Raw genomic sequence first — 56,574 nt, forward strand, 5'->3', positions numbered from 1 at the left:
GGGGCTCCGAACGCCTCGTTAGCCGCTCTGCCGGCGAGCAGGATCTGGACGCGGTCCTCGATCTGGCGGCGATCCGGCGTCGGCGCGATCACGATGTCGGTCCAGCCGCCGGCGTCGCCGGCGGAGCGGATCGTTACGGTCTCGACCTGGAATCCGAGCCTGTACGCGATCACCGCATGGCCGGCCTCGTGGATTGCCACATGGAGCCGTTCCCTCGGCGGTCGCGGATCCGCCGGCATGATCACCGCTCGCAGATCGGCCTCGGTCAGCAAGCCGTTGCGGCTGCGCGCAATCCTGCGGGCTTCCCGCAAGATCCCGGTGACGTCGGCGCCCGTACGACCTGGCATCAGCTTCGCCAGCGCGGTCAGGTCCGCGCCCGGAAGGTCCGATCCCAGATGGGTGCGCAGGATCCCGGCCAGCCCCGCCGCATCGGGCGGGTCGATCCGGAACTGCCGATCGAAACGGCCGGGCCTGAGCAGGGCGCGATCGATATGCTCGGCGTGGTTGGTGGCCGCCAGCAGGATGACGCCACGGCGGTCGGTGCGGCAGGCGTCGATATGGAGGAGCAGGCCGGTGATCACGCTGGTCCACCAATCCCGGTTGCGCGAATCCAGGGTGGCGCGATCAGGCAATGCATCGAGCTCGTCGAGAAACAGGATGCTCGGTGCGCTCGCCCGGGCGCGGCCGAACACGTCCGACACCTGCTGGAGAACATCGCCGAGATGGCCGCTGTTCTTCTGGAACCACCCGCTCACGCTGGTCTGGACCAGTGGCAGGCGAGCCGACTTCGCAAGCGACCTCGCGAGCGTGGTCTTGCCCGTCCCGGGCGGGCCGTGGAACAGGGCGGACTCGAGCTCGCCGGCGGACAGCGTCCCCGCCCGAACGGCCTCGATATCGGCGAGCGTCGCCAGGCACCAGTCACGAGCCGCGCCATAGCCGGCGAGATCCGCGAGCAGCGGCGTCCGGTCGTCGCTCGTCGTCACGCTGCGCGCGGCGCTCGCAGTCCTGAGCCGCGCCACACACGCCTGCGGTGTCGCCGACGGCCGCAACGCCGCGCCGAGGTCCATGAGGTCGAGGCCGGCAATATCGGTCGCAGACAACTTGGGCGCCGAGCGACCGGTATGGCGCCTGATCGCCCGGCGCATCAACTCCGGCGTGGGAGCCGGCACCGCCAGCACCAGATCGGCGGCGCAACGCAGCAGCGCGGGAAGCTGGCCGTCGGGGTCGGAGGCGATGCCGCAGACCGTCTTACCCTCGTCGAGAGCATCGACGATCAGCGCTTCGGTCGTGCGCCAGTCGCGCTTGTTCGCCTTCCCGTCGATGATCAGGATCCCATTGTCGTTCTCGTGGACGAAGGCGTGGATGGGGTCGATCCAGCTATCGGTCGGAACCCGGACGATGACTGCCATGGTCGCGCCTCTCGGCAGCGTCCTAAGGTCCCGGCGCTTGTCGATCGCCTGCCACGACAGCTCGACGATAAGACCGACCGGCGACAAGGCAGGGCGAGCCTCGTGCTCCTCATCGGCATTAGCCGACGGTTCGAAGTTCAGGAGAAATTCGTCGCCGCTCTTGTCGTCGGAGAGATCGCTTTCGCTCATGACAGCGCCTCCATCAGAGCCTGAACCGAGGCACGTCGGATTTCGGTCCGCGACGGGCCACGCCACGAGCGCGCCAAAGGATCGACGTTCTCGCCGAGATAGCGCCTGCGATCGAGCGTGAAGGCGAGAACTGTCCGGGCCGCGGCCGATCCGGCTAGCGCATGGAACAGCACCATGCTCATGACCAGATCGTGCCGGGTAGTGTCGAGCACATCGATACCGGACATCCGCAGCGCCAGGGCGACGGACGCAGCGGCGTCGCCGGCGAGCGCGGCATCCCAGTGCTCGACACGCAGCGGCCGGACCCTGCCGAGCAGCTCCTTCAGCTCAGCCTGCTCGGGGAAGCCGAACGCATGCGCGGGCAAGCTGCGCCAGAGCTGCCAGATGGGGACATGACCGATGCCGGCATCGCTGCCTGCCTCGTCGGAAACGACGGGCGGGCGAGGCATCTGCCGGCGCGGGAAGTTGAGAACGGGTACGGCCATCGGACATAGCTCCGCCGATCCGCCGGAGGACGCTCCGGCGGGATACGGCTTTGGTGGTGGGAACGGATGCAGCAGCCGGATTGGTCGGTGCAGCGGGAAGCCGGTGGGGCGGCGAAGCGCCTAGTGCAGCTCTGCCCCGAGGGGCTGATCGTCGTTGCGGAGCACACCGAGCGGCAGATCGACATCCTGCCGCTCACGCACGCGGTCGAGGAACCGCGGCAGCCGCTGGAGCATGCCGGCCCGCATGGCGCGGGCCGCAGCATCGGTCGTGGCGACGACCGGCACGCCGAAGAGCTGATCGAGCCCCTCGCGCGTCACGGTGAGGTCCGGCCGGAAGCCCGACCTCCCGTAGTAGTCGACGATCCAGCTCTCGCAGCGCCGCACGGGAATGCCCAGGGTCTTCAGGAACGCCTTGAGCTGCAGCCTACCGCAGAGCAGGTCCCGTTCCGTGGTGCGCCGCTTGCGGACCTCGGTCTCGCCGCCGCCCCTCTTGACCTCCACCAGCCTCGCGATCCGCTCCCGCCGGTCGACCACGATCATGTCGAAATGGGCGATCCTGGTCGCGGCGCCGTCGGCCGGCAGGGTGATGCGGCGCAGCTCGCCGCCGTCATTGGCCTGGACCAGCGTCTCGGCGGAGACGGTGATCGGCATGCGCACCTGGGGCATCACCGTCATGTGACTGTGGCGACGCAACGCCATGCAGATGCCGGCTTCCAAAATGGCCCCGTCCCGCTTGACCAGTGAGGACAGGAAGGAGCTGAGCCTGCTCAGGTCGTCTCCCATGAGGGGATCAACCGCGAAGGTGCACCCCGCCGCGCCGGCGACGGTCGTATCGATGCGCGCCTTCAGCTCGGCGGGCAAAACCCCGCGCCGGACGATATTCTCGGTGGAGAGCTGTGCGGTGGTGGTGACAGCGAGGTTGGTTTCGGCCTTGGCCATGACATATGCTCCGGTCCGTGGACGGCGTGTCCACGAGGATCAATGTGGCACTATAGATGCCATATGTCATCAAAGATGCCATTTTATGATTAACGGTCCGCAACTCCGCTCTGCCCGTGCCTGGCTTAATCTATCTCAGGACCAGGTTGCGGAGATCACAGGAGTAGCAAAACGCACTATCGCGCGGATCGAAGCTGAAGCGACTGTTCCACATGAGCGCACGCTCCGAGACATTCAGGCCGCGCTCGAAGCGCTTGGCGTGGAATTCATCGTCGAGGGCGGCGTGGGGACTGGAATTAGGATTGTGAAAAATCCGGATCGCTAAAAACTGCGCGTAGGAATTCTTAGCGCGGCTTCGATCATCCCTCCGAGAGCAGGCCACTTCCTTTGGGCAACGGGTCAATTTGGCCCACAGCCGACCTCGGGAATGTCTGCTTCAGGGCAGCCTCCTGAAGCTAGCAGCCCAAAACCGAGGAGGCGCTTGGGGGACGCTCACCACGCCCTCTTTGAGGCAACCCTATTGACAGTGCTAAATGCCTTGAAGTCATTATAACAATCCGTCAGATGCGGGCTCGGTAGAAACGGCCTCTCGCAACTCCCATTCCCCCCGGATCCACATAGAGTACAGCTCGAACGGCGCATCCGGGCTTTGCTCCGGATCAACGTAGACCGCAGTTTCAATATACGGAATTCCGACCTTGAGGCGCGTCCCCGGGACGTCGCCGAACAGGTGGTCATAACATGCCAACAGGACCGCAATCGAAAGTAGCTTGGACGATAGCGGTGACACAAAGGCCTTGCAGCCACCGAGCTCGCTGAGCGCACGGCGATAACGGTCCATTGCTTCGAAAACCTGCTTGTAAGCCTCAAAGGGATTGTACTCGCAAGCGAGCAAAATATTGCGAGGTTCGACCTGGAACGTATCGAAAAGAATCTCTCGATGCTTATAGATGATTTCGTCGCCGCGCCTGGTTTCTCGGGACGGGAATGGCACGACTGGGCATATTTCATCTGGCGTTAGTCGCTGATGGATCCTGTCCAGCCGGTCGATCTGATTTTCCCCGAGAACGGGAAACCAGACATGGGGCAAGTCCCGACTGGTTTGGGCCGTCAGTTCGCCTGAAAAGCCTCGGACGAATGAAACCTGGTCCCTTAGCGACCCTTGCCCTGCAGTCAGATCGGCAGAGACACTCTCCGCGGTCGTCACATGCAGATTAACGCATATCGCCGACTTCTGAGCGTGCTCGTCCAGATTCCTGAGCAAAACGGCGACGCTGGTCATCGCGACCATTCGCGGCATCGCGCTGATGTCGACGATGACATCAGTGAACTCGGCCGGATCTCCGGCCTGTCGCAGGGCGTCGTAGGTATTCTTCGAAGCCACGGGCTCCGTGGACGGCCCGCCAATATCGATATCGACCTCTTTTATTCGTGCCGCGCCAAACAGGCCCTGCAGGCCCGAAACATTCTGCTCCGTACGGCCGCGGCGTAGCGAGCTTTCGTCCTGGCCGTTGTGAAATGCGAGAAGCCAGACACTGACATCGGCACCCAGAGCGTGAAGACGGCGAGCCGTCTCCAGCGCGCGGACATCGAAGCCCCTTCCCAGAACGAGGAGAAGACGGCGCTCGCTACCCTTGAGTTGCCTGCCCCAGAATGCATCGAATTCGCTGGCGACCGTCAGCGAGTACGGGTCCCACCGCATGACGGCATCGCTCTCAGACAAAGGTCGGATCCTTTCCGTCAGGACCATGCTGCTGCCAGGCAATGAGGTCCTTCAGTTTCTTTTCGCGCCAGCCGCCATAGCCAAGAGGAAGTCCAAAATGGACGCAGAGGAGTCGGTTCAAATAAAACACGACAAAATTTTTGCCTTTGTTCCGATAATCGAGCCTGGGAACCAAGAGATTGTGCGCTACCAGTGAAGTGAGGACGTCCCGAAGGCCGAGAAGATGTCGAATTTTGTCGTCGGGTGAGTCGATCAGCGTTTCCCTGTCCGCCATCGAAATGGCGATCCCGGTCACACCCGGCGGATAGGGAGCGCTCGCGCGGAACGTCTGGCGCTGACAAAAGACCCCAATGCCCTCAAGGAGTTTCCTTGCTTCGCGGCCGCGTGGCAGTCGCCGTGTCAGCCCGTCCCAGCGGCTTGCCGCAACAGCGCGGACGATGCTGTCCTGTCGCTCCGCGGAAAGAGGCACAGGGATGTCGCGCGGGTACTGGATTTTGGCCGAGATCTCCTCAAATAGCTCTCCGACCACCTCGAGGTATTGATCCACGTTGTAGGACGATGCGCCTCCCAGCGACTCTCGCCCAAAATAGATCGGTGCTTGAACCTCGGATCGGACAAAATGCTCGGCAGCCCGAACAAGGCCGCTGCTATGACGCTTTTCGAATTCATCGTTGGAGAGCGCGAGGAAGTCGAATGCGTGCTGATCGTTTTTCCGATCACGCTCGATAAGGATTTCAGTTGCCCGCCAGTTGATGGCTCGGACAACGGCATTGCCTGGCGCGCTCCTAGCTCGCGCGATCCAGTCGTCATAGCGAAGGCTGCTACCGATCCCGGTTCGGATCCTGCTCTCGATGGCAGCGCACGCTTCGTCGAAGAGCGGCCCCCATTTGACGAGGTCATCTCCTTCGCCGATCAGCGCGAAGAGGTCACGATCACCGAAATTGTCTGCTTTGGCGGCACGCAACTTTGCAATCGATTCGACGAATCTCTCGAAGGTGCTTGCCTTCTTGTCGCTCCAACGCCTTTCGAGTTGGATTATGCCGTCGTAATCGCGGTTCTCCAGCGCACCCTGGGACAGCAGATCCTTGTGCGTCAAAGCCTCCAGGCGCTCGGCGACCCAAACGCCACATTGCTCCCGAGCTCCTGCCACAAAGTCGATGAGGGATCTGCGCTGCGTCGCCGAGAGGGTTTGAACCTCATCGAGAAGCAAGGCACGTTTGACGATGACCTCACCTTCAGGGGTACTGATGTGCGCATGGGCAAACCATTTGAGGCCATCAAGCCGGGCATGGCCGCCCTGGATTGGTTCGGGATCGCCGAGCGCGTCCATGCGCCCATAAAAGTCCGTCTCGATCTGCGAAGCCCAAGCGAAGAGTTCCTTTCCGGTCGCATTCGCAGGGATGGTACTGTCGGATTCCGGCTCCCATTCGACCCGGATCTTGTCCAGGTCCCGCGGAAACGGGCGGTCCACGCGCTCCAGAACGGCCCGCAGAGTGGCGATGACAATCCGCGAATTGACCAACTCGCGAAATAGCGAATTGCCCCGGTCGAATTGCGCCAGCTCCCTGTATTCGCTGGTGAACTCCACCATTGTCCCGAGCAGTTCCGGTCCGTTCGGTCCAATCGCGCCGACTTCGCGCAAAGCCTCCTGAGTCGCTTTGACGTTGGCGTTGCCGCTGGCGAGGTTGTCCGCCAGGCGAAGGGGGCGAGGCGTCAAAAGGCGCAAGAACGTCGTTTTGCCACCGCCCGGGGCGCTCCGCAGAAAGACCAAGCTTCCCCACGGATCTTCCATGCTCTGCATGAGATCAAGGGCTCCGGCGCCGAAGAGACGCACGAACTCGTCGTCGCTGATGGCGCGTTGCGATGCCCTAATGCGGAATGGGTTCCTCACAGTTGCTGCAGCTTTCGATGGCGACTGACCCGTGGGAAGAGTCCGCGCACCCGGTGCACGTCTTCCGCCCAAAGAATGTATACCGAGTTGTTCGGGGTATTGTGCGCCAGGACGACCGGAAGGCGGCCGTTTGCGTAGCCATATCTCTTGCTTGTCTTGCCGACCTCACCGTGCTTGTCATCGGCGCTAACGTCGAAGTATTGGTCGTCGTTCATTAGCGCAAAAAATGCAGCATCTGTCTCTTCGTCGAGCGGAACGCGCGGGCCAAGTTCGCAAACCACGTAAAATTCGACTGTCCCTTTACTAAATGGCAGATCTTTTAGCTTCCCTTTGATATGATTTATCGCCTGAGAGCTCGCTATGTAGGCGATGATAATGACTTTAGCGTTTGAAGATACGCATTCGCCAACGCCCGTCCCATTCTCCAAATGCTCAATGATTGTCGGGATCTTGCCACGCCACTTGCCCGCTTTTTCATCATAGCGGATGGCGCTCGTGCCGCTGGCGGTGAAATCATCCAGCAGGACGACATTCTCAAATCGCGCGACCTCTCCCTCTGGAGGAGCGCCCAAAATTTCACTCAAATCCTCCTCTAGCTTCTTCAGCAGGTCAGCGGTTTTGACGCCCGAGACGTCGTAAGCGTGGAATACTTGCTCATTGGAGATCTCGGGGTTCGCTCGCCGAAACCAATCTGTGCGAGCTCCGTCGCTCATCCCCAGGAATAGCGTCCGCCGGCGGAGCGCTTGGTATGCCGTCGTGGCCACCGCAGCCTTGACCCTGACATGCGGGAGACCGCTCTGCTCGCAGGCGGCCGCAATCAATTTCGGCCGGACAATTGTGGGAAACGTTAGTTCGACAAGGTGGTTGATTTCGCTGGCCGTAAAGAAGATCAGCCTGCCACAGACAAAATCGTAGGCGACGCGGCGTTCAACACCGGGCCGAAACTGAGCCAACCAAAGCGCAAGGCTCTCGATGAAGCGGCGCCCAGGAGAGAACTGCTGATACTCGTCATACTTGTAGCTCGCGAAGATCTCCAGCCTTGCGCGTTCGCGGGCCTTATCAGCGTCCGACCAATCCATGATCTTGGCCAGAAGGGTCTCGGCCAACTCCTTCTTCAACAGCGCCCTCCATCGGTTCGAGCCGCTGTCGCAGAATCGGCCAATTCAACCTGCGGTATGAATGCATAGCGATCGATAGAATGCACTCTCCTTCGGTCATAGTACCTTGGACGCATTAATCAGTTCAGGAAGCTCGCCGGCCCACTTCGGCCACCGCATCGATAACGCGAGCCAGGCGGTCTGCACCCTGAGGAGTTTGGTCCCATGCCCGCCGCACAGACGCTTCTAGCCGAGCCCAAGCAGCATCAACGATCGCCTGCTCGGACGGGCGATCGTCCAAGTCGCACTGGTGTGGGTCAACACCTAATGCCATGCAAATTAGCATGACATTGCCACTGAGCGTCTTGAATTGACCATCCAGAATGCGCGAGGTTTGGCCTTGGTCGACTCTCGCCATCCTCGCTAGCTCGCTAATCAAAAGCGAGCGCTTTGCCTGCGCTATTCGCATGCGCTGGCTCAATTTCTCCCTTTCTCTGCGATTCGGTTTCATGCTAGCAACATGCTTGTTAAATGCAAATTTGCAAGGAGGCGATTCGTGGTCGCAGACGAGATCCGTTTCTACCGCGCGAGTGAGAAGCCTTACGGCGCCTTCAGCAATCTCTTTCGTCGAACGATCAAATTCGAGGGAGAGACGTTTGCGACGAGCGAACATGCGTATCAGGCAGGCAAGGCCCGCAAGCCCGAGGTTAAGAACTGGGTGCTCTCCGCGCCATCGCCCGCGCTGGTCGCTATGGCGGCTCACGGTCTCTACTACTGGGACATTGTTCCCGGTTGGTCGCGAGTGAAGTTTGACCGTATGCGCGGCGTGCTAGAGGCGAAGTTCACCCAGCATCAGGATCTGAGGGAACTGCTGCTTGCAACGGGCGAGGCTAGGCTCGTCGAAAGCACCACCGTCGACAACGAAGTCAATCGACTTTGGGGCGAGGTCAACGGCGTGGGGCGCAACATGCTGGGCGAATTGCTGATGGAGCTGCGCGCCAAGCTGCGCAAGGATGGTCACGACGTTAGTTCGCGGGCTGCGTAGCACTCGCGTCGCCCGTAAGTATCGACCGCACATGTGCGGTGCCCCTCTCGCGGAAGAGTCCACGTGCTCCGACATGCGCACAGTTTGCTGCAGCGAGTCGCTGACCAGCTTTGATGCCGGCAAGAACGGTGCGGACGTCGAGGGAGGCCGGACCGTCGGTGCCTGACTGAAGGACCGTATCGATCAATCCCAAGGTCACCATATCGCCCGCACCACAGGTATCGACAACGACGTCAGCTGCTGCCGCAGCGCAGTTGTAAGTCTTTCCGCGATGATGCAACTCCAACCCAATACTGCCGTTGGTCACGATGCTGAACCCATCGGGTCGGAGTTGGGCCGCCGTTATTGGCGCAAGGCGGTCTGCCGAGAATTTGAAGATGTGAGCGGCCGCGAGTGCGCGAGCGAACAAGTCCGGATCGCCCACTCTCGACGGCTCAAAATGGATAATTGCACCGCCTGCAGCCGCAGCCTCCATGGCGTCGCAGATCGTCTCGGAGAGGCGGTCCGCGTAGAAAATCCGGCAATTTGCCAGGACTGGCCTGGCAGGCTCCAGCTCGGACGGCGTGATTGACTGAAATCGGCCGAATTTTTCAGCCGAATCCGGGCAAGAAAACAAGAACTGGTGAGTTCGGGAGGATGGATCCAGAAGCTCGACGATGACCGGCGACAGAACGTCCTGACTCCTCGACACCCACCGCATATCCGCACCTGCGCAGCGCAAGTCGCGTTCCAGCTTGCCACCAACGAGGTCGCTTCCAAGCCGCAGCAGAGGTGCAACGGGGCGCCCAAGCATGGCAAGCGAGATTAGGACATTGCCGCAGGAGCCGCCAAGCTCCTCAAAGGCCATACGGGACGAACCAATGTGAATGCGATCGAGAGCGACGAGGCCGGTGCCCACCACCTGCTTCTGGTCGAACCCAGAATTTTGACGCTCTTCGCTCATCCGTGGCTCGCCGCAAGCTTATCGAAGTCCATTCGACCACGGCCGTTCTCGATGCACAACGCACGAAGAATGCGTAGCAGCGCAGCGGGCCCCGAGGACGCCCGGCCGAAAAGCGACCAAGAACCTTGGACATCGCCGCAGACCCCATCAACGCTAATGCTCGGGCGGTTTGCGAGCAGTTCCACATCATTGCCGCCTGGCTCGCCGCTGTCTCCGATGGAAAGCACTTGGAGCCCGTCGGACATGGTGCGTCGGATCTCCTGCAGCACGGCGGTCTTGCTCGTTCCATGAGGAAGAAGGTCGAAGCTGTGATGAGAGGTCAGAACGCGGATCTTCCCATTCGCTATATCGGGGCACATGGCCAATTCATGCTTGAAGCGATGGAGCTCCACGACGTCATGATGCTTCACGCTGATCTGGACATTTCCGCGCTTGAGCAGGCATTTCGGCTTCAGCAGTGCTCTGCATTCAATCCAGTCCGCAACCCGGGCCAGTGAGGAGTCGGCGAACGGCGGATCGTCATCAATATCGACATCGAGTGATCTGATATGGCCGCCGTTGTAATAGCCCATCGTGATCGAAGAATGCAGCCGGACCGGCAGTGATTGGCGCAGGGCATCCCCGGCTGACCCACCACGACCGGTTGCAAATGCGATCGCGATCCCCCCGTCTGCGAGCCGGATGAGTTCGTCGACCAAGCTGGACGCTGGGAGCTCCAGTCTCGTCTCCGTTGCCACCACAGTGCCATCGTAATCGAGCACGATCCCGCCTAAACGCGCCTTCTCGAGATCGGCGAGCCGGTCAGCGCAGATAGCATCGGGAGGACAGGGGAGGCACGATTGATCGTCATGACGCCTTATCGCCTCCAGCTTGTGCTGGACGGCCGGGCTTAGTCGACCGACGACATCGGCAAGGCCGCGATCGCCGTAGATCGCCTCTGCGAAATCGCCTCGGCCTGGCTTGGCCGGGTCTATCTCGGTTGCCACCCCCAGAAAATGGACAACGATCAGCCCCTCTATGACCGACAACGCGGTCCGAAATCGGCCGGCATAGCCAAGGTCCAGTTCCGAGATGCGGATGGTGCTCGGAAGCGCTCTCTTAATGTTCTCCCAGAGATCGCGGGTTAAGGCCGTGGTCACTGCTAGCACGAACATCGAGTGCGGATGTCGGGCCGCCCAAACGTGCCGACCATGCGCGAAATTCCGAAAATCAGCGACCTGGACTGGAGCAATCCCAGTCTCCCAGAGCGACGTCTCGATGAGCCTCGCAAAGGTTCGGCATTGCGGGTCGCAGAGTAAGCAGAGCGTATCGCCCTGGCGGAACGAAGGCACAGTCGAACGCAAGTCAGCAACAGCGCGCCCCACCGACTCGGCGAGACTGTGTGCCGAACGAGATCCTTCAGAAGGATTTGCAACGAGGTCGCTGGCCGCGAGAACGCAGGCGACCATTCCGACCAGCGAGTGAGTTGCCAGGAAGCCATCTTTTCGTTCGGCTACCGGAACGACGATCAACTCCGCCCGACTATTGTTGGCGGCAGCGACAGCGGTTGAGCCCCATTCATTGACCGTGACCAGCCGCACATTGGCGGCGTCGGAAGCGACGGCAGCCTTAAGAGCCCCCTCGACGTCTGGATTATCCGCGCCTGCGCTAAAAAGCCAAATGCTGAACCCGTTGCAGCTTTCAGGTGCGAGCACAAACTCCAAAGGGGTCTGCACCAGCGTCAGACCAAGGCCGAGGGACGACCGGCACGACGCAAAATATTCGGCCATGATTGCAGAGCCGCCCGAACCAATGGCGATCGCAGGGCGACCAGCCCCTTCACGAAGGGCCGCCGCCACAGCCTCGATGGGACCGTCCGCAACCAAGCGAACGGTGTCAGCCAAGGTTGCCAACTTTTCGGCGAAAATTGTCATCCATTTCCTCCTAGCAGGAAAGCGCCATGGATTGACCTCCCAGGGGCATCAAATTCATATCCGTCGACAATGTTGCTAAATGTTCTCTATATGTTCTTATACAGATCGTTGATGCAATTGGAATGGCGAGGCAGGCGGCCGCAGATCTACGAGACAAAAAAGCGAGCCTAGCTCGTTCGCTGACAATCTCGCTTGCGTCTCGTGTTGTGCCTGAGCGTGACGCTCGACGTCCGCTTCCGGGCGAGGAGCCAATGTCCGCAACTGTGAAGGGTCTCAGACGCGGGCCCTTGCGCAGCGTTGATGGCGTGGCTCCTGGGCCCGCGTCTGAGAGCCTCCAGGGGAAGAACCCGCGGCCCGGGGCCTTGCGTTATGGGGATTTCGCCGCGCGGCGTGGTCCACGGGATCGTGCGAGGCGTGGATCGGGGGCGCTATGGTCCGCCCGGGATGCCCGGCAACCTGCGGTTTGCTGCGCATGGAATGGATTCGGGCCCGTCGCAATCTCCATTTCCGCCACCGGGCCGAACAGGATCGCCCGCTCTCTGGCCGAGACCGGCAGTGCTTTCTCAGGGTGTCGCCGCATCGCCATCGTCATGATGTGTCGATCCTGACGGCGACGATGGTGCGTGGCGCCGCGCCCGGCGCGAAGCGCTCGACGATGATCATGCGGCCACCGCAGCATGGGCATGGTGGACGATGGTCATCCCGCGGCTCGTCTGTCCCGGAACGACCGTCTGCGTCTTGTTCTTGGGGCGCTGCCGCCGGTGTCGTCGCCGCGATGATCTGCCTGATACGGGCGATGATGCCCGCACGCCGGCTGGAGGCGAGCAGGCCATAGTGGCGGATGCGGTGGAATCCGTCGGGCAGGACGTGGAGCAGGAAGCGGCGGATGAACGCGTAGGCCGTCAGTGTCATGGTCTTGCGCCAGGTTTTGCCGACCGAGCGGGCGCGATAGTCCTTCCAGTGGAAGGTGACCCCGCGCTGATCCATGGCGACGAGGCGGCTGTTGGCGATGGCGACGCGATGGGTGTAGCGGGCGAGATAGGCCAGCACGGCGTCGGGTCCACCGAAGGGCCGCTTGGCGTAGACGACCCAGTCGACGCGCCGTAGCGGCACCAGCATGGCGGCGAAGGCATCGGCCTCAGTCAGATGGCCGAGCTCGCCATGGAAGGCGAGCTGCCCTGCCACGTGCAGGGCCGTGAGCCCTGCGAGGAAGAGTCTGCGGAACAGCCGCGAGAGCACGCGTATGGGCAGGAAGAAGCCGGGCCGGCAGGCGATCCAGTGAGCGCCGTCCGGCGAGAGTCCACCGCCGGGCGCGATGACGTGGAGATGGGGATGATGGGTCATCGCCGATCCCCATGTGTGCAGCACGCTGGTGAAGCCGATGCGGGCGCCGAGATGCCGGGTATCGCTCGCGATGGTGGCGAGCGTCTCGGCCGCGGCCCTGAACAGCAGGCCGTAGACCTCGGCCTTGTTCTGGAAGGCGATCGCTGCGATGGGCGCCGGCAGGGTGAAGACGAGATGGTAGTAAGGCACGGGCAGGAGATCGGCCTGGCGATCCGCGAGCCAGTCCTTCGCCGCTGCACCCTGGCAGCGCGGGCAGTGCCGGTTGCGGCAGGAGTTATAGGCGATCGTCGCGTGATCGCAGTCGCCGCAGGCCATGACATGGCCGCCGAGCGCAGCCGTGCGGCAGGCCCGGATCGCTCCCATCACCTTGAGCTGGCCGCGGCTGAGCCGATGACGCGCGAGATAGGTCTCGCCGTGCCGGTTCAGGATATCCGCGACCTCCAGCGAAGGCCGCGCCATGATCGGCGCGGGACCGTTATGGCGGTGGCGGTGGCGCCAGCAGCGCGAGCGGGCTCGTCACCTCGCGCAGGGTCTTGAGCGCGACGCGGGTGTAGACGGCGGTGGTGTCGAGCTTCCTGTGCCCGAGCAGAACCTGGATCACCCGGATATCGGTCTTCCGCTCCAGCAGATGGGTGGCGAAGCTGTGCCGCAGCGTGTGCATCGACACCCGCTTGTCGAGCTTCGCCGCGACGGCTGCGGCATGGCAGGCCCGGTTGAGCTGGCGCGTCGTGATCGGCTGGCCCGGCTGCTGGCCGGGGAAGAGCCAGCCGCGCGGCCGCTTCACCCGCCACCATTGCCGCAGGAGGTCGAGCAGGTCGGGCGCGAGCATGACATAGCGGTCCTTGCGGCCCTTGCCCTGCTCGACCCGGATCAGCATGCGGGCGCTGTCGATGTCGGCGACCTTGAGGTTGGCGATCTCCGAGACCCGCAAGCCGCAGCCATAGGCGATGCTGAGCGCCGCGCGGTCCTTCAGGCTACGCGCATGGGCCAGCAGCAGCGCGACCTCTTCGGTGCTCAGCACGACCGGCAGCCGCTCCGGCGTCGGGATCCGCGCCATGCGGTCACCGAATCCGGTCCGGCCCAACGTGACATGGAAGAAGAACCGCAGGGCCGTGCAGGCCTGGTTCATCCGGGAGTAGCTCGCGCCGAGCGAGGCCAGGTGAAGCTAGTAGCGCCGCAGATCCTCGGGCTCGGCTCGATCCGGCGGCAGTCCGAGGAAGGCGGTGAACTCACGCACCTGCCGGACATAGTCGCGCTGCGTGTGCTCGCCAAACCGGCGGATGGTCATGTCCTCGATCATCCGCTGGCGCAGCGGAGTGACGGTGACGGGATCGGTCATGGAGGCCTCCGAGGATCAGGGGAAACGACCCCGAAATCCTCGGATGCAGCGCCTCACATGGCGAAATCTCAGCGATGACCGCGCCGCAGCGCCCTCCCGCGAGAGCGGGTTAGTCCATTGGCGCTTCTGGCGGGTCTCGTGATCTGAGTTACTCAAATCTCAGCAAATGGCCCTTGGACCACCAAGCGCGGATCGGCCTTAAGGTCGATGATATGCGTCCGCCGCGATGATCGGGCGCTCTGCCCGCATGCCCCACTGCCAAAATGCCAAAATGCCGCGGCTCTCCGGCATCGACCGTCAGCGGGGCGCAACAGACCTGCGCGCGTCGAGCATCGCGTGCATCTTCCTACGACTTTCGGCGACTTTCGGCCGGATGCGCGCGACCTCGACCGGGTCTGCCTTCGGAATGGGATAGCCGCGGCCGCCCTTGCCGGAGGCATTGCCATAATGCCGGCTGGCGGTGTCGTCGGCAGCGTGGCCCATGAGCGCCGCGACGATCGCTGCACCGAGGTCGCGCTCGTCCCGCGTTCTGGCATTGCCAATATAGTGGCGCTTCAGGCGCGCCGATACGGCATGCCTGACCGAGTATGGCGTGGGGCGCCGCTTGCGCCGCGGAAACAAACGTTTGGCGATGACGCGCATGCGCTCCTCGATCCGAGTGAGCAGCGTCTCATAGGCTTCCAGCGTCATCCGATTGACCCGCTCGGCCCACGCAACCAGATGTTCGAGACTGACGGGATCGATCGCTTCAAAGATTATGGTCCGGGTCTCGCCATGCGCCCGCTCATTGCTGTTTTTCCCGTTGGGGACGATCATGATCAGCGTATCGCCCGAGATAGTGATCCTAGTCCCGTGCCACTCGATCGGACGTAGTCCCGGCAGGATGTTTGCATTCATAGAGGCCACGAGATCATCGGCGTATTGCGATCGGGACAGTGGCGCGGCGGCGATGATACGGTCGAAATCCAGGTCGCTGATCGCCTTGGCCTTGCTCGCCGAGGTGCGCAGCGGCATGGCGGCCTTCGGTTTCCTGACTTTCGGCGCAGCCGGGTCTTTCTGCCGGGAGCTATCCAGGAGACTCAGTGCTTCGGCCACCTCAGCGCGCAGATGAGGATTCTGCTGGGCAAGCCGAGCAAGCCCGAACTCCAACGCAGCTCTGTATTGTCTGATCGAGTTGGGGCGCAAATCTCGCGACCAGACGAGAAATCGGCGCACGAGATCGACGACGCCGATCGAACGCGAGAGCTCCTCCGCAGCCCGCCGCCAGAGTTGCCCAAACCGCTGCATGTAACGCTTTTCGGTCTTGGCAGTCCGCGTAGGCCCAGGCATCCGCATATCGAATACTCCTGTTACTCCGGAGGTAACGGTAGGCCGATCAGCCACGCTGAGCCGTGCCCAGGAGCGACCGGTCGACAACGTAGTCACCCGGCCTGCGCCCACGGGCGCCCGGCTGCCGATCGGCGCGCACGAGTGTTCCATCGGCTTCGAGTTCTCTGATCGCTTCCTGTAGCAGGCGGGCATCCCCGAACCGGCCGGCGTGTTCCCGCCGCAGATCGCGTAGGCGGAAGGCGTCGAGCTCGTTGCTGACGAGGTGATCAACGAGCGCCTGGCTCATGCGCTCCCGCCGGCCCTGACCGACATGGCCAGCGACCGTCATCATCGCCGGTGCGAAAACCCGATCGATCAGGGCGATCGCGACCCCGATCCGGGAAGCCGAGATGCCATCGGGCAATTCGCCTGAACTGCGGGCCGCCAGCATGGCCTCGAGCACGAGCGCAAGCCGCCCGGCATGGCCGGGGGCTTTCTCAAACCAACTGCGCACCAGCCCGCCGTGCCGGTTGGCTTCACCATGCCAGCGCTGCATCGCCTGCTGGAGGAGCTGGATGCCATCCGCACTCACCGGTATGGCGGTCATAGAGTTGACGCGCCCCATTTCGCGCAGACGGGCCATCATGTCCAGCATCCCGTCGAGCGCGAGCTGCGACATGGCGATCCGGGGCGGTAGCGCCTCCCCGACCCAGACCCAGAGGAAGCGGCCGGCGAGACCATCGTCCTCGCCGCCGAGAAAGGCACCGACACGGTCGGGCTGCGTCGCCGACAGCACGCTGATCGCGAACACCCCGAGCTGCCGGCTCTCACGGCTGATCCGCCCGACCCGCAGCGATCCGGCGCTCGTCGCCTGCAGCATCAGCGCTCGCGTGGACCGGCCGCGCGCCAACATCGCGCTCGCCTCATCCGAGAGCGCCAGAATTCCACGCGGCGAGCCCGCTGCCCGCTCCGTCATCTCCTCGATGCTGGAGTCCTCGACGACGATCCCGGGACGGATCGGCACCACGACGGCATCCGGCCTGCGTGCCGGCGGCGCCGGATCGTCGAGGTGATCGCGGATGGCCTTGCGGCGCTCGGCGTCGTGCACTGCCCATTCGAGCTCGAGCTGTCGCCGCTCGCGCGCCGCGATCTCGTGGCGGAGGCGCCATTCCTCCTGCTCGGCGGCGGCGACCGCCCCGAGCAGACTTTTGGGTAGAGCGACCATGGCGCTCTTCCGCGATCCCGGTGGGGCGACGATCATCCCCCACAGGATCGGAGGCTCGTGCCAGACCGCGCCGATCCGCACCTGAACCTGAGAGCCCAACGCGGTCGAGGCACTGACCAAGAGGCTGAGCAACGGCATCGTCGGAGCGACATTGTAGCCCTCGGCCAACATCGTGATCTCGGCCGCCAGGGCAGAATCGTCGAGCTGTGCGGGATCGAAGCTGCCGGAATCAAAATCAGCACCATGCCGCACCTGGGTCTCGATCTGCTGCGGCACCGCAGCAGGCACGATCGGCCGACGGATCGGAACCGGCGGCCTCATCGGCGCGGCGATGCCGGCAGATGCGTCGGGCACATTCACGCTGGGGCCGTCCTTGACCTCGTCAGCCATGCTCAACGCCTTTTCTCAAGATAATGCAGGATCGCGGGCGGGATCTCGTCGCCGTCCCGCAGCGCACTGGCGCCAGCAAGACGCAGCCAGTGGGTCAGCGTCCGCGCCCAGCGCCGGCGCCCCGTATCGATGGCAGCCACATGCTCCGTGCGTAAGAACTCGCCATCGACGAAGCCGACCAGCACCGGAAGATGCTCGTCCTCGCCGATGATCTGCGCGAAATCGGTCAGCTCTGGCGCATCGGCCAGGTCGACCTCGCTAGGTTGCCAGCCACGACGGATCCGCCTCAGATCGTCGCGCAGCGAGCGGATGTATTCCCAGGGGATGTCGCTGTCATCAGGCAGCTGCCCCCGCTCGGGGAATTCGCTGTCGGAGATGAGGACGGCGATGCCGTTCGTCATCAGGCCGGTGTCGGCGGTGTCGGGGCGGCCAGCCCGATAGGCCGCCTTCCAGTCGTTCAGGTCAGCTTCACTCATAACGATACTCCTTACAAAACCGGAAAAATTATTGAGCTAGATTCGCTTTTTTGCAAGAGTCCGCCAACGGACGCTTTCCGTGCGCTCCTATGTCGTTAACCTCGGAGAGCCCGATTTGTTTTTTTTCTTTTTCCCGCTACCCGACCCCGAGCCGACGCAGCGCTTTCGCAACGCCATCGGCGCAGCACGGGACGTCATGCCCGACGTCTCGATCGCGACGCTGACGACGTTTCTGGATGTCGCGCTTCACAGCGCGGACGAGCCGCCAGCCAAAGCGCTAGCCGAGCGGTCGGGGATTCCGTACGATCGTATGATGCGGCATATCAGCGTGCTCGCCGAAGGAACGCGGCGCGTTCCCGGCCATGAACTTCTCGTCAAGGCGTACGATAAAAAGCTGCGCCGCCATAGGATCAAGGTGACGCCCAAAGGCCTTGAGCTCCTCGCACAAATCAATGCGCAGATCGAAAACACGGCGAGCCAGGCAACTGCACTCGCTGCTGCGGGAGATATGGCCTGACGTTCCCTCGGCTTTTTTAAAGCTCGAAACCTGTTGTAGCCCCCAAAAGCCCGGACAAGTCTCACGGTACTGCATGAGCCGCGATGAACTCGCGGGGTGAACGATATCCGAGCGCCCGATGGGGGTGAAGCTCGTTGTAGTGGTCGAACCATTCCGGCAGGGCGAGCATGACGGTTCTGGCATCGGGGACGGGGTTCACCGAGACGTAGTCGCGCTTGAAGGTACGCACGAAGGCTTCGGCCATGCCGTTGCTCTGCGGGCTCTGGATCGGGGTGGTGAGCGGCTCCAGGCCGATCTCGCGGGCAAAGCGGCGGGTCGGTCCCGCGATGAAGCAGGAGCCGTTATCGGTCAGCCATTCGATGGTCTGCGGCAGGCGGTTGACCCTGCCGAAGCGGTGCTCGACGACAGCGACCATCAGGTCGCAGACATCGTCCCCCTTTATGCCTTCGGTGGTGGCGACATGGCCCATGGCTTCCCGGTCGCAGCAATCGAGCGCGAAGGCGACGCGGACTTTCTCGCCGTTGTCGCAGCCGATCTCAAAGCCATCGGAGCACCAGCGCAGGTTGGACTGATCGACGCTGATGCGGCCGTCGTGACGGCGCTCGACCCCGCCAGCATGACGGTCGAGCAGAAGGCCATGAACCTTCATCACACGATAGACCCGTTTGCGATTGGCGGGCGAACGGCCCTCGGCCAGGGCCTTGCGGCGCAACCGGGCCCAGATGCGAGCATAGCCGTAGGTCGGCATGTCGTCGATGACCGCCTCGATCTCGGCGAGCAGCGCCACTTCCGGCAGGGGCGGACGGCCTCTGCGCTGTGGCGAGCGCCCGGCCGTCCGCTGCGCCACCCGCACGGCGAGATGCGAACGGGCCACGCCCAGCGTGGCGGCGACGGCGCTCATGGCAAAGTGCCCTTGGGCAGCGACAGTGACCGCAAGCTCCGTTTTTTTATATCCTCCGCCACGGTGAGGGCGGATTCAACCGGTCGTCGCAACACCCAGAGATTGGAGGTTGTGACGATGGCTGGTCGACGAGCTTCGGAACGATGCACACGGGGGAAGTTGCGTTCGCCAGGACGACCACCTGCCTGGCAGCGTGAGCATTATTGCCGTTTCTGGCAGGCTATCGCGCGCGGACGTACGAGCGAGCAGGCGGCCGTCGACGCCGGCATTTCGACGCCGCTGGGGCCGCGCTGGTTTCGGAGTTCGGGAGGGATGCCGCCAACCCACTTTGCGCCTTCGGCGCCTGTGCCCACCGGAAGATATTTGTCCTTCGGTGAGCGCGAGGAGATCGCGATCGAGCTTGTCAAGGGCACGGCGATCCGTGCGATTGCACGGAAGCTTGCGCGCTCGCCTAGCACGATCTCACGCGAAGTGCGCCGCAACGCCGCCACGCACGGTGGCAACCTCGACTATCGCGCCATCGCGGCGCAATGGCATGCCGACCGCGCGGCGCGACGACCTCGCCCGGGCAAGCTGGCGAGCAACCCCGCTCTACGCGCCTATGTCGAGCAGCGTCTCTCCGGTCAGGTCACGAGCGTCGATGGCGCCGGCTTCGCGGGTCCCAAGGTGATATGGAAGAAGCGTCGTGCCGTGCTTCGGCAGAGCCGGCGCTGGTCAACCGCGTGGAGCCCCGAGCAGATCGCCCATCGACTTCGGATCGATTACCCGGAGGATTCCACCATGCGCATCAGTCACGAGGCGATCTACCAGTCCTTGTACATTCAAGGTCGCGGGGCGTTGCGCCGAGAGCTGACGGCTTGCTTACGCTCAGGCCGAGCTTTGCGGGTTCCGCGTGAGCGGACCCGCGGCCGTGGAAAGTCCTTCGTGGGCGATGCCGTCATGATCAGCGAACGGCCGCCAGAGGTCGAAGACCGGGCGATCCCGGGACACTGGGAAGGTGATCTCATCCTGGGCCTGCACAGCTCGGCGATCGGCACTCTCGTCGAACGCAGCTCGCGCTTCACGATGTTGCTGCACCTGCCGCGCCAAGAGGGGTATCAGCGTGGACAGGGGGTCAAAAACGGCCCGCCACGTGCGGGCCACGGTGCTGAAGCCGTTCGCACGGCCATTGTCCAATCCATGAGCGAACTACCCAAGACGCTTCGTCAATCGCTCACCTGGGACCAGGGAGCCGAGATGGCTCAGCACGCTCGGCTCCGCATCGAGAGTGGGTTGGAAATCTACTTTTGCGATCCGCAAAGCCCGTGGCAGCGCGGCTCGAACGAAAACACCAACGGCCTCCTGCGCCAGTACTTCCCGAAAGGGACCGATCTCAGCTTGCACTCAACCGGCGAGCTGGCCGCCGTCGCGCACGCGATGAACACCCGGCCACGCAGAACGCACGGATGGAAAACACCGATCGAGGTGCTCGATCAGTTCCTCGCTCAGCAGTATGATGATCGTGTTGCGACGACCGGTTGAATCCGCCCAATATACCTCGCTGGCTTTCGGCAGTCGCTGCAAGGACGCCCGCGTCAGGCCCTCAACCGGCTCCGTTGGCGACGCCTACGACAATGCCATGTGCGAGAGCTTCTTCGCGACGCTGGAATGTGAGTTGCTCGACCGGAACCGCTTCCGCTCGCACAGCGAGGCACGGATGGCCGTCTTCAGCTTCATCGAAGGCTTCTACAACCCGTCACGCCGCCATTCGGCGCTGGGATACCTCTCACCCATCGAATACGAAAGGAAACATCTTGAGCTGAAATGAGCCGCCCAAGCCGTGAACAGTCCACGGAAGCGGGGCAACTCCAGCAGGCATGAGCCACCGCCTTCCGCTTCGCATCGGGCGTTCTCGTTCTCGAGGGGCGGACCAAGCTCGAAGCGAGCTCTGACCGAAGTCCTCGACGGAGGATTCCTGACGACAGGATTATCGCATGGCCCATGTCGAGCCGATCCATGTTCGGATCTGGCCGCTGGGATCGAACGAAGAGCAAACCAAAATAGCTCGGCCCTGCCGTAACCGTTGCATGAGATACGACGAACTATCGATCCTTGATGTCAAGCTGGGCATCCACCCTTGGTATAGCCAAGGAAACCTCACCTTCGGAGAAATTACATGTCGTTGAAGCTCGCTTCTGTTCCTCGCCTCTTCGGTCTAGCCATGCTTACTGCAGCCGTTTCTGCGGCCGCGGTAATGGTCGACGTCAGTGTGGCGCAGGCTTACGACATCACATCGCGGGCTCCGATCAATGTCACTTCGGCATGAGTCGCGCTACAGAGCCATGATCCGGTGGCTTATCAAACCGTCGGGAAGCCAATTCTGGGTTTTGACCGGTTCTCAGCAGAATACGAGGGGGCCATCTATCGATTTTCGTCGGAGGCAAATCTGAAGCTCTTCAAAGCCATGCCGTCGAAGTATGCGCCAGTTCACGGTGGCTTTTGCCTGCAGGGCGCGGCAGGTGGGAGGAAGCTCGATGGTGACCCGAGCATCTTTCAGGTTGTAGACGGCAGGCTTGCCCTGTTCTCGTACAAGGCGGCCCTCGATAGCTATTTGAAGGACCCTGCAAGGAACTCGCAAAAGGCCAGCGACAACTGGGCGAAGATACACGACAAGACGCCCCGCGAGCTCTTCGGCTTTTGATCGCGCTGTCGTCTGGGTCCGCTTGGCGGACCCAGACGACACGCCGGCCTGGCTGGCAATCGCCTTCGACCATACATTTTTGGGAGAATTCCGTCGCGATAATAAATTGATAGCTTCGCGGAAGCCGAACCCGAGCGGATCCGCTGTGGTCGATGGCATATCCTCCAGTCCGCAGGACGGCGGCGGCGGGTTACGGTGTCGGCGTTCGTGGCTGCGTCCGCGCGTCGGCACACGGCGGACTGCGAGGCGGCCAGCGTCTTTTCGACAGTGACGCGCTGAAGCTCGCGCCATCGTCGTCATGCGATGACCTTGGAGCAATCCCACGGTCCTTCGAGGTACGACGCTGTCCAGGCTCTTATCGTGCTGTCTTGACGCGGGCCGATGCCCCCGCCCGCCTGCGCGAGCGCCGACCTACCGTTGGGCATCACGACTGTGTTGCGGCGAGCTTGTCCCTGGTCTTCGTCGCAAAGTCATCGGCGTCGTGGCGCTCGTGAAGCTGCTCGGATGGATCCCCGACAACGCGATTGACCATGCGTCCGCGTTTCACGGCCGGCCTGGCGAATAGCTGCTCGGCCCATCGCCTGACGTTCGTGTACTCGTGCACGGCGAGGAACTCGGCCGCACCGTACTGCCAGCCCTTCACCAGTCCGCCATACCAGGGCCAGATCGCCATGTCGGCGATGGTGTATTCGGAGCCCGCGACAAACTCGCTGCCGGCGAGCCTCCTGTCCAGCACGTCGAGCTGGCGCTTGACCTCCATCGCATAGCGGTTGATCGGGTATTCGAGCTTTGCTGGCGCATAAGCATAGAAGTGGCCGAAACCACCGCCCAGGAATGGAGCCGATCCCATCTGCCAAAACAGCCAGGACAATGTCTCGGCCCGCGCCGGCTGTTCCCGCGGCAGAAAGGCGCCGAACTTCTCGGCGAGATGTACCAAGATGGCACCCGATTCGAATATCCGGATCGGTGTAGAACCGCTGCGATCCAGCAATGCCGGGATCTTCGAGTTCGGATTGATCTCGACGAAGCCGGTGCCGAACTGATCGCCATTGTTGATCCGAATCAGCCAAGCGTCGTATTCGGCGCCCTCGTATCCGGCTGCCAGCAGTTCCTCGAGCATCACCGTGACTTTGATACCATTGGGCGTCCCGAGCGAGTAGAGCTGCAGGGGATGCCTGCCCACGGGCAGATCCTTGTCATGGGTTGGGCCGGCGATCGGACGGTTGATGTTGGCGAAAGTTCCGCCGCTCTCCTTGTCCCAGGACCAGACTTTCGGCGGCAGGTAATCGGTCTTTTCTGTCATGCTCATGGCCTCCAGCTCCGGCTTCACGCCACTGACGGGTAGTTCGACGGAAACAAGGCGCGCTTCGTCTCCTCGTCGTTGGTCTTCTTGAAGTCGTAATCCTTGCCGACTGCACGGGCGGCCGCGACGGCGGGCCGGGCGTCGACGGTCTCGAACAGCCGCTTGAGATGTGGAAATGGGGCGAGTGGATCTTCCGCGCCCTTGCGAACGCGCGAGGCGCGATCGAGCCACCCCCAGACCGACATGTCGGCGATCGTATAAGTCTCTCCGACGATGTGGCTGCGTCCCGCGAGATGGTCGTTCAGCACTTGGTAATGGCGCTCCGCCTCGCGGCGGTAGCGATTCACCGCATAGTCGAGCCCTTCGGGCGCCGCGAATTGGAAGTGGACCGCCTGCCCGGAAAACGGGCCGAGGCCGGACGCGATGAACAGCAGCCAGGAGAGCAGTTCCGCCCTCTCCTCCGGCGCTCCGAGGAATTTCCCAGTTTTCTCAGCAAGATAAAGCAGGATTGCCGTGGAATCGAAGACTCGCACTTCCTTGCCGCCTGGTCCCTGCGTGTCGACGATGGCCGGCACCTTGCCGTTTGGGTTGATAGCTCGGAAGGCGGCCGCGTGCTGTTCGCCCTTGCTCGTATCGACGGGAATCGTTTCGTAAGGCAGTTCGGCTTCTTCTAGGAAGAGCGCTACCTTCGCTGGATTGGGCGTAGGATGGAAATAAAAGCGGATCATGGCACCTCTCTCCCTTCATGCGTCGATTCGAGCGGTTTCTGCGGACGGGCTACAAGCAGAACACCGCCGACGATGATCGCGGTCGCGGCAAGTTCCGCCAACGAGGGCTGCTCGCCAAGGATAGGGACTCCGAGGAGCGAGGCGACCGCAGGCAAGAGCGCTATGATCGCGGTGGCGGCGGCGGGCCCGAGCATCGCGACAGAGCTATTGAAAGTGAAGATCGCGACGCCACTCATCAGCACGCCTTGGTAGACGGCTTGCAGCGCCAACTCGCTGATGGCCGCCTGTTCGAGACGGCCAAGCCCTGCAAGCCAATACACCGGCAGGAACAACACCGCGGACCAGAAGCAGATCAGCGCCGCCGCTTCGATCGGGGTCAACCCGCTTCGGCCGAACAGAAGCGTATAAGTGGCCCACATCGCCGCCGCGACCACGAGGGCGGCGACGCCTGCCACGCTCGGCAAGCCGGCCGTCGCCGCGCCCGCAAGCATGAGTACGGACAATCCGGCCAGGATGGCTGCATATCCACTGCAGCGACGCCAGCCTTGCACCTCGCCGAGGAATATCCAGGCAAAGTCTCCGGCGAACAGCGGCATCAGCGCCGGTGTGATCGCTCCAGCCAGCGCAGCGGATGTGAGACTGAGACCGAACGCGACAAGCAGCACGAACGGCAATCCCCAGAGAATGGCGAACACGAACCCCGTGCCCCAAACGGCTGGCGACAGTCTGGCTCGGCTGCGAACCAGGATCGGAGCAAGCAGCAAAGCACCGATCCCGAAGCGCAGCGCCGCGACGTCCCAGATGCGGAGTTCCCGCGTCATGCCGAAACGTGTGACCACGAACCAGCCGGACAGGATCAGGACGGCGAGCGCCGCCCAGGCGATGCCGGTGACACGGCGCCACCTGCCGGGCGGCAACATCGATCTCCTCGGCGCCGTCGAAATCACCGCGATCCCATCGTGAATCTAGAGCTGAGCGGCCCGCAGGCCCTCGAGGACAGCCTCGGGCTCGGGACGCGCCCTATGGTCGATATCGAGCGATGCAAACGCGACCCGGCCGTCCCGGACGACGACGAAGGTTGCCAGAACTGGAAGTTCCCAACTGTCGTCGCCGTTGATCGCCGGCAAGGCCTTGTTGCTCGCGCGCATCGCGTCGCGCAGTTCTGCTGGCAACGTGAAGACCAGACCGTAGCGACGTGCGACCTCGTTGCCGACATCGCTGAGCACGTCGAAGGTCAACGAATTCTTCTCCGCGGTGCTGAGCGAGCCATCCGGCAGTTGCGGGGAAACGGCGACCAGCCTGCCCCCGAGTGCGGTGATCTGGGGAAGGATCGCCTGGTAGGCGCGCAACTGGATGTTGCAGTAGGGACACCAGCCGCCACGATAGAAAGTCAGTACGACCGAGCCCTGGCGCAGGATATCGTCGAGCATGAGCCGGCGACCGTCGATTCCGGGAAGATCGAAACCCGGAGCCTTGTGACCGACGCCGACCGCCCTTTCCGAGACGAAGGAAGCGCGGATTTCGTCGAGCTTCGCTTCATACACTGCGGCCCGATCCGCCGGCGTGTTCCGCGCGAAATCCGCCCTGACCGCCGCCAGTTGCTCCTCCAGCTTCATGATCCCAAACCTTTCCCGCGAGCCACCGGCCCGTCATCCTGTCTCGCGTTTTAGTTCGACTGTTCTAAAATGCAAAACACGAGGGTGTGAGAGGCGGGGCCGATCTTGCGGGCGCCGGTTGGTGGCTTGGAACAAACGCATCCTTCAATCGCTCGCCTCGGGGGGCGCTCGGAACGGAGAAAAACGTTGGAACGCGACGATGTCTGGCAAGCCGCCCGACGCCGTCCAGTCGATCGCTCCGGCATCCCAAATCCCGCCCTGGGGAGCAGGCCTGCTGGCGGCAAGCGTGCCGTGAGCATAGTGGCGGGCCATTGGTAACGAGACGGCCGGCCGATCCCGCATCCTGATGTCTGTCAGACGGCGAGTGACGATGCCGGAGGGTTCGGATGGATCGCAAGGGACCTGCGATCAGAATGTAACCGATCAGCGGAGGCGCGCGAAATATCTCAAGAGAAGGCGCCATGCAATTCGTGACTGCAAGCGCCGTTGCTTGGGAGGGTAAGCGTGAGACTAGATAAACAAGTGCTGGCGAACGAAGTGGTAGTGGCGCCCGACAACGAGAAGCCGATCCATCTCCTGCATGGCTCAGGCCTGCACCACATCAACGTGCGAGCGTTCGACCTGGACGAGACCATCTCGTTCTACGAGCAGGCCTTCGGCTTTCGCCTTCTCTTCCGCTGGGACGGCGTCGATGGGATGCGTGGACAGCAGGTCTTCTTCCGCAACCCGTTGCAGGGCGCCCAGCTCGACATCGGCGACGGGCAGATCCTCGAGCTGATCCCGGCGCCGAAGAAGGCCGTCCGCCCGAGCGAACTCGCGTCCAGCTTCAACCATATCGGTCTACGCGTCTCAAACCTCGATGAGACCTATGCGCGGGCGCTTGCCAACGGCGCCAAGCCTTACCCGATCCGCGATGGGGCGGGCGGGGTCTGGGACGGGCCAGCGACGATCAAGCTCAAGGCGAGCCCCCCCTTCCAACGGTCCTTCGTGGTCCGCGCGGCGCATGTGATGGGGCCTAATGGGGAAGTTATCGAGCTCTTCGAGTCGTGACATCGATCTCGCGCGACCAGCCCAGGCCAGCGATCCGACTGAAAAGACGGAATTGCTGCCGTCTTAGGCCGTCATTGATCTGATTCCCTGCCGGCCGGCTCCCCTTTGGTGGAGTGGACTAGGCGATTGGCGGGAACCAACCGGTTGAAACGCGAGCGGCCGCTTCTGCGCCGGCGATTGGGTGGGCCGTGGGGTCGAGGCCGGACGGTTAGTCGGCGAAAGCGGATCATCCAGAGAGGCAGAAATGATCACTACGAAAATCTTTGACGCGCAATGTCACGCGATGCAGACGATTTCCGGTCCCTTGCTTGAGCTCGCCAGCCAAGCCGGCGGCGCGGACTTCGCGGTTATTCGCAGCATTGCCCCGCCGGGCATCGTCGTTCCGCTGCACAGCCACGCCGAGCGTGAGACGATGGTGATCATAGATGGGATGTTCAGCGCCTGGCTGGACGGTGCCTGGGCGGACTATGGGCCTGGCGAGATCATCGACGTCCCGCCGAACGTGCCGCACGCACTGCGCAACAACGCCGAGGAGGAAGTGGCGCTGGTCCTTGTCTCGACCCGGCGCATGGCGCAATTCTTCACAGAGGTCAGCGTGCCACCCGCGGACGCCGCGATGACTCCGGCGCGCCTCGCCCACTTCAGCGATGTCGTCGCCGCCTACGGCTTCTAGAACGCCGGCCCGGAGGAGCAGGCCGCCATAGGCATCGAGCTGCCGGGACGATCGAGTGAGGGAAGCGGCGATCCGACAACAAGCAACGCAAGGATCTAGGCATGCACCATATACCTCTAAAGCATTTTCGAGCGAAGTGATTATCTGTTATTGTAAAGAAAACGCGACAAGACAAAGAGATATAGCAATTCCGGGGAGCCTGATTTCGCCGTAATTGCTCTAAGCGTCAAATGCCGCGCGTGCGATTACGGTCACGCCCCTCTTTGCCGCTTGGTCAGGATTCGCGAAACACAGCTCTCCTCGATGCAACGATGCGCGACAATTCATCGGCGGTCGGGAAAGACGGTGTCGTTCCGGGTCGAGAGACGGAAAGCGACGCCGCCGCCAAGGCAACCTTGAGCGCCTCCCGGATGCCGAGCCCCAATGCGAGTCCACCCGCCAGGGTGCCGACGGTGACGTCACCCGCGCCGGCGGTATCGACAACGTCAGTGCCCTGAATCGGCAGGCGCTCGGAATGTGCGGCATTGGCGAGTATGGCATCATCGCCTCCGCGCGTGACGATCACGGTGCGTGCGCCGAAGTCGACAAGGCGGCGAGCGGCGCCGTCGTCCGCCAGGCCGGTCAGGCTTTCGGCCTCGCCCGCATTCGCGACGACGATGTCGGCTTCCGCCACGGCGTGACGTTGATCCCATGCGAGTGGAGCGGTGTTGAGCATGGTGGTGGCGCCTGTCGCGCGCGCTGCTCGAAGTGCTGCCAGGGTCGCCGCTTCGCCGAGATTACCCTGCACGACAAGAATGTCGCCGGGCTTCAGACGGGAAGCCGCGTCGGCGGCTGTCTCGGGGGCAAGCCATCGGGCGCAGGCTGCGGTACTGACAATCGCGTTCTCGCCGTCTCCTGCGATCGTGATCATGGATGTATCGGTCTGGTGAGGAGAGGCCAGCCAAGCCGTTTCCAGCGCTTCGGTCCTCACGCCGTCCCGGAGGTAACGACCATCGGCATCGTCCCCGATCGGCGCGACGAGGACGGTCGGAACGCCGACGCGTGACGCCGCGACGGCCTGGTTGAGGCCTTTGCCTCCGGCGCAGCGCAGAACCGCGTCGGCAAGCATGGTCTCGCCCGGCATTGGCAAATGGCGGACCGAAAGGACGATGTCGACGGTCGCGTTGCCGATTACAAGGACGCGCTTCATGCCCGCGCCTGGCGCACCACGTCCATGAAATGCGCGATGCGTGCGGGATCGACCTCGTTCCACCAGCCGCCATCGTGCTTGAGCGAACTCGCGACGATGACCGCATCGGCGAAGTCGAAGATCGACGCCACATTCTCCGCGGTGACGCCACTGCCGACCAGGACCGGCAGCTTCGTCGCGTTCTGGACCGTCTCGAGCTGGTCGAGCCTGGCGCTGTCGCCGGTGCGCTGACCCGTGACGATCACCGCGTCGGCGTCGAAGAATTCGCTGTCGCGCGTCAGCTCGGTCAGCGTCCGATCGGCTGTGATGGCGTGCGCGCCGTGCTTCACATGCACGTCCGAGAAGATCGCGATATCCTTTGCCCGCAACCAGGCGCGATAGCGGCTTGCCTGTCCCGCCTTGCCTTCCATGAAGCCCTCGTTGGCGACATAGGCATTGGCCCACTGGTTGACGCGGACGAAAGCGGCTCCGGCTGCCTTGGCAACGGCAAGCGCCTGGACCGCGCCATTGGCAAGCACGTTGATGCCGATCGGAAGCTTGCTCGCCTCCGCGACACGGTGGCTCATCACCGCCATCGCCGAGGCCGTCTCGGGACCAAGTTCATCGGGTTTGGCGAAAGGGATATCGCCATGGTTCTCGACGATCAGCCCATCGACGCCGCCGTCGCGATAGCGTCGGGCCTCCGCCTCGGCATAGGCGTAGATGCGATCCATCGGATCGCCTTCATAGTGTGGCGAACCGGGCAGCGGCAGCGAATGGATCACACCGATAACGGCCTTCGTCCGCCCGAACAGGCTCCTGACGACATTGCCTTTGCTGCGGTAGATCGACTGCGACACGGTGCTTACTCCGTCTGGGCGCTGATGACATTGCGATACTCGACGCCTTCGAAGCGGCTCATCAGCTCCGCGACGGACGGGCGGACCACCTGGGCGCCGACCTGTGTGATCGCGAGGCTTCCGGCCATACAGGCGAGGCTCGCCGCCTCGCGTGCCGGCCGTCCGTTCAGCCAGGCTGCGAGAAACGTCCCGACGAAGGCATCGCCCGCACCCGTCGTATCGACGACCGGGACCATCGGCGCAGGCACGCGTTCGATCAGCCCTTCGCGCGTCAGCACCGCCGCCCCTTCCGCCCCGAGTGTCACCGCGATGACCTCCGGCCAGACCCCACTGCCCCTGCCGAGCTTCGCGAGATGGCGCAACCCTTCTGTCGGGTCCGTCGGGCAGCCGGGGATCATCGCCAGCGATTCGCGGTGCAGCACGACGATGTCGAAGCCGGCAAAGACCTGTGCCGCATTTTCGGCCAGCCAGTTCGGTGGAAGGCCCGTCGCCTGCATGCTGGTGCAGAACCCCTTGGCGCGCGCTATCGGCAGGAGCCCGATCTGGCGCGGCACCTGATACCCCTCGAAATGCAGGCACCAGCGCAGGCCGGCAGAGTCGGTGGTCTCGATAAAGTCCCGGACATCGACAGCCGCGAGGCTCGACGGCTCGTTGATGATGGTGCGTCTGCCATCGGCCTCGACCATCACGATCGCGCGGCTGAGCCGTCCGCTGCGCCGCTCGCGCGGCATGATCAGATCGACGCGCCGGGCTGCGAGTTCTGCCGCCGCCCAGTCGCTCTCCTGATCGACCCCGATCACGGTAATGAGCGAGGCGGCCACCGGCAGCGGCGCTCCAAGCCCCGCACCGACGGCGGCGACATTGGCGGCCGGCCCACCTATCGACTTGACGATCTCCCGCGACAGCAGGCGCTCGTCCCGCTCGGGCAGCCGGTCCAGACGGGCGAAATAATCGACGCTGACATAACCGATCGTCGTCAGCCTCGGCACGCTCGCGTCGAGCTTCGGCTCGGCCATGCGCTTGCGTGCGGTCAAGGCCCGGCCCGATTCCGCCGGCCGGAAGGCGAGGTCGGTGATCGCCTGCTCGACCCGGCGGCGAGTTTCCGGGGCAACCGGGATGCGCCCATTTATGACGTTGGAGACGGTGCCCTTCGAAACGCCCGCAGCTTGCGCGACATCGTCGATCGTCGCGTTTCGGGGCGCCGTTCCGGGGGCATTGGCAGTCACAGGAAATGGCTCCGTTCACCCACGGACACAGTGCCTTCAACGCTGCGGACAGTGAAGAGCCTGGCCGGGCCGAGCATTGACAGATGCGTCATGACTAAGGGATAACACCTGAATTGAACCGGTTCAAGGTCTTGATTTACGCCATGTTGGTTATATCGACGCGCCTCCTGAGCTTGATGCCAGTCCTGTTCGGGACGTCGCTCGTCTCCTTCCTCCTGATCCGGCTCGTGCCGGGCGACCCGGCGCTCGCCTTGCTCGGACTGGAGGCCGACGAGGCGGCGATCACGGCGTTCAGAGAAAAACTCTCGCTCGACCAACCGCTGGCGGCCCAGTATTTCACCTGGCTCGGCAACGTGCTATCCGGCGATTTCGGACGCTCGATCCAGGGAGGGCGCGAAGTCTTCCCGCTGCTGATCGGCGCGCTCGGACCGACGGCGCTTCTCTCCGTCGCCGCCCTCGTGATCTCCCTGGCGATCGCCGTACCGGCGGGGATCGTCGCCGCGACCCGGCGCAATAGCGCCGCCGACTATTCCGCGTCCTTCCTGGCATTGTGTGGTCTTTCAATGCCGAGCTTCTGGCTCGGCATTCTGCTGATCCTCGCCTTCTCGATCTGGTTTCCGGTCTTTCCCTCATCCGGCTATGTCTCGCCGTTGACCTCGCCTTCCGAGTTCCTGCGCCATCTCGTCTTGCCTGCGCTGACGCTGGGCGCCGCGCTCGCCGCCGCGACCATGCGCATGACCCGTGCGACGATGCTGGAGGTTCTACGCAGCGACTACGTCCGCACCGCCAGGGCCAAGGGCCTGGCCGGGCGCATGGTCGTCATGCGCCATGCCCTGCCCAATGCGCAGATTCCGATCATCACCTTGATCGGCATCCAGATCGGGCAACTGCTCGGCGGCGTTGTCATCACCGAGACCGTGTTCTCCTGGCCCGGCATCGGCAAGATCGCGGTCGATGCCATATTCGCTCGCGACTACCCGGTCGTGCAAGGTGCGGTCCTACTGACAGCCACTCTGTTCGTGCTGATCAATTTCATCACCGACCTGATCTATACGCTGGTCGACCCACGCGTGAGGGTGAGTTGAGCGAGATCCCGATTCCCGTGCCGACGCCGAGGCTGGGCGCCATGCTGACGAAGCTCGCCGCCGACCGGCGCTCGGCCACAGGTCTCCTGTTCGTCGGGCTCGCCGTACTGATGGCTCTCGCCGCGCCGCTCATCGCGACGCATGATCCCAACCGTCCCGATTTCGTCGCGACGCTCGCCGCGCCGTCGCTCGACCATGTCTTCGGTACCGATGATCTCGGCCGCGACACCTTCTCGCGTGTCGTCTACGGTGCCCAGGCATCGATCCTCGTTGGCGTGCTCAGCGTTGCCGCTGCCTTCGTCTTCGGTACGATCCTGGGACTCGTTGCCGGGTTCTTCGGTCGATGGATCGACGCGCTGATCATGCGCGTGATGGATGTGATCTTCGCCTTCCCGAGCATTCTGCTGGCGCTGGCGATCACGGCCGTGCTGGGCCCAAGCCTGACCAACGCGGTGCTCGCCATCGCGATCGTCAACCTGCCGGTCTTCGCCCGGATCGCCCGGGCGCAAACACTGATCGTCGCGCGCCTCGACTTTGTCGAAGCCGGGCGTGCCATCGGCGCGACGACACCGCGTCTCCTGTTTCGCACCATCCTGCCGAACATCCTGACGCCGGTGATCGTGCAAGGCTCGCTGCTTTTCGCCTCCGCGATCATCACGGAATCCTACCTGTCCTTCCTCGGGCTCGGCGTGCAGCCGCCGACGCCGACCTGGGGCAATATGCTACGCAATGCCATCGGCTTTCTCGACCTTGCGCCCTGGCTTGCCTGTTTCCCCGGCCTCGCGATCTTCCTGGTCGTGCTCGGCTTCAACGTCCTGGGCGATGGCCTGAGGGACAAGCTCGACCCGCGCGACGCCTCGCCGGGTTGAAGCAGGATAATCTCGGAGAAGCGGGGCGTGGTTCTCGACGCGATCTCGCCCTTGGTAAGGCCCGAGACATGGCTTCGAAGCTCTGCGGTCGAGTTCGGCACGGCAAAGGAGCCGTTGATCGATACCGGCAGCAAGATCGCTGCCGGTATCGTCGGGCGTGTCAAATTCTCCGGCTCAGTTCCATTCGGTAAAGTGCCGCTAGGCCGTCAGCCAGGCGTCGAACAGCCGGAACGAGCCGTCGGGATGCTGCGTCCAGTGAAGCTCGTCGGTGCCGCACTGGAGCGCGGCGTCGAAATGGACGAACAGCATCGGCGCATCGTCCGCGATCAACCGCTCCGCCTCGCGATAGAGCGCCGGGCGCGCGCCGGGCACCGCCGCGCTGCGAGCCTCCTTCAGGGCCTGATCCACCTTTTCGTTCCTGTAGCCCATGAAATTATTGGGGCCGTCGATCGTGAACCAGTTGAACATGTTGCCGTCGGGATCGGAGCGCCCGGCCCAGGGCGAGTAGCACAGGTCGAACTCCTTGCCGCGCAGGACGGAGATCAGGCTGGTGCCGTCGATCTGTCTGATCGCAACCTTGAAGCCGGCTTCGGCGGCCTGTGCCTGAATGATCTCGGCGATGCGGATGACGACCGGCGAGTTGATCACCGTTATCTCGAAGCTGGGCGCTGGCTTGCCGGTCTCGGCGAGCAGCGCCTTGGCGCGTGAAGGATCGCGCGTGTAAGGCTTGAAGTTCGGGTCGAAGGTCGAACGCAGCGGAGGCGATATGGCGCCGTAGGCCGGCTGCCCCGTGTTGAAATAGGCGGCGCGCTGCACCGCCTCCATATCGAGCGCGCACATCAATGCCTGGCGCACGCGCTTGTCGTCGAAGGGCGCCCGGGTAAGGTTGAGCGAGAACGCGTTGAAGCCGACGCCGCCTTTTTCCGCGGTCTTCAATCCGCGCTCGCGTTGCAGCGTTCTGAAGTTTTGGGGCGGCACGCTGTCGACGAGGTTGACGGTGCCGCTGCGCAGATTCGCCAGACGCACCGTTTCGTCCGGCATCGGCCGTAGCGTGACCCGGTCGAGATAGGGCATGCCCTCGCGCCAGTAGCCGTCGAAACGCTCCAGAACCAGTTCGGCGTTTTTGGTCCAGCTGACGACCCTGAACGGACCTGCTCCGACGGCCCGGGTGGCGAAATCGGCACCGAGGCGCTCGACCGCCGCAGGCGAGGCGAAAAGTCCGGCCCGATTGGTCAGCGCATGCGGAAAAGGCGCAAAGGGCCGCTTAAAGCGAACGCTGAAGCCGCGCTCGCCCATAACCTCGACGGCGTCGACGGGCCCGAGATCGGACCGGCGCGGCGAGCCCGTTTTCGGATCCAGCATCCTCTCGAAGTTCCACTTCGCGGCCTTCGCGTCGAAGGGGGAGCCGTCATGGAAGGTCAGGCCCGGGCGCAGCGCGAAGACGTAGGTCAGTTCGTCCTTCATCTCATAGGAGGCGAGCCCCGGCTCGATCACCAGGTCCGGCGTAATCGAAAGCAAGGGCTCGTGCATGAGATACTGCGCGTAGATCTCAAAGAACGACGAGAAGAACGCCGGGTCCAACGTGACGGGATCGGACACGACCCCGATCGTCAGCGCGCCGCCCTTTCGTGGCAGAGCCGATTGACCGATGGCCTGGCTCGAGACTCCCGCGACCGCAAAAGTTGCCATTCCGGCAGCGGCTCGTACGAGGTCGCGCCGGCTCGGCGATGAAATTTCGATTGGCATGACAGGTTCCCCAATTGTTGTGCTGCGGCCGCGTTCGTTTGCGAGGCTCGCAACCATTCAGCGCTCGAATTCCTCCCGAAACGACACGTGGGCGGCGACGACACGCCATCCTTCCGGCCGACGCGCCCAAATCTGGCTCTGACGCCCGACACGCGGATCGCCCGGATAGGCGAACTCCGTATTGACGACGGCGGCATCGCGGCCGATTGCGGTAATGCGCGTATTTGCGAGCACGCGTCCGGGAACCGATTTGCGCGTTCGGCGATAGGCGGCGATCGCAGCGTGGCCATAAAGGTTTTCCGCCACACCAAAGCGAATGGTTCGCTCGTCGCGCCAGAAGAACTCGTCGAGAGCGACTGGATCATAGTCCATGAGCGCGCGCTCATAGCCGACGAACGCGGCGGTGACCTCCGCAATGACGGTTTCGTCGTCGATATCCGCCAATCCTGTCATGAACTCAGCTCTCTTTTATCCAGGCGCCGGCAACGCCCTCTATCTCCAGCGCACGCGCCACGCGGAACAGCGCCGCCTCGTTCCACGGGGCGGCGACCAGTTGGACGGCCCGCGGCAACGCGTCGCCGGTCCGGATCGGAACGACGAGCGCCGGTAAACCGATCACGCTGACCGGCTGCGTGAACAGGCCGAGCGCGCCGCGTGGATCCATGCTTTCGCCCGCCACGCAGATACGGTCCGTCCCGATCACGGGCGCCTCGAACGGAACCGCGGGCGTGACCAGCACGTCGATCGCCTCGAACACCCGGAGTGCCGCTTCGCGATAATGTCTGCGCGCACGCTGGGCCCGGAGATACAACTCCGCCGGGACCAATGCGCCGGCGAGAAATCGATCCCGCGTCATCGGGTCGAAATCGTGAGCCCGTGTCCGCAGACGCGGCAGATGCACGCTCGATCCTTCGACGAGGGTGATCACCAGAGAGGCGGCCCAGCCTTGGGCCGCTTCGGGCAGGTCGGCACGCCGGGTCGCGCCCAACGTCCGGGCGACATCCGCCGCGACAGCAAGGGCGCGCTCATCCGCCCTGCTCGCGAAATAACCATCTCCGAGCGCGATCCGCAGCCCCTCGATGCCGTTTTCGGCAAGCGCGGTGACGGGCTCGGGCGCGACTGGTGCGCAGACCGCGTCCGTCGCGTCGAACCCCTGCATGGCGTCATAGGCCAGGGCTAGGTCCGTGGCACATCCGGCGATCGGACCGATATGGTCGAAGCTCTCGGCGAAGATCTGCGTCCCGGCCCGGGACAGGCGACCATAGGTCGGCTTGAGACCGAAGACGCCGCAAAGTGCGGAGGGCACGCGAATCGAGCCGTTGGTGTCGCTGCCCAGGCTCAGCGGGACCAGACCGGCCGCGACCGCCGCTGCCGAGCCGCCGGACGAACCGCCCGCGAGCCTCGTCGGGTCATGCGGGTTGCGCGTCGCTCCGTAATGCGTGTTCTCGGTGGTGAAGCCCGAGGCGTACTCGTCCATGTTGAGCGCGCCGACGAGGATCGCGCCGGCCGCCTCCAGGCGGCGAATGGCCGTGGCGTCCCGCTGCGCCGGCGCATCCTCCGCCGATATGCGGGAGCCGGCGATCGTGGCTGCGCCCGCGATGTCGAACAGGTTCTTGACCGCGAAGGGCACTCCTGCGAGCGGACCTGCCTCTCCGCCTGCAGCCAATGTCCGGTCGATCGCCTCCGCGCGCTTTCGCGCCCGTTCGGCCGTGACGAGCGTAAAGGCGTTGATTCGCGAATCGCCGGTCGCGATTTGCGAGAGCGCCGCCTCGACGGTGTCGGCTGCCGTTCTGCGACCGGCCTGAACGGCCGTGGCGATGACGTGCGCGGAATCCGTCATGCGCGAAAGACCGGTGCGAGTTCCATCACCTGCGAGCAGGGTGCCTCCGGCTCGGCGAGCGTCGCCGCTACAGCAAGGATTGCGCGCAGATTGTCGCGCACGCCCGCAAGGCATTCGGCAGGGATATCCAGTCGGATCGTCTCGGCCGTCGCGAGCAGCATCGCGTCGAGAGCATCATTGCTCAAGCCGCCGTGCAGGAGGGCTCGATCCGCTGTTTCGCGGTTGGGCGCCGTGGTCGCGGGCGAAGCTGGATCTGTTGCGTTGCTCATGATGATGCGATATTGAACCGGTTCAATAGCCGAGTTTTCGTTCAACTACGGAGCGTTGTCAATGCCTGCCTCTGTTGTCCCCGATGCAATGCGTTCCGGGCGTATGCGGAGCGAGGTTCGACCGGACGGCGCCGGAGCAAGTGCGGTTTCCCCGGCACCCGCAAATCGTCGGGCGGCGCCATGACGCCTCCGTCGTTCAGCCGCCCGGCCGGAGCGCCGGTGATCGCCTGCATAGGCGACATCGACATCGACTGGCTGATGCAGGTCGATCGCCTTCCTTCGCAGGACGACAAATTGCCCGCACGCAGTTTGGTCAGGCGCCCTGGCGGCATGGCCGCCAACGTTGCCTTCACCGTGCGGCGGCTCGGCGGCGAGAGCAGGTTGATCGGGCGCGTCGGCGCCGACGAGGAGGGGCGGGAGCTCCTCCTCCATCTTCGAAACGAGGGGATTGATGTCGGCGGCGTCGTGGTCGTCGATGGCGAGCGCACCTTCCAGTGTCTCGTCTTCATCGGGCCGGCGGGCGACCGTGCCTTGGTCCGGCTGCCCAGCAAGCTGGTCGTTCCGAACGTGCACGACATCGACGATGCCAACCTCGCCGGTTGCGACCATGCGCACTTGACCTGCACCGATGCCGAGGTGGCCGCCCATGTCGTCGCGCTGTCGCGCCGCCTGGGGTTCTCGATCTCGATCGACATCGAGGAGACCGATCTGCCGCGCGATCCGGACGATCTGAGATCGCTGCTGGCCGGCGTCGACCTGGTCTTCCTGAATCAGCGCACGCGCCGCGCGGTCGAGCGGAACGGCGCGCTTCGGGACTTCGGTGGTGCGCTCGTTACGACCCTCGGAGCGGACGGCGCTCGTTTCGAGGCCCCCGGTATTGCGGTCGACAGTTCCGGTCATCGGGTCGATGTCCGCGACACGACCGGCGCCGGTGATGCCTTTGCCGGCGCCTTCCTAACGTCGTGGCTCGTCGACAAGGCCGATCCGGAAAGCTCGCTGGCTACGGCCAATCGTATCGCTGCGTACTCTACCTGCGGAATCGGCGCTCAGACCGGCTTCCGCGTTGAAGGCGTGTCTCAGTCGGCGACCTGCGCGTCCGTGCCCCCGGGCGCGCTGCCATGACCGGCGTTCGGCGTTTCGTACTCGATCGCAGGCTGGTGGAAGCGGACGAGCCCCGTCTCGACGCGACCGAGCTCGATCACCTGGCGCGCATCGTCGACGGGGAGGAGCTCGGTGCAAGTCGACATGCGCAGCTCGCCCAGGCTGTGCTCGTCCATGGCGCAGGCGGCTCGAGCGCGAGACGTGCCATGATCGTCGACTTCATCGCGTCAACCCGCGGCGCAGAGGCGCCGATCGTGGATTTTGCGATGAACTGGCTCCTCGAGCCCGGCGAGACGTCGCAACCGGCGCTTGCGGCCCGTGCAGCAGGCTGGACGACGATGATCGCGTCCCTCCGGACCGCTCTCGTCGACGCAGCGGTGTCTCATCTGCGGCACGCTCGCGTGCTGGTGCTGTTCGACTATTCGGGCACTGTCGCCGATGTCGTCGCGGGCCTCGCCGCCAGCGGTCGGCGACCCGCCCTGATCATCCCCGAGAGCCGCGCGATTGCCGGCGGGCGGCGCTATCTCGAACGGCTGGCGCCGCTCGCGCTGCCGACGCGCTTCGTCTTCGACGCGGCGCTCGATGGCGAGTTGGTGGGCGTCGACGCTCTGCTCCTCGGGGCCGAAAGCCTCAGCCCGGATGGCGGTCTCGTGAACACGCTGGGCAGCCGAGGCGCGGCCCGGCTGGCGCAGGCGCATGGCGTGCCGGTACTCGGCTGTGCGGAACTGATCAAACGTGACCGCACGCCGGGCAAACGCCTGCCCGAGCCACGCGATTTCAGCGCCACGCTTCTCGCCGGTCTCGATGCGGACTGGGCGATCGATTGCCGTCAGGCCGAACTCGAACATGTTCCGCCCGGACTGATCTCGCTTCATCTCACCGAGCGTGGCCCGATGCGGCCCGCAATGCTGACGAGCTTTCCGTGAACGCGTCTCATGCGATCATGCGCGCCGAGATCGCCGCCCAGCCCGCGATCTTGCGCGCCGTAATCCCGGAGTTGCGGAAGGCCGCCGCCGCCATTCCGTGGCCGTCTTCGCCGACGCGGATCATATTCTGCGGTTGCGGAGATTCCCTGACGGCACCCGGGATCGTCGCGGCAACCTCCGGCAAGACACGCCATCACGTGCTGGTGGCCTCGGCCCTGGAGGTTGCGTCCTATCTCCGGCTCGCCGCCGAGGATCTCGTCGTGGCCGCCTCGATCTCGGGGAGCACCGCCGAAACGGTCGCCGCTGCCGCATCTGCACGACGCGCCGGCGCTCGGTGCTGCGCCATCACCGCCGCGCCGGCGTCGCCGCTCGCCCGCGAGGCCGGGCACGTCGTGGCGCTGCCCTACGAGCCGATCAGCCGGCTCACGCCGCACACCCTCGACTTCACCATGACGGTGGCGGCTCTGCTGGCATTGACCGGGGAAGCGCTTGGAACCGGTCCCGGCGTCCAGCGCCTGCCCGCGATCGTCGAGCGGACGCTCGCCTTGCCGGAGGCGCAGATCGACGCCGCCGCACGGCTCTGGTCGCCGACGGCATGCCTCTATGTGCTGGGCGCCGGGCCTGGTCTCGCCACAGCGCGCTATATCGTCGCGAAATTCCAAGAGGCCTTTGGCTGTGCCGCCATCGCAGCCGAACTCGAGGATGTGGCGCATGGCCAGCACCTGTCCTTCCGGACCGGCGATGTCGCCTTGTTGCTGGCGCTCGACCCGCCGGCGGCGGCGCGCGCCGCGCAGCTCTTGCCGGGGCTGCGTCGACTCGGGCTCGGTTGCATCGTGATCGGCGGCGGCTACATGCCCGATATCGCTATCGAGGCGGAAGAGGGCTGGCCTATGCGGCTCGCGGCGGCCATCATCGGGCAGCGATTGTGCCTGTCCGCCGCGGAGCATCACGGATTGCCCGTGATCTGGCCCGTCGACGCACCGCAGATTCTGGCCCAGCGCTCTTGGGCAGGCGCCAGTCGTGAACGATGATCGTATTCGGCAAGCAGGAGGTGATGGTGAGCGGTTTGCTGCGTGGCTATCATGATGTCGGCGGTCGTCCGGCAGGGCCGGTCGAAAAGACGACCCATCCATTCCAGCCATGGCAGAAGACCGGCGAGGCGATGCGCGTGGCGCTGGAGCTGAAGTCACGTCTGGTCTCGCTCGACGAGCTGCGGCGCGGCTTCGAATCCTTCGGTGCGGAGTTGTACTCCTCTCTCGGCTTCTATGAACGTCGTGCCGAGGCGCTGACCGTTCTGCTCGACGAAAAGGGGGTCCTGCGTCGGGACGAAATCGTCGCGCGCATGCGTGAGATCGCGGCCGGACGCGGCCAATCCGTCGATTTCGCGACCCGCACCGTCCGGTGAGCCATGGCCATGCCGCGTTTCTCCGCTGGTGCCCGCGTCTATATCGTCGACCTCGGCAAGACCGGGCACGTCCGGATTCCATGGTATGTCCGCTACAAGGAGGGCGAGATCGAACGTTACTGCGGCGCCTATGCCAATCCCGAGGATCTGGCCTATGCACGTCACGACCGACCGAAGGTGGATCTCTATCGCGTCAGGCTCCGCCAGACCGATCTCTGGCCGGACTATGACGGCGAGAAGCGCGATACCCTCGACATCGAGGTCTACGATCACTGGCTCGAGCCGGCAGGAGACGAGCCGTGAACGATCGCAAGGGCCGCTTCGTCAGCCATCCGGACGATGACGCGACGGTGATCGAGGGCCATGCCGGCGCCGACTACTATGCGCTCATGACCGAGGCGACGCGTCAGCTTCTGATCGAGCGCGGCCTTCTGATCCAGAGCGACATCGATGCGGTGATCGCATCGCTGGAGGCGCCTCGGCCCGAATGGGGCGCGATGATCGTGGCGCGGGCCTGGCGCGACGACGCCTATCGCGCCAGGTTGCTGGCCGATGGATCCGGCGCGGCGGCCGAGATGGGCTTCAGGATAAAGGAGGCGCAACTCGTCGTCGTGGAGAATAGTCCGACCCTGCACAATCTCGTCGTCTGCACATTGTGCTCTTGCTATCCGCGCTCGCTGCTGGGCCAGCCGCCCTGGTGGTACATCTCCAAATCCTACCGGGCGCGAGCCGTGCGGGAGCCGCGCCGGGTCCTCGCGGAACTCGGGCTTGTCATCCCGCCCGAGGTCGAACTGCGGGTGCACGACAGCAATGCCGACATGCGCTATCTCGTGCTCCCGATGGCGCCGGCAGACAGCGGGACGCTCGATGAAGCGGCGCTGGCGAAACTGGTCACGCGCGATGCCATGATCGGCGCATCGCTCGCCGGTAAGGACGCGACGATGCCGTTCGGCCGCAGCAAGCCGCACGGCTGAGCCGCCTTGTCGCCGAGTCCCGGCGGGCTGTTGCGCGTGACGATCTCAAACCCCGGAGCCGATGGTTCTGCTGCGCAACAGCGGGGCTTCCAATGCTGTGCTCAAATCCGCCGGCTGGTCGTTAGTCGGATTATATCGACTTCAGAAAATTAGGCATACCTGGCAGATTATGCTTCATAATTGAGCAATAAATGCACAAAATTCTGCATTGATTCCTGATCTAGCGCCTGAATAAAATTCCTAGTCGGAATATTCCGACCTATGGAAGCGGGCGAGATAGAGGGCTTACGGTGGACATCGAAAAGGCCTTGGCGCGCCTCGGCATTGTGGGCAACCTCTACAAAGTCTATCGCGCGGCGATAGAGCTCGGGGACGTTCCCGTCGCTGCGGTCATCGAGCGCGCGGGCCTGCCCAAGGCCACGGTCTATGACGCACTCGTCCGCCTCGAGCAGGAGGGGCTGATCGCGGACTGGGGCAAGCCCGGCCGGCGCCGCGTCGTCGCCTACGACCCCGCGATCCTTCTCGAACAGGTCGAGGCGCGCCGTGAGATGCTGGGCGCGCTGCTGCCGCAGCTGCGTTCGCTCTACAACGCGGCCAAGGGGAAGCCCGGCATTCGTTTCTACGAGGGGCTGGAGGGTGTCGAGAAGGCGCTGTGGGACTCGCTCACCGCCACCTCCGGCGTCATGTACTGCACCTTTGCCATGGCCGAGATCATCGAAGTTCCCGGCCTTGCGCGAATGGCTGAATTCCAGGCCGAGCGGCTCGCGCGCGGCATCGACATGAAGGTTATTCGCTCGCGCCAGCACGACCGGCGCGACATCTGGGCCTGCAGTCGCGCCGAGCGCCGCGAACTGCGCTTCGCTCCGGGCGAGACCGTACTCGGCATGACGATGCTGATCTACGACACCCGCGTCGCGATCGTCTCATCGAAGAACGAGAGCTACGGGCTGATCATCGAGAGCGCCGAGTTCTCGTCCCTGCTGCTCGCAATGTTCACGACCATCTGGGCCGTGAGCGAGCCCGTTCCCTATATCGAGGATCAGGACAATGACAGCTCAGGCGGTCAGTTCGCCGGCCACCCTGTCCGCACCGGCGCCTAGCCGGATGCGGAGCGCGTCGCGCAGAATGCTAGCGCTGAATCTCATCGGTCTCGGGCTGTTCTTCGGCCTGTGGCAGGGGCTCGCTTCGGCCGGCATCATCAACGCCTTCCTGTTGCCTTCGCCGGTCGACGTCGTCGCGGCGCTCTGGGAGATGTCGAACGACGGCAGCTTGTGGGTGAACCTGGCGGCCAGCCTCAAGCGTGTCTGCGTCGGCTACCTGATGGCTTGCGTCGTCGGGCTGACGCTCGGATTCGTCTGCGGCTCGTCGCAGGTGATGGCCGAGATCGTCAGGCCGATCGTTGAGGCGCTGCGCCCGGTGCCACCACTTGCCTGGGTACCGATCGCCATCCTCTGGTTCGGCCTCGGCGACCTCTCGGCCTATTTCCTCGTCTTCCTCGGCTGCGTCTTCCCGCTGTTCTTCGGCGCTTACACTGCAGTGCGCTCGATCGACCGCAACCAGATCAACGCCGCCAAATGCCTTGGTGCCTCGCGCTGGCTGCTGTTCAGCGGCGTACTGATCCCGGCCTCGTTGCCGATCATGATGCCGAATCTGCGGCTGGCACTCGGCATCGGCTGGATGTGCGTCGTGACCGCCGAGCTGATCGCGGCGCAGACCGGCCTCGGCTACCTGATCCAGCAATCCCGCATGCTGTTCCAGATCCAGAACGTGGTCGCCGGCATGGTCGCCATCGGCTTCGTCGGCTACGTGATGTCGGCCGCCGTCGAACGTATCGAACGGCGGATCAACGCCTGGGCGCCCTCGGAACGCGATTGAGGAGCCCACGATGACATCGACCGCACACATCGACATATCGCGCGTTTCGAAGGTTTTCGGCGCGGGCGAACAGGGCGCGGTAACCGCCCTCAAGGATGTCGATCTCAAGATCAACAAGGGTGAGTTCATCGCGCTGCTGGGGCCGTCCGGCTGCGGCAAGTCCACCCTGCTCAGCCTGATTGCCGGCTTCCAGACGGCGAGTTCCGGCGCGATCGTCCAGAACGGCCGCGCGATTGCCGGCCCGGATGCCTCGCGGACCGTCGTCTTCCAGGACTACGCTCTGTTCGGCTGGATGAGCCTGCAGAAGAACGTCGAGTTCGGCCTGAAGGCCAAGAACGTCGGCAAGCGCGAGCGCGCGCAGATCGCCCGCGACTTCCTCGCCCGCGTCCAGCTCTCAGGCTTCGAGGACAAACTCCCTCACGAGGTCTCCGGTGGCATGAAGCAGCGCGCGGCGATCGCACGCGCCATGGCGCCGGATCCCGAGATCCTGCTGATGGACGAGCCCCTCGGCGCGCTCGACGCGCAGACCCGCGTGCTGTTGCAGGAAGAGATTTCCCGGCTCTCGTCCGAGTCCGGCAAGACGGTCGTATTCGTCACCCACGGCATCGACGAGGCGGTGTTCCTTGCCGACCGCGTGGTGGTGATGAGCCCGCGGCCCGGCCGCATCCGGCAGATCGTCACGTCCCACCTTTCCTTCCCACGCACCGCAGCGATGCGTGCCGACCCCTGGTTCACATCGACGGTGAAAGAGCTGTGGGAATCCCTCAAACCCGAATGGCAGAAAGAGGACAAGCAATGACCATGCTGACACGCCGAACGTTCAACGGCCTGCTTGCAGGCGCGGCCGGTGCCGCGATCACCGCTCCCTCGATCGTCCGGGCGCAGTCCGCCGACAAGATCCGCTATTGCTGGACCAACACAGTCACGGTGTCGGCACAGACGCAGCACACGCTGAAGAACACCAGCATCGGCGCCAGCAACGGTCTCGATATCGAGATGATCCAGTTCGCCGGCGGGCCGCCGATCAACGAGGCGCTCGTCTCGGGCGCGGCCGACATCGGCAGCGTTGCCGATTTCGGCGCGGTCATCATGATGGCGGCCGGCGCGCCGCTCAAGGTCGTGGCGCACCAGTCGAGCTTCCGCTCGGCCGTGCTCGCCACGACCAAGTCCGGCATCAAATCCCTGTCTGATCTCAAGGGCAAGCAGGTCTACGGCCTGTTCGGTATCACCGCCTATCTCAACGCGCAGGAGGCGGTTCGCGGGGCCGGGCTCAAGGTCGGCACCGACGTCAACTTCGTCAACATCGGCACGCCGGAACTGGCGGACGCGGTGCGCTCGCAGCGCATCGACGCCTTCTTCATGTGGGATCCCTGGGTCACCCTCTTCGAGCATGCCGGCCTGGCCAAGGTCATCTCGCAGAGCGTGACGCCGGCCATGGTGCTGTTGGCCCGCAACGAACTCGTCGAACGCAAGGGCGGCGACGTGCTCAAGCGCCTGCTGCGGGCGCATTCAGAGGCTCTGTTCTACGCCAGCCAGAACCACGAACTGACCAACAAGTGGTTCCGGTCGCTGGAGCCCGCCAAGAGCATCCCGGCCGAGGTGATCGAGACCGCCTCGACCTTCGATCCACGCTGGACGGCCAAGAGCTTCACCGATGTCCGCAGCGCCATCTCCGACACGGGCCTCGCCAGCATGCAGCGCATGGCGGACTGGGGCTTCGGCGAGAAGCTGCTGCCGCGCGTACCCAAGGTACCGGATTTCGTCAATCTCGACATCGCCGGCGCGGTCGACGGGGATGCCTCGGCGAAGCCCTTCGACATCGCATCGGTAAAGATCAATACCGGCAACTGATACGGGACGGCATTTTCCATGACACGCAAGAAGGTTGCGGCAGCGCAGTTCGCTCCGGTCTATCTCGACCGGAGCGCGACCACCGAGAAATCGGTCGCTATCATCGGGCAGGCCGCAGCGGCGGGCGCCAGTCTGGTCGTCTTTCCCGAGACGTTCCTGCCCGCTTATCCCTACTGGACGCTCGCGATCGATCCGTTCCATGCCCGGCAGACCTATTACCCGCGCCTATTCGACCAGTCTGTCGAGCTCGGCGACGACACCACCCAGAAGCTGCGCCAGGCAGCGCGCGACAACGGCATGGTGGTGGTGATGGGCCTGACCGAACGGGAGGGCGGCACACTCTACAACAGCCAGCTCGTGATCGACGCAGACGGCGAGATCCTCGGCTGCCGCCGCAAACTGATGCCGACACATCACGAGCGGATGAGTTACGGCTTCGGCAGCGGCGAGGACCTGCGCGTCTTCGACACGGCCGTCGGCAAGCTCGGCGCTCTCGTCTGCTTCGAGCATTCCAACCCGCTGTTCCGCTACGCCATCCAAGCGCAGGGCGAAGCGATCCATGTGGCGAACTGGCCCGGCGGCCTGCCATGGACCAACGACATCATCGACGCCTCGGTCCGGCAATACGCCTTCGAGGCCCAGTGTTTCGTCGTCTCGGTGACGAGCGCACTGTCTCAGGAGTTTATCGACGAGATGGGCGAGGCGGCCGGCCGCATCTTCCAGGCCGGCGGCGGCGTGTCCTCCATCGTCGCGCCCGGCGGCAAGGTGCTGGCCCGTTCCGAGAGCGGCGGCGAGGAATTGATCGTCGCCGAGCTCGACATGGCCGAGATCGGCCGCTGGAAGCAGATGGTCGATTCCTTCGGCCATTACGCACGGCCGGACGTGGTGCGCCTGCACGTCAATACGGCCAAGCCGTCGCCGATCACGCTCGGACACGCTTCGTTCTGAACTCAGGTGCGGCCGTAAAGGGCGGCGCGTATCTCCGATCGATGCGATCGCGTCTCGCGGTCGAAAGGAAGGAGGCAACCCGTTATCCGTTGCCTGTCATGCGGAGTTTTTTAGAATTGGATCCCGGTTCGTCGGTCGAAGATTGAATCCATCTCGATTTCTGATCGCCTTCGGAGGGGCGTCTGCTTGGCGGGCATCGGTTATGGCTGCCCAGTCGATAGCAACATATATAACGACGATACCTGTAATGATCTTTGGCAGAAAAGGCGTGGCATATGGATTTCAATATCAATTGCCTCCGGTCTTTCGTGGCGGTCGCCGACGCCATGAGCATCTCACAGGCAGCCGACAGCGTCGGTCGCGCGCAGTCGACGATCAGCCAACAGATCAACAAGCTCGAGGCCGTCGTTGGAGAAGAATTGCTGTCCCGGCGAAAAGGCCGGGTACTGGGACTGACCGCAGAAGGTGCCAAGCTGGCTCAGTTCGCGCGGCGCATTCTTCAACTCAACGATGAGGCCTATTCGTCGCTGCGCCAGGACACGCTCAGCGGTTCGGTCCGCATAGGGTTGCGCCTCGATTTTTTCGGGCGCGGCATCACGACATGGCTCGCGCGCTTCAAGAAGCGACATCCGATGGTGGCGCTTGAGGTCGAGGCAAGCCAATCGGACATGCTCCTGCGACGCAGCGGACGCGGCGAATTCGATCTTGCGTTCTTCAAGCAGGAAGTCGGAGCTCGGAAGGGCACCGTCGCGCTGACGGAGCAGATGGTGTGGGTCGGAGGACCACAATTCGTGCCTGTGGCGAACGAGTCGATCCCACTGATCTTGTTCCCGGATGGTTGTGCATACCGGAGCTTCGCGATTACGGCGCTCGAAGCTGTTCGGAGAAGCTGGTATATCAGCTTCGTGGGGCCCAGTTTCGATTGCTTGCGGTCGGCTCTCACCGAGGGCTTGGGGATTTCGGTTCTCGCTCGCCCACTCGTAACGCCGCCGCTGCAAATCCTTCACGATGTCGACCTTCCGCGCCTGCCCGCCATCGAACTCGCCTATTCCGGAAGCAGTCCGTGCAACGCGCGCGTCACCAAGGAGCTAGCGAGCTTTTTGACAGACAATCTCATGCGAGCCGGAACAGAAGTTGCCGTGGCATAACCGCGGCTGTCTGTATCGAATTCTATCTCAGAAAGATCCTTCAATATCGGATTATTCGATATTCCATATCGCCTAAAGTTATTTTGCCCAAAAGTCTGAAGTACCTACGATCATGGCCGCGGCACATGGTGGAGCCGTCCGATGCCGATCGCATAGAGGGAAACGAGCAGCGCTGCCCAGGTAGCGGGGTTCTCCAGAGAGAAAGCAGGTTCGCATGACCGTTCCCCGCCCAACGCCCGCAGAGCTCCGTGACGCGGCGCTCGAAATCGGCCTGCACCTTAGCGAATCCGACAGCCGCTCGTTCCACGCACTGATGCAGGCTCAGTTCGATGCCTACGATCTCGTCGAGGAGATGGAGGCACCTCTCCCGCCGGTCGCTTATCCCCGTGGGCCGGGGCACAAGCCTGCTCCCGAGGACAACCCTTACAATGCCTGGGTGACCAGGACGACCATTGCCGGCGCGCCAGACGGGAAGCTTGCTGGCAAGCTCCTGGCGATCAAGGACAATGTCTGCGTCGCCGGCGTGCCGATGAGCAACGGTACGACGATCCTGCGGGGTTACGTGCCCGAGATCGACGCCACAATCGTAGCGCGGATGCTGGACGCGGGGGGCGTCATCCTCGGCAAGTCTACATGCGAGTACTATTGCGCGTCCGGCGGCAGCCACACATCGGCCGATGGAGCAGTCGAAAATCCGGCCGCGCCCGGATACAACGCCGGAGGTTCCTCGTCGGGCTCGACTGCGCTCGTCGCAGCTGGCATCGTCGATATGGCCACTGGCGGCGACCAGGGCGGCTCCATTCGCATTCCCGCGTCCTATTGTGGTGTGGTCGGGCTCAAACCGACCCACGGGCTGGTTCCCTACACTGGCATTTTCGCCGTCGAGCTCACAGTGGACCATGCCGGGCCGATCACCCGGACGGTAGCCGACAACGCGCTGATGCTGGAAGTCATCGCGGGCCCGGACGGCGTCGATCCTCGCCAGCACGGAGCACCGGCGCAGCCTTACACGCAGGCGCTGAACCAGAGCATCGCTGGTCTCAAGGTCGGCATCGTTCCGGAGGGATTCGGTACCGCCGGCGCCGAGCGGGAGGTGGACGATCGCGTTCGGCAGGCGGGCGATCGGCTCGCCGAAGCCGGAGCCCAGCTTCTGACTGTGTCCGTACCCCTGCATGGGGCCGGCGCGGCGATCTGGACACCGATTTTCCTGGAGGGCGCGACCGAACTGATGATGCGCCACAATGCCTACGGCACCAACATGAAGGGCATTTTCCTGGAGAGCCTGCTGGATGCGCAATACCAGTGGCGGGATCGGGCGGATGAGTTGTCGGAGACAATGAAGCTCGGCTTGCTGACGGGGCACTACATGTCGTCGCGCCATCGCGGTCGATTCTATGGAAAGGCGCAGAATCTCAACAGACTCCTCACTGCCGATTACGAGCTCGCTCTCGCTCAGGCGGACGTTCTCCTGATGCCGACGACTCCGATGGCCGCGACGCGTCTTCCTGCCCTCGGGTCTCCAAGGGAAGAAATCATCGCGCGGGCTTTCGAGATGATCGGCAATACTGCGCCGACCTGTCTCACGGGCCACCCGGCGATTTCCGTTCCGGTCGGGCGAACGTCGGACGGTCGACCGATCGGCGGAATGCTGATCGGGCGGTACAACGACGAGATGACTCTCTACCGAGCGGCCGCAGCGCTGGAGAGAGCCTACGCATCCTGACGACCGTCGGGAGGCTCGCCCGGTTGAGGCTTGCCGCGCCCTCCGTCCGGGCGCGCGCCTGACTCGCTCCCCATTCTTGTCCGCACCCCGGTTCGATCGGCGCCGGCGGCGGAACCCGTCTGCCCTCGACGGTTCCCAGGCCCGCCGCTTCACCGGGTTTCGGGCCACTTGCAAGAGTTCCAACCAAGCGATTGACGGCGCCGGGACGGCCGACTAATGATCTTGAATGATCATTCAAGATCACGTCCGGTCACGGGGCTCGTGCGGTGCGATCTGCTTCCGGGAACCGGGCTCACACTCCGAAAAGCCCAACCTTGCCACGAATTGAGGTCCGATCATGCGAATCGCTGTTTTGGGAGCGGGAGGGGTCGGGGGCTATTTCGGTGGCCGCTTGGCGGCTTCAGGAAGCGATGTCACCTTCGTCGCCCGAGGCGCTCATCTCGCAGCCATGCGCGATGACGGCCTCAGGATCGTGAGCCCGCTCGGAGACCTGCATCTCCCGCAGGTCAAGCTGGCGGAGACGGTCGCCGAGCTTGGCCCGGTCGATCTCGTCCTGGTCGGCGTCAAGCTCTGGGACACCGAGCAGGTCGCCGCCAGTCTCGCTCCGATTGCGGAACATGGCGCCGCCATCATCTCCCTGCAGAACGGGGTGCAGAAGGACGACATTCTGCGCCGATACGTTCCAGCGGGCTCGGTCATGGGCGGCGTCTGCTATATCGCCGCCACGATCGCCGGTCCCGGAATCATCAACCATGCCGGCCCGATGCAGCGGCTGGTCATCGGCGAATATGGGAATGAGACGTCGGCGCGGGCGGAGACATTCCTGGCCGCGTGCCTTGAAGCCGGCATCACCGCCGAGCTGAGCCCCTCGATCGAGCGGTCGATCTGGGAAAAATTCGTCTTCCTCGTCGGGCTTTCGGGCACCACCGCCCGATACAACGTGCCGATCGGGCCGATCCGCAACGATCCGCAGAAGCGCGAGATCCTGCTGCGGACGATGCAGGAGGTGGTGGCGGTGGGACAGGCCAAGGGCGTGCCGCTGCCTGCCGGCTTTGCCGAGGACCGTCTTGGTTTCTGCGACACCATTCCCGAGACCATGACCTCGTCGATGCAGGTCGATCTGGAACGAGGCAACCGGCTGGAACTACCCTGGCTGAGCGGAGCCGTCGTCTCGCTCGGCAAGGAGCTCAACGTGGCGACGCCGGTGAACGCGGACATCTGCGACGCATTGGAACCCCACGTCCTGGGGAGGCGCTGAGATGGCGGACCGGCTGACGATCCGTTCGCTGTCGGCGACGCCGGTGACGGTGCCGATGAAGCGTCCGCTCGGCACCAGCGCGCAGACGATCAAGGACGCGTCCCTGCTGCTGGTCAATCTCCTGACCGAAGAAGGCATCAAGGGCTGTGCCTACGCCTTCTGCTATCTGCCCTCCGTGGCGCGCGCGCTGGTTCCCGTGGTGGAGGAGCTCGGCGAAGCGCTCGCCGGACAACCGCTGGTCCCCGTCGACATCGCGCGCCGGATCAGCCGGCATTTCAAGCTGCCGGGCGTCGCCGGCCCGCTGACCATGGTCGCCGCATCGGTCGATACGGCGGCTTGGGATGCTTTCGCCATCGCGCAGGGCCTGCCGCTCGCCAGGCTGCTGGGCGGCGCAACCGAACCGATCATGGCGTATAACAGCAACGGACTCGGCCTGATGACGCCGGAGGCTGCCGCCGATGAGGCGGAAGCGCTGCTGGAGGGCGGTTTCAAGGCGGTGAAGCTGCGGCTGGGACGCGCCGATCTCGACGGTGACCTCGCCGTCGTGCGTTCGGTTCGCAAAAGGCTGCCGGATGACATCCATCTCATGGTCGACTTCAACCAGGCGCTCAGCTTCGCCGAGGCGATGCGGCGCTGCTCCGCCCTGGAGGGCGAAGGCATCTACTGGATCGAGGAGCCGCTCAGGCACGACGACTACCGACACGCCGCCCTGATCGCCCAGGCGGTGAAAACACCCTTGCAGATCGGCGAGAACTTCACGGGCGTCCAGCCGATGGCGGCGGCCCTGGCGGCCGGGGCCTCCGATTACGTCATGTTCGACCTGGACCGCATCGGCGGCGTGACCGGTTGGCAGCGCGCTGCCGGACTGGCCGCGAGCCACGACCGGGAGGTCTCCTCCCATCTGTTTCCGGAGGTCAGCGTCCATCTGCTCGCGGCAACGCCGACGCGGCACTGGCTGGAATATGTCGACTGGGCCGATGTCCTGATCGCGGAACCGCTTCGGATCGAGAATGGCATGGCGATCGTGCCGGATCGGCCCGGCCACGGGATGCGTTGGGTCGAGTCGGCTGTTACCAAATACAAGCTGGACTGAAGCCACGATGTCGGCGGCCCGCTGCCAACGCTCGGCCACACGGAGTAGACGCTCGGCTGCAGCCGAAAGGATTTGGGAATGGGACAGCCGAGGCAGTTCGATCCGGAAGAGCGCCTGGAGCGCGCTCTGAACGCTTTCTGGGAAGGCGGTTTTGAAGGCGTCGGGATGCAGCAGCTCGGCAAGGCGATGGATCTGTTTCCGGGAAGCATCTACGGCACCTATGGCGGCAAGCGGGCGCTGTTCCTGAAGGCCATCGACCGCTACATGGCGACATGCTCCGCCGAAGGTCTCGCGGTGCTGGACCAGCGCCAGCATGGCTTTGAGGCCGTGCGCCGATACTTCGCCCAGTTGATCGACGGCATCCTGAACGGGAAGCGCAAATGGGGATGCCTGGTCACCAACACCATCGTCGAACTGGCGGAAAGCGACCCCGAGATCAAGGAGAAGGCGGACGGCCATCTCAGACGGCTCGAAACGGCGTTTTCGGGCGCGCTCGACCGTGCGAGGCAACTCGGTGAAATCTCGCAGGACACCTCGGAGGATTGGGCAGCCTATCTCGTCTGCGTCGTCCAGGGCCTCAACGTCATCGCGAAGACAAAGCCCTCTCGGCAGCGGCTCGAGGCCGTCGTCTCGGCCGCGCTATCGCCGCTCCAGCTCCCGGAAGGACCGCTGCCGTTCGGTGCGTGAGACGATTCATCCTCGCCGGCGCGAGGACGCATCAGGCCCTCGCCGGGCCGCCAGCGCGCGGGATTTGATAGCGCAAGCATGAGAAACCGATGGCGGACAGCGTGATCGAGTGCGGGGTTGGACCACGCCGAAATCCCCCTTCAATTGCTCCAACCGGGTCGACGTATCCGAACAATGCTCCCATGCGCCGAGATGAGTTCTCCCCAGCCGGCCCCCGGTCTGAATCATGGCGATAAAGAACGGGCGAGCCACGGCCTGGACCATCTGACCGAGTATCGTATTCGGTCCGATGGTCCAGCTCTTTGTTTTTGCATCGGCTTTTCCGAAAACCGCGCCCCACTTTTCGGGCCGATGCTCCAAACAGCCCTCTGCCCGGAGGTCGCCGCGAGCAAACAGCGGCGCCCAAGCGTGTAACCTTCTCCGGCATCGTGGCGAATAAACAGTGAGTTCGCGATGGCAGGCTCACGCTCCATGTCGAAAGGGCGAACGAGAGACGCCCCGGTTCCGACAGGCCGCCTGTCACACACCAACACGGCCGCTGCGCCTCGGCTTCAGCTGATTTCGAAAAGGATAGCTGCGATGGACACCCGCACCAGCGAACACGATCTGCCTGGAGTTTTCCTGATCGGCGCGGCGGTGGCGACCGGCAATCCGGCAATCGCGAAAGTGGGACTGATCGGGATCCTCCTGCCGCTCGTCCTGATCGCGCTGGCGCTGATCGTCACCCGCTCCCGTGGTCTGCCTCTTCTGACGGGCGTCCGCTGGATCGGTGCGGTCTACGTCGCCTTCATCTTCCTCTGGTACGAGCAGTACAAGCTGCTCGGCAATCCGGGCAGCAAGGACCTCTTCACGACCCTGACCGACTGGCTCGGGTTTCACGGTCACGAGGCCGTCATGCGCATCGGCGTGGGGCTGTTCGAGATCGTCGCCTCGGTGTTCATCCTGATACCCGCGCTCCAAGGGCTCGGTGCCGTCGGCGCCTTCATGCTGATGTCCGGCGCGATCTTCTTCCATCTGGTGACGCCGCTGGGCGTCGATCCCTACAATGATGGTGGCGTCCTGTTCAAAGAGGCCTGCTCGGTCTGGATCATCTCGGTGGTGCTGATCTGGTGGCGGAGGGAGCAGATCGCCGCGATCGCCCGGCGCTTTGGCCTGCCCGTCCCGGCCTGGGCTGTCCCGGGTCCGGCGGTCGCGTCGAGAGATAGCTGACGGTCCAGGTCCTTGGGCGAGACGATGTCGGCTCCACTTCATGTCGCATTCAGGGCCGGTGCCTCGGGCCGCTGGAGGGTCGATGCGATCACCGGGGTGGTGGGCGCCTCCCTGCCTGCGGCGATGCGCCTCGACCTGGTCGAGGCGCCGGTGCTTCCGTCGGCCGACGGCGCCGACTGGATTCTCCGGGGTATGACGAGCAATGCCCGCTACGCGCATCGCGTCGAGCTCGACCGGCTTGCCCTTGTCCAGGAGGGGCTGGGCCGCTCAAGCGCGACGCGGGCGGCCCTGATTGCGATCCGCAAGAGCGAGGCGTGGTGGGCGCTAGCCCAGGACGAGCGGCGGGCCATCTTCGAGGAACAGTCCCGTCACGTCGCCATCGGGCTCGAATACCTGCCCGCCGTCGCGCGTCGCCTCCATCATGCGCGCGACTTGGGCGAGCCGTTCGACTTTCTCACCTGGTTCGAATACGCGCCTGAGGATGCAGCCGCCTTCGAGACAATGGTCTCGCGCCTGCGTCTGTCCCCCGAATGGCATTATGTCGATCGCGAGGTCGACATACGCCTGAGCCGGCAGTCTGACGCGTCGGCGAGCGGGAGGCGCCGCTTTGCTGTGAGCTCTCAACAGGTTGTCCATCCGGTCCCGAGCGAGGAAGTTGAGGTTGCGAAGCCTCGGAGCCCTCGGGCGAAGACCGGATGAAACGTCCACAAGAACACCCGTCCGCTGGGCAGATCGACAACCGTTCCCGCGATAACGCCCACGCTTTCCGTGACGCCTGCCGCGAGTTCGGCCTGCGCCACATCCGCACAAAGCCCTTACACTCCCGATATCAACGGCAAAGCCGAGCGCTTCATCCAAACCGCCCTGGGCAAATGCGCCTATGCCCGGCCCTACGCCCACTCCGATGGCAGAACCGAGGAGCCGCCCCGCCGGCTCCGCCAATGCAACCGGCATTGGAGGCACTTGCTTACAAACTCGCGACTGGCGGGACATCGGAGCGGCGCTTTCGATACGCGTATGCGAACGACAAATTCATGGAGCAGAGGATGTGGCGCAAGCTCCTGACAGGCGTGGTACTGGCGATATATTCGACCAGCGATCCAGTTGCCGCCATGGAAGCCAAGCAGGCGCGAGTCGATGCTGGGTGGGCCTGTGGGGTCGATCGCGCCTGTGTTGTTGCCGACGGAAGCTATCGCATCCGGCTGCCACGACGCCCCAACAACGGACGGATCGGTGCCATCGTCTATTTCCATGGCTATCGAGCCTCGGCGGCGGAGGTCGTCGCGGATGCGGGCCTCGCGGCGGCGGCTGAACGACTCGGCGTCGCGCTCATAGCGCCGGACGGCATCGGCCAATCCTGGTCCTTTCCGGGCTCGCCGGCGCGGAATCGCAACGAGTTCTCCTTTGTCGAGCAAGTGCTTGACGATGCTGCGGCACGGTTTGCGATCGACGCCGAGCGCGTGATGGCGAGCGGTTTTTCGCAGGGCGGCTCTCTCGTCTGGTATCTTGCTTGCCGCATGCCACGGCGATTCGCAGCTTTTGCGCCGATCGCGGGGAGCTTTTGGGAGCCGCTGCCGGAATCCTGTGTCGCGCCCCGGCCGAAACTGACACACGTCCATGGCATAGCCGATGTCACCATCCCGCTGGCGGGGCGCGTTCTGCGCGCGGACATTCGGCAGGGCGACCTCTTCAGGAGCCTGTCAGTTTTCGCTCCGGCGACCTGCACTGCATCCTGGCCGGCGACGGTCGCCCGGGTGCCCGTGCAGGGCCTGCTCTGCCGGCGGGCTCAGGATTGCGGCGGATCTCTGCTCGAGCTCTGCCTTCACGCCGGCGGACACTATGTTGATCCGGCTTGGGTCGAGCGCGCATGGCGCGTCGCCATGCCGGCGACAGTTCAAGCACCTCCGGCCCCAGCTCACGTTTCTGTGAAGCCGTAACAAATCCCGCCTTGGAAGCGATCTTTCCTTCGACGCCGTTCATGCGGCTCGTCGGAGAGACGACATGCGCGGCGCCGATCTCATGGCCGGGCGCCTCGCAACGGCCGGCGTAACGCATGCCTTCGGCATTCCCGGCGGCGAGGTGCTGGCGTTGGTCGATGCGCTGGAGCGGGCCGGCATCCGCTTCCGGCTCGCCAGGCACGAGAACGCCGCCGGCTTCATGGCCGAGGGGCTCTGGCACGCCACGGGTGCGCTGCCGGTGCTCGTGGCGACGCTTGGCCCCGGCGTCGCCAATGCGGTCAACGTCATCGCCAACGCGCAGCAGGACCGGGTGCCGCTGGTCTTCGTCACCGGCTGTGTCGATGAGGCTTTGGCCGAGAGTTACACCCATCAGGTCTTCGATCATCAGGCCGTGCTGCGCCCGCTGGTGAAGGCGAGCTTCCGCGTCGCGCCCGGAACGGAGGCACTCGTCGTCGAGAAGGCCGTGGCGCTGGCGCGGCAAGGGCGGCCCGGCCCAGTCCATATCGACCTGCCGATCTCTGTCGCCGAGGCGCCGGCAACGAAGCGTCGGCCGGTTTCGTTGCCGGCGGCGCAGCCTTCCATTCCCGCCGACCTCTCGCAGGCGAGCGTGATGATCGCGGCGGCGCGCCGGCCGCTGGTCATCGCCGGGCTCGATCTCGTCAACCAGCAGGGCAGCGCAGCCCTCGACCGATTCCTGACGCAGACCGGCGCGCCGCTTCTCACCACCTACAAGGCCAAGGGGCTGGTGCCGGAGAGCGACCAGCGCGTGATCGGTGCCGTCGGGCTGTCGCCCAAGGCCGACGCGATCGTCCGTCCGCTGGTCGACGCAGCCGACCTGATCATCCTGGCTGGCTACGACCCGATCGAGATGCGACAGGGATGGCGCCAACCGTGGCCGGCCTACAAACGGGTGATCGACATCGTCGCAGAGCCCGTGCAGCACGGCATGCACTCCGCGAGCCTGCTGCTCGCCGGCGATGTCGAGGCGATCCTGGCCAGGCTTTGCGAGGGTCTGGCTCCGCAGCCCGCATGGCCCGACGGAACACCGGCTATCGTCCGCAGCCGCTTTCGGGCCGCCTTCGCCGCGCCGTCCGAATGGGGGCCGCACGCCGTGTTCGAGACGATGCGCGAGGTCGCCCCGGCCGGCACCGTCGCGACCGCCGATTCCGGCGCACATCGCATCCTGCTCAGCCAGATGTGGAACTGCGACGGCGCCCGCAGCCTGTTGCAGTCTACGGGACTATGCACCATGGGCTGCGCCCTGCCGCTCGCCATCGGCGCCGTGCTGGGTTCGGGCAAGCCTGCCCTGTGCTTCGTCGGCGATGCCGGGCTGGAGATGGTGCTGGGCGAACTCGCGACGCTGCGCGATCTCGCTTTGCCGGTCGTCATCGTCGTCCTCGTCGACGAGAGCCTCGGGCTGATCGCGCTCAAGCAGAAGCAGATGGGGCTCAAGCGCACCGGCGTCGATCTCGGCGCGACCGATTTCGCTGCCGTGGCGCTCGCGATGGGCGGCCACGGCGTCGCGATCGGGGATCGCGACACGCTTCGGCGCGAAGCAAAGGCCGCCTTCGGAAGGCGGGGCTTCAGCCTGCTCGCATGCCGCATCGACGCGGCGAGCTATGAAGGTGCCTTTTGATGGCCGAGTTCCAGCCCGGCAAGCCCGCGAAGCGGCCCCGCGACGAGCGCCTCGATTTTTTCCGCGGCCTGACGATGCTGATCATTTTCGTCGCGCATGTGCCGTCCAACAGCTGGAACGCTCGGATCCCGGCCCGCTTCGGCTTCTCTTCGGGCGCCGAACTCTTCGTCTTCTGCTCGGGCATCGCCAGCGCGCTCGCTTTCGGCGGCATCTTCGTCCGCCGCGGCCTCCTGCTCGGCACGGCGCGCATCGCCCACCGAATCTGGCAGGTTTACTGGGCCCAGATCGCGCTCGTGCTGGCGCTGATTGCAATCGCGACAACGCTCGACCGAAGCTTCGGCCTCTCCGTGCTGGCGAACTGGTTCCCGCTTCTCCTGACCGAGCCGGAGCCGGCGTTGTTCGGCCTCGTCACCCTGAGCTGGCAGCCGGCCTATCTCGACATCCTGCCGATGTACCTCGTCATTCTGGCGCTCATTCCTGCGATCATGGCGCTCAGGTTGGTTCACAGCGCCCTGCCATTTCTGCTAGTGGCGCT

At 64.2% G+C, this 56,574-nt stretch carries 54 protein-coding genes and 5 pseudogenes (1 of these 59 only partly in view); 33 read left to right on the plus strand and 26 right to left on the minus strand.

All coding sequences use genetic code 11. The features are described 5' to 3' along the window. The 3 genes from BMZ69_RS26995 to BMZ69_RS27005 all read right to left on the minus strand — a co-directional run. Positions 1–1,664: AAA family ATPase (locus BMZ69_RS26995; RefSeq protein ID WP_139219225.1), on the minus strand; the 1,664-nt coding region annotated here is incomplete at its 3' end. Then, positions 1,595–2,083, minus strand: a complete 489-nt coding sequence (locus BMZ69_RS27000) for a hypothetical protein (RefSeq protein ID WP_092162776.1) — start codon at positions 2,081–2,083, stop codon at positions 1,595–1,597. The genes BMZ69_RS26995 and BMZ69_RS27000, both read right to left, overlap by 70 nt. Positions 2,084–2,203: 120 nt before the next feature. Beyond that, complete coding sequence (locus BMZ69_RS27005) at positions 2,204–3,022, minus strand: hypothetical protein (protein WP_092162777.1); 819 nt, start codon at positions 3,020–3,022, stop codon at positions 2,204–2,206. 85 nt (positions 3,023–3,107) lie between these two features. On the opposite strand from BMZ69_RS27005, the gene BMZ69_RS27010 reads away from it, so the two are divergent. After that, positions 3,108–3,347 carry a helix-turn-helix transcriptional regulator gene (locus BMZ69_RS27010; RefSeq protein WP_092162778.1) on the plus strand — a complete coding sequence of 80 codons (240 nt, stop codon included), beginning with the start codon at positions 3,108–3,110 and terminating at the stop codon, positions 3,345–3,347. Between the two features lie 222 nt (positions 3,348–3,569). Here the strand turns inward: BMZ69_RS27010 and BMZ69_RS27015 are convergent, their stop codons facing one another. The 3 genes from BMZ69_RS27015 to BMZ69_RS27025 are packed head-to-tail and all read right to left on the minus strand — an operon-like array spanning position 3,570 to position 7,754. Next, on the minus strand, positions 3,570–4,745 hold the full coding sequence (locus BMZ69_RS27015) for a hypothetical protein (protein ID WP_139219226.1): 1,176 nt from the start codon (positions 4,743–4,745) through the stop codon (positions 3,570–3,572). Then, complete coding sequence (locus tag BMZ69_RS27020; protein WP_139219228.1) at positions 4,738–6,579, minus strand: ORC-CDC6 family AAA ATPase; 1,842 nt, start codon at positions 6,577–6,579, stop codon at positions 4,738–4,740. Before BMZ69_RS27020 ends, BMZ69_RS27015 begins: the two co-directional genes overlap by 8 nt. Before the next feature lie 53 nt (positions 6,580–6,632). Beyond that, positions 6,633–7,754 carry a phosphoribosyltransferase-like protein gene (locus BMZ69_RS27025; protein WP_092162781.1) on the minus strand — a complete coding sequence of 374 codons (1,122 nt, stop codon included), beginning with the start codon at positions 7,752–7,754 and terminating at the stop codon, positions 6,633–6,635. Between the two features lie 535 nt (positions 7,755–8,289). On the opposite strand from BMZ69_RS27025, the gene BMZ69_RS27030 reads away from it, so the two are divergent. After that, complete coding sequence (locus tag BMZ69_RS27030; RefSeq protein ID WP_244543562.1) at positions 8,290–8,778, plus strand: NADAR family protein; 489 nt, start codon at positions 8,290–8,292, stop codon at positions 8,776–8,778. On the opposite strand, the gene BMZ69_RS27035 is transcribed toward BMZ69_RS27030, so the two are convergent. From BMZ69_RS27035 to BMZ69_RS27065, 8 genes are all read right to left on the minus strand, one after another. Continuing rightward, positions 8,759–9,721 carry a PfkB family carbohydrate kinase gene (locus tag BMZ69_RS27035; protein WP_092162791.1) on the minus strand — a complete coding sequence of 321 codons (963 nt, stop codon included), beginning with the start codon at positions 9,719–9,721 and terminating at the stop codon, positions 8,759–8,761. The two genes, BMZ69_RS27030 and BMZ69_RS27035, sit on opposite strands and share 20 nt — an antisense overlap. Continuing rightward, positions 9,718–11,634 carry an HAD family hydrolase gene (locus tag BMZ69_RS27040; protein ID WP_092162792.1) on the minus strand — a complete coding sequence of 639 codons (1,917 nt, stop codon included), beginning with the start codon at positions 11,632–11,634 and terminating at the stop codon, positions 9,718–9,720. Before BMZ69_RS27040 ends, BMZ69_RS27035 begins: the two co-directional genes overlap by 4 nt. A 588-nt stretch (positions 11,635–12,222) precedes the next feature. Then, positions 12,223–13,437, minus strand: coding sequence for an IS91 family transposase (locus BMZ69_RS27045; RefSeq protein WP_092162794.1), 1,215 nt, complete (start codon positions 13,435–13,437; stop codon positions 12,223–12,225). A 16-nt stretch (positions 13,438–13,453) separates the two neighbouring features. After that, complete coding sequence (locus BMZ69_RS27050; RefSeq protein ID WP_348272500.1) at positions 13,454–14,107, minus strand: tyrosine-type recombinase/integrase; 654 nt, start codon at positions 14,105–14,107, stop codon at positions 13,454–13,456. Positions 14,108–14,143: 36 nt separating this feature from the next. After that, positions 14,144–14,317, minus strand: coding sequence for a phage integrase N-terminal SAM-like domain-containing protein (locus BMZ69_RS32495; protein ID WP_348272501.1), 174 nt, complete (start codon positions 14,315–14,317; stop codon positions 14,144–14,146). A gap of 297 nt (positions 14,318–14,614) precedes the next feature. Beyond that, positions 14,615–15,652 carry a site-specific integrase gene (locus tag BMZ69_RS27055; RefSeq protein ID WP_139219230.1) on the minus strand — a complete coding sequence of 346 codons (1,038 nt, stop codon included), beginning with the start codon at positions 15,650–15,652 and terminating at the stop codon, positions 14,615–14,617. A gap of 40 nt (positions 15,653–15,692) precedes the next feature. After that, entirely contained in the window at positions 15,693–17,240 is a 1,548-nt protein-coding gene (locus BMZ69_RS27060; protein ID WP_092162799.1) for a DUF3987 domain-containing protein, read from the minus strand. A gap of 2 nt (positions 17,241–17,242) precedes the next feature. Then, entirely contained in the window at positions 17,243–17,716 is a 474-nt protein-coding gene (locus tag BMZ69_RS27065) for a hypothetical protein (RefSeq protein WP_092162801.1), read from the minus strand. A 79-nt stretch (positions 17,717–17,795) separates the two neighbouring features. Here BMZ69_RS27065 and BMZ69_RS27070 point away from each other — a divergent pair, with 79 nt between their 5' ends. Further along, positions 17,796–18,233: a hypothetical protein gene (locus BMZ69_RS27070; protein ID WP_139219232.1), complete on the plus strand. Its 438-nt coding sequence runs from the start codon at positions 17,796–17,798 to the stop codon at positions 18,231–18,233. A gap of 61 nt (positions 18,234–18,294) precedes the next feature. On the opposite strand, the pseudogene BMZ69_RS27075 reads toward BMZ69_RS27070, so the two are convergent. Further along, positions 18,295–19,182, minus strand: a pseudogene (locus tag BMZ69_RS27075) (IS3 family transposase); the annotation flags it as partial. A 69-nt stretch (positions 19,183–19,251) separates the two neighbouring features. Here BMZ69_RS27075 and BMZ69_RS27080 point away from each other — a divergent pair. The 4 genes and pseudogenes from BMZ69_RS27080 to BMZ69_RS27090 form a co-directional block, all read left to right on the plus strand. Beyond that, the gene (locus BMZ69_RS27080) at positions 19,252–20,655 is read left to right on the plus strand and encodes an IS30 family transposase (protein WP_139219234.1); all 1,404 of its coding nucleotides are present in this window, start codon (positions 19,252–19,254) and stop codon (positions 20,653–20,655) included. 7 nt (positions 20,656–20,662) lie between these two features. Continuing rightward, positions 20,663–20,941 (plus strand): annotated as a pseudogene (locus BMZ69_RS27085) (integrase core domain-containing protein); the annotation flags it as partial. A 348-nt stretch (positions 20,942–21,289) separates the two neighbouring features. Next, a complete protein-coding gene (locus BMZ69_RS31770) occupies positions 21,290–21,439 on the plus strand; it encodes a hypothetical protein (protein WP_175506997.1) in 150 nt (49 codons plus the stop codon). A 12-nt stretch (positions 21,440–21,451) separates the two neighbouring features. Next, positions 21,452–21,814 (plus strand): annotated as a pseudogene (locus BMZ69_RS27090) (YHS domain-containing (seleno)protein); the annotation flags it as partial. 424 nt (positions 21,815–22,238) lie between these two features. Here the strand turns inward: BMZ69_RS27090 and yghU are convergent. Genes yghU through BMZ69_RS27110 form a run of 4 tightly spaced genes read right to left on the minus strand, consistent with a single transcriptional unit; the run spans position 22,239 to position 25,461 of the window. After that, a complete protein-coding gene (gene yghU, locus BMZ69_RS27095) occupies positions 22,239–23,117 on the minus strand; it encodes a glutathione-dependent disulfide-bond oxidoreductase (protein ID WP_092162905.1) in 879 nt (292 codons plus the stop codon). Positions 23,118–23,140: 23 nt separating this feature from the next. Then, the gene (locus tag BMZ69_RS27100) at positions 23,141–23,845 is read right to left on the minus strand and encodes a glutathione S-transferase family protein (RefSeq protein ID WP_092162807.1); all 705 of its coding nucleotides are present in this window, start codon (positions 23,843–23,845) and stop codon (positions 23,141–23,143) included. Next, positions 23,842–24,765 (minus strand): DMT family transporter, encoded by a 924-nt coding sequence (locus BMZ69_RS27105; RefSeq protein ID WP_092162808.1) that lies wholly within the window; start codon positions 24,763–24,765, stop codon positions 23,842–23,844. Before BMZ69_RS27105 ends, BMZ69_RS27100 begins: the two co-directional genes overlap by 4 nt. A 45-nt stretch (positions 24,766–24,810) precedes the next feature. Beyond that, entirely contained in the window at positions 24,811–25,461 is a 651-nt protein-coding gene (locus tag BMZ69_RS27110; protein WP_092162809.1) for a peroxiredoxin-like family protein, read from the minus strand. Between the two features lie 504 nt (positions 25,462–25,965). Here BMZ69_RS27110 and BMZ69_RS27115 point away from each other — a divergent pair. Together BMZ69_RS27115 and BMZ69_RS27120 are read left to right on the plus strand one after the other, a co-directional pair. Then, a complete protein-coding gene (locus tag BMZ69_RS27115) occupies positions 25,966–26,511 on the plus strand; it encodes a VOC family protein (RefSeq protein WP_175506998.1) in 546 nt (181 codons plus the stop codon). 244 nt (positions 26,512–26,755) lie between these two features. Next, complete coding sequence (locus BMZ69_RS27120; protein WP_092162811.1) at positions 26,756–27,184, plus strand: cupin domain-containing protein; 429 nt, start codon at positions 26,756–26,758, stop codon at positions 27,182–27,184. A gap of 274 nt (positions 27,185–27,458) precedes the next feature. On the opposite strand, the gene BMZ69_RS27125 is transcribed toward BMZ69_RS27120, so the two are convergent. The 3 genes from BMZ69_RS27125 to BMZ69_RS27135 are packed head-to-tail and all read right to left on the minus strand — an operon-like array spanning position 27,459 to position 30,438. Beyond that, entirely contained in the window at positions 27,459–28,373 is a 915-nt protein-coding gene (locus BMZ69_RS27125; RefSeq protein WP_092162813.1) for a PfkB family carbohydrate kinase, read from the minus strand. Further along, positions 28,370–29,212: a BtpA/SgcQ family protein gene (locus BMZ69_RS27130; protein WP_092162820.1), complete on the minus strand. Its 843-nt coding sequence runs from the start codon at positions 29,210–29,212 to the stop codon at positions 28,370–28,372. The genes BMZ69_RS27125 and BMZ69_RS27130 overlap by 4 nt, the downstream gene beginning before the upstream one ends. 5 nt (positions 29,213–29,217) lie before the next feature. Next, positions 29,218–30,438 (minus strand): carbohydrate kinase family protein, encoded by a 1,221-nt coding sequence (locus BMZ69_RS27135; protein WP_092162821.1) that lies wholly within the window; start codon positions 30,436–30,438, stop codon positions 29,218–29,220. A 143-nt stretch (positions 30,439–30,581) separates the two neighbouring features. Here BMZ69_RS27135 and BMZ69_RS27140 point away from each other — a divergent pair, with 143 nt between their 5' ends. After that, complete coding sequence (locus BMZ69_RS27140; RefSeq protein ID WP_092162906.1) at positions 30,582–31,523, plus strand: ABC transporter permease; 942 nt, start codon at positions 30,582–30,584, stop codon at positions 31,521–31,523. Further along, positions 31,520–32,392: an ABC transporter permease gene (locus BMZ69_RS27145; RefSeq protein WP_244543564.1), complete on the plus strand. Its 873-nt coding sequence runs from the start codon at positions 31,520–31,522 to the stop codon at positions 32,390–32,392. Before BMZ69_RS27140 ends, BMZ69_RS27145 begins: the two co-directional genes overlap by 4 nt. A gap of 198 nt (positions 32,393–32,590) precedes the next feature. On the opposite strand, the gene BMZ69_RS27150 is transcribed toward BMZ69_RS27145, so the two are convergent. Genes BMZ69_RS27150 through BMZ69_RS27165 form a run of 4 tightly spaced genes read right to left on the minus strand, consistent with a single transcriptional unit; the run spans position 32,591 to position 36,292 of the window. Next, entirely contained in the window at positions 32,591–34,195 is a 1,605-nt protein-coding gene (locus tag BMZ69_RS27150; protein WP_092162822.1) for an ABC transporter substrate-binding protein, read from the minus strand. Then, positions 34,196–34,591, minus strand: coding sequence for an oxalurate catabolism protein HpxZ (gene hpxZ, locus BMZ69_RS27155; RefSeq protein ID WP_092162823.1), 396 nt, complete (start codon positions 34,589–34,591; stop codon positions 34,196–34,198). Positions 34,592–34,595: 4 nt separating this feature from the next. After that, positions 34,596–35,978, minus strand: coding sequence for an AtzE family amidohydrolase (locus BMZ69_RS27160; RefSeq protein ID WP_092162824.1), 1,383 nt, complete (start codon positions 35,976–35,978; stop codon positions 34,596–34,598). Next, positions 35,975–36,292 (minus strand): AtzG-like protein, encoded by a 318-nt coding sequence (locus tag BMZ69_RS27165; RefSeq protein WP_139219236.1) that lies wholly within the window; start codon positions 36,290–36,292, stop codon positions 35,975–35,977. Before BMZ69_RS27165 ends, BMZ69_RS27160 begins: the two co-directional genes overlap by 4 nt. 135 nt (positions 36,293–36,427) lie before the next feature. Here BMZ69_RS27165 and BMZ69_RS27170 point away from each other — a divergent pair, with 135 nt between their 5' ends. From BMZ69_RS27170 to BMZ69_RS27270, 22 genes and pseudogenes are all read left to right on the plus strand, one after another. Continuing rightward, entirely contained in the window at positions 36,428–37,369 is a 942-nt protein-coding gene (locus BMZ69_RS27170) for a carbohydrate kinase family protein (RefSeq protein WP_092162826.1), read from the plus strand. After that, entirely contained in the window at positions 37,366–38,274 is a 909-nt protein-coding gene (locus BMZ69_RS27175) for an IF-2B domain-containing protein (protein WP_092162836.1), read from the plus strand. The genes BMZ69_RS27170 and BMZ69_RS27175 overlap by 4 nt, the downstream gene beginning before the upstream one ends. A 17-nt stretch (positions 38,275–38,291) precedes the next feature. Beyond that, the gene (locus BMZ69_RS27180; RefSeq protein WP_139219238.1) at positions 38,292–39,305 is read left to right on the plus strand and encodes an SIS domain-containing protein; all 1,014 of its coding nucleotides are present in this window, start codon (positions 38,292–38,294) and stop codon (positions 39,303–39,305) included. Continuing rightward, positions 39,302–39,679, plus strand: coding sequence for a nitrile hydratase (locus BMZ69_RS32500; protein WP_348272503.1), 378 nt, complete (start codon positions 39,302–39,304; stop codon positions 39,677–39,679). Before BMZ69_RS27180 ends, BMZ69_RS32500 begins: the two co-directional genes overlap by 4 nt. 9 nt (positions 39,680–39,688) lie before the next feature. Next, the gene (locus BMZ69_RS32505) at positions 39,689–39,982 is read left to right on the plus strand and encodes an SH3-like domain-containing protein (RefSeq protein WP_092162840.1); all 294 of its coding nucleotides are present in this window, start codon (positions 39,689–39,691) and stop codon (positions 39,980–39,982) included. Further along, positions 39,979–40,653 carry a nitrile hydratase subunit alpha gene (locus BMZ69_RS27195; protein WP_244543565.1) on the plus strand — a complete coding sequence of 225 codons (675 nt, stop codon included), beginning with the start codon at positions 39,979–39,981 and terminating at the stop codon, positions 40,651–40,653. Before BMZ69_RS32505 ends, BMZ69_RS27195 begins: the two co-directional genes overlap by 4 nt. Before the next feature lie 290 nt (positions 40,654–40,943). Beyond that, the gene (locus tag BMZ69_RS27200) at positions 40,944–41,753 is read left to right on the plus strand and encodes a TrmB family transcriptional regulator (protein ID WP_210188103.1); all 810 of its coding nucleotides are present in this window, start codon (positions 40,944–40,946) and stop codon (positions 41,751–41,753) included. A 25-nt stretch (positions 41,754–41,778) separates the two neighbouring features. Beyond that, positions 41,779–42,528, plus strand: coding sequence for an ABC transporter permease (locus tag BMZ69_RS27205; protein WP_244543566.1), 750 nt, complete (start codon positions 41,779–41,781; stop codon positions 42,526–42,528). Between the two features lie 10 nt (positions 42,529–42,538). Beyond that, a complete protein-coding gene (locus BMZ69_RS27210; protein ID WP_092162844.1) occupies positions 42,539–43,327 on the plus strand; it encodes an ABC transporter ATP-binding protein in 789 nt (262 codons plus the stop codon). After that, the gene (locus BMZ69_RS27215; RefSeq protein WP_092162846.1) at positions 43,324–44,379 is read left to right on the plus strand and encodes an ABC transporter substrate-binding protein; all 1,056 of its coding nucleotides are present in this window, start codon (positions 43,324–43,326) and stop codon (positions 44,377–44,379) included. The genes BMZ69_RS27210 and BMZ69_RS27215 overlap by 4 nt, the downstream gene beginning before the upstream one ends. Before the next feature lie 18 nt (positions 44,380–44,397). Continuing rightward, on the plus strand, positions 44,398–45,327 hold the full coding sequence (locus BMZ69_RS27220) for a carbon-nitrogen hydrolase family protein (protein ID WP_092162848.1): 930 nt from the start codon (positions 44,398–44,400) through the stop codon (positions 45,325–45,327). 275 nt (positions 45,328–45,602) lie between these two features. After that, positions 45,603–46,475: a LysR substrate-binding domain-containing protein gene (locus BMZ69_RS27225; protein ID WP_092162850.1), complete on the plus strand. Its 873-nt coding sequence runs from the start codon at positions 45,603–45,605 to the stop codon at positions 46,473–46,475. 214 nt (positions 46,476–46,689) lie between these two features. Then, the gene (locus tag BMZ69_RS27230) at positions 46,690–48,198 is read left to right on the plus strand and encodes an amidase (RefSeq protein ID WP_092162861.1); all 1,509 of its coding nucleotides are present in this window, start codon (positions 46,690–46,692) and stop codon (positions 48,196–48,198) included. Between the two features lie 337 nt (positions 48,199–48,535). Beyond that, on the plus strand, positions 48,536–49,456 hold the full coding sequence (locus BMZ69_RS27235) for a ketopantoate reductase family protein (protein ID WP_092162863.1): 921 nt from the start codon (positions 48,536–48,538) through the stop codon (positions 49,454–49,456). Between the two features lies 1 nt (position 49,457). Further along, complete coding sequence (locus BMZ69_RS27240) at positions 49,458–50,549, plus strand: enolase C-terminal domain-like protein (RefSeq protein WP_092162870.1); 1,092 nt, start codon at positions 49,458–49,460, stop codon at positions 50,547–50,549. Between the two features lie 78 nt (positions 50,550–50,627). Then, a complete protein-coding gene (locus BMZ69_RS27245) occupies positions 50,628–51,236 on the plus strand; it encodes a TetR/AcrR family transcriptional regulator (protein ID WP_092162871.1) in 609 nt (202 codons plus the stop codon). Between the two features lie 579 nt (positions 51,237–51,815). Next, positions 51,816–52,445 (plus strand): hypothetical protein, encoded by a 630-nt coding sequence (locus tag BMZ69_RS27250; protein WP_092162872.1) that lies wholly within the window; start codon positions 51,816–51,818, stop codon positions 52,443–52,445. Positions 52,446–52,469: 24 nt separating this feature from the next. Further along, positions 52,470–53,018, plus strand: a pseudogene (locus BMZ69_RS27255) (chlorite dismutase family protein); the annotation flags it as partial. Between the two features lie 215 nt (positions 53,019–53,233). Then, positions 53,234–53,339, plus strand: a pseudogene (locus tag BMZ69_RS31330) (IS481 family transposase); the annotation flags it as partial. 152 nt (positions 53,340–53,491) lie between these two features. Further along, a complete protein-coding gene (locus tag BMZ69_RS27260) occupies positions 53,492–54,382 on the plus strand; it encodes a CE1 family esterase (protein ID WP_175506999.1) in 891 nt (296 codons plus the stop codon). A 64-nt stretch (positions 54,383–54,446) separates the two neighbouring features. Next, positions 54,447–56,039 carry a thiamine pyrophosphate-binding protein gene (locus BMZ69_RS27265; RefSeq protein WP_092162874.1) on the plus strand — a complete coding sequence of 531 codons (1,593 nt, stop codon included), beginning with the start codon at positions 54,447–54,449 and terminating at the stop codon, positions 56,037–56,039. Further along, on the plus strand, positions 56,039–56,574 hold the beginning of the coding sequence (locus tag BMZ69_RS27270) for an OpgC family protein (protein WP_092162875.1). It continues 667 nt past the right edge of the window; only the first 536 of its 1,203 coding nucleotides appear in the window; its start codon is at positions 56,039–56,041; its stop codon lies off the right edge, out of view. Before BMZ69_RS27265 ends, BMZ69_RS27270 begins: the two co-directional genes overlap by 1 nt.

Source organism: Allobosea sp. CRIB-10 (assembly GCF_900112185.1).
Classification (GTDB): Bacteria; Pseudomonadota; Alphaproteobacteria; order Rhizobiales; family Beijerinckiaceae; genus Allobosea.

Excerpts from the sequence above, each read along its gene's own strand:
- BMZ69_RS27230 (WP_092162861.1), top strand. The coding sequence starts at position 46,690 with ATGACCGTTCCCCGCCCAACGCCCGCAGAGCTCCGTGACGCGGCGCTC.
- BMZ69_RS27215 (WP_092162846.1), top strand. The coding sequence starts at position 43,324 with ATGACCATGCTGACACGCCGAACGTTCAACGGCCTGCTTGCAGGCGCG.
- BMZ69_RS27040 (WP_092162792.1), bottom strand. The coding sequence starts at position 11,634 with ATGACAATTTTCGCCGAAAAGTTGGCAACCTTGGCTGACACCGTTCGC.
- BMZ69_RS27245 (WP_092162871.1), top strand. The coding sequence starts at position 50,628 with ATGGGACAGCCGAGGCAGTTCGATCCGGAAGAGCGCCTGGAGCGCGCT.
- BMZ69_RS27080 (WP_139219234.1), top strand. The coding sequence starts at position 19,252 with ATGGCTGGTCGACGAGCTTCGGAACGATGCACACGGGGGAAGTTGCGT.
- BMZ69_RS27125 (WP_092162813.1), bottom strand. The coding sequence starts at position 28,373 with ATGAAGCGCGTCCTTGTAATCGGCAACGCGACCGTCGACATCGTCCTT.
- BMZ69_RS27250 (WP_092162872.1), top strand. The coding sequence starts at position 51,816 with ATGGACACCCGCACCAGCGAACACGATCTGCCTGGAGTTTTCCTGATC.
- BMZ69_RS27210 (WP_092162844.1), top strand. The coding sequence starts at position 42,539 with ATGACATCGACCGCACACATCGACATATCGCGCGTTTCGAAGGTTTTC.
- BMZ69_RS27035 (WP_092162791.1), bottom strand. The coding sequence starts at position 9,721 with ATGAGCGAAGAGCGTCAAAATTCTGGGTTCGACCAGAAGCAGGTGGTG.
- BMZ69_RS32500 (WP_348272503.1), top strand. The coding sequence starts at position 39,302 with ATGATCGTATTCGGCAAGCAGGAGGTGATGGTGAGCGGTTTGCTGCGT.
- BMZ69_RS27105 (WP_092162808.1), bottom strand. The coding sequence starts at position 24,765 with ATGTTGCCGCCCGGCAGGTGGCGCCGTGTCACCGGCATCGCCTGGGCG.
- BMZ69_RS27005 (WP_092162777.1), bottom strand. The coding sequence starts at position 3,022 with ATGGCCAAGGCCGAAACCAACCTCGCTGTCACCACCACCGCACAGCTC.
- BMZ69_RS27000 (WP_092162776.1), bottom strand. The coding sequence starts at position 2,083 with ATGGCCGTACCCGTTCTCAACTTCCCGCGCCGGCAGATGCCTCGCCCG.
- BMZ69_RS27045 (WP_092162794.1), bottom strand. The coding sequence starts at position 13,437 with ATGGCGCGGCCTTCGCTGGAGGTCGCGGATATCCTGAACCGGCACGGC.
- BMZ69_RS31770 (WP_175506997.1), top strand. The coding sequence starts at position 21,290 with ATGTCGTTGAAGCTCGCTTCTGTTCCTCGCCTCTTCGGTCTAGCCATG.
- BMZ69_RS32495 (WP_348272501.1), bottom strand. The coding sequence starts at position 14,317 with ATGACCGATCCCGTCACCGTCACTCCGCTGCGCCAGCGGATGATCGAG.
- BMZ69_RS27150 (WP_092162822.1), bottom strand. The coding sequence starts at position 34,195 with ATGGTTGCGAGCCTCGCAAACGAACGCGGCCGCAGCACAACAATTGGG.
- hpxZ (WP_092162823.1), bottom strand. The coding sequence starts at position 34,591 with ATGACAGGATTGGCGGATATCGACGACGAAACCGTCATTGCGGAGGTC.
- BMZ69_RS27160 (WP_092162824.1), bottom strand. The coding sequence starts at position 35,978 with ATGACGGATTCCGCGCACGTCATCGCCACGGCCGTTCAGGCCGGTCGC.
- BMZ69_RS27110 (WP_092162809.1), bottom strand. The coding sequence starts at position 25,461 with ATGAAGCTGGAGGAGCAACTGGCGGCGGTCAGGGCGGATTTCGCGCGG.
- BMZ69_RS27140 (WP_092162906.1), top strand. The coding sequence starts at position 30,582 with ATGTTGGTTATATCGACGCGCCTCCTGAGCTTGATGCCAGTCCTGTTC.
- BMZ69_RS32505 (WP_092162840.1), top strand. The coding sequence starts at position 39,689 with ATGCCGCGTTTCTCCGCTGGTGCCCGCGTCTATATCGTCGACCTCGGC.
- BMZ69_RS27010 (WP_092162778.1), top strand. The coding sequence starts at position 3,108 with ATGATTAACGGTCCGCAACTCCGCTCTGCCCGTGCCTGGCTTAATCTA.
- BMZ69_RS27265 (WP_092162874.1), top strand. The coding sequence starts at position 54,447 with ATGCGCGGCGCCGATCTCATGGCCGGGCGCCTCGCAACGGCCGGCGTA.
- BMZ69_RS27100 (WP_092162807.1), bottom strand. The coding sequence starts at position 23,845 with ATGATCCGCTTTTATTTCCATCCTACGCCCAATCCAGCGAAGGTAGCG.
- BMZ69_RS27260 (WP_175506999.1), top strand. The coding sequence starts at position 53,492 with ATGTGGCGCAAGCTCCTGACAGGCGTGGTACTGGCGATATATTCGACC.
- BMZ69_RS27065 (WP_092162801.1), bottom strand. The coding sequence starts at position 17,716 with ATGAGTGAAGCTGACCTGAACGACTGGAAGGCGGCCTATCGGGCTGGC.
- yghU (WP_092162905.1), bottom strand. The coding sequence starts at position 23,117 with ATGACAGAAAAGACCGATTACCTGCCGCCGAAAGTCTGGTCCTGGGAC.
- BMZ69_RS27220 (WP_092162848.1), top strand. The coding sequence starts at position 44,398 with ATGACACGCAAGAAGGTTGCGGCAGCGCAGTTCGCTCCGGTCTATCTC.
- BMZ69_RS27180 (WP_139219238.1), top strand. The coding sequence starts at position 38,292 with ATGCGCGCCGAGATCGCCGCCCAGCCCGCGATCTTGCGCGCCGTAATC.
- BMZ69_RS27055 (WP_139219230.1), bottom strand. The coding sequence starts at position 15,652 with ATGCGGATGCCTGGGCCTACGCGGACTGCCAAGACCGAAAAGCGTTAC.
- BMZ69_RS27175 (WP_092162836.1), top strand. The coding sequence starts at position 37,366 with ATGACCGGCGTTCGGCGTTTCGTACTCGATCGCAGGCTGGTGGAAGCG.
- BMZ69_RS27240 (WP_092162870.1), top strand. The coding sequence starts at position 49,458 with ATGGCGGACCGGCTGACGATCCGTTCGCTGTCGGCGACGCCGGTGACG.
- BMZ69_RS27120 (WP_092162811.1), top strand. The coding sequence starts at position 26,756 with ATGATCACTACGAAAATCTTTGACGCGCAATGTCACGCGATGCAGACG.
- BMZ69_RS27235 (WP_092162863.1), top strand. The coding sequence starts at position 48,536 with ATGCGAATCGCTGTTTTGGGAGCGGGAGGGGTCGGGGGCTATTTCGGT.
- BMZ69_RS27050 (WP_348272500.1), bottom strand. The coding sequence starts at position 14,107 with ATGAACCAGGCCTGCACGGCCCTGCGGTTCTTCTTCCATGTCACGTTG.
- BMZ69_RS27060 (WP_092162799.1), bottom strand. The coding sequence starts at position 17,240 with ATGGCTGACGAGGTCAAGGACGGCCCCAGCGTGAATGTGCCCGACGCA.
- BMZ69_RS27225 (WP_092162850.1), top strand. The coding sequence starts at position 45,603 with ATGGATTTCAATATCAATTGCCTCCGGTCTTTCGTGGCGGTCGCCGAC.
- BMZ69_RS27170 (WP_092162826.1), top strand. The coding sequence starts at position 36,428 with ATGACGCCTCCGTCGTTCAGCCGCCCGGCCGGAGCGCCGGTGATCGCC.
- BMZ69_RS27205 (WP_244543566.1), top strand. The coding sequence starts at position 41,779 with ATGCTAGCGCTGAATCTCATCGGTCTCGGGCTGTTCTTCGGCCTGTGG.